This window comes from Paenibacillus sabuli (assembly GCF_014705605.1).
Classification (GTDB): Bacteria; Bacillota; Bacilli; order Paenibacillales; family Paenibacillaceae; genus Paenibacillus_D; species Paenibacillus_D sabuli.
Genome location: NZ_JACXIZ010000033.1, coordinates 1 through 56835, shown reverse-complemented (window position 1 = coordinate 56835; position 56835 = coordinate 1). Strand labels below are relative to the sequence as shown.

The 56835-nt window shown below is 63.4% G+C and carries 57 protein-coding genes (1 of these 57 only partly in view); 12 read left to right on the top strand and 45 right to left on the bottom strand.

Annotated features, from left to right (window positions below; all coding sequences use genetic code 11):
• The 7 genes from IDH44_RS18440 to IDH44_RS18410 all read right to left on the bottom strand — a co-directional run.
• On the bottom strand, positions 1–124 hold the 5' end (the start) of the coding sequence (locus tag IDH44_RS18440) for a hypothetical protein (protein WP_190920253.1). The gene continues 155 nt to the left of window position 1, outside the view; 124 of the gene's 279 nt are visible here — the first part of the coding sequence; its start codon is at positions 122–124; its stop codon lies off the left edge, out of view.
• Positions 125–206: 82 nt separating this feature from the next.
• Entirely contained in the window at positions 207–1880 is a 1674-nt protein-coding gene (locus IDH44_RS18435; RefSeq protein WP_190920251.1) for a sulfatase-like hydrolase/transferase, read from the bottom strand.
• Positions 1881–1895: 15 nt separating this feature from the next.
• A complete protein-coding gene (locus tag IDH44_RS18430; RefSeq protein WP_190920249.1) occupies positions 1896–3197 on the bottom strand; it encodes a beta propeller repeat protein in 1302 nt (433 codons plus the stop codon).
• A 64-nt stretch (positions 3198–3261) separates the two neighbouring features.
• Entirely contained in the window at positions 3262–4875 is a 1614-nt protein-coding gene (locus tag IDH44_RS18425; RefSeq protein WP_190920247.1) for an extracellular solute-binding protein, read from the bottom strand.
• Between the two features lie 15 nt (positions 4876–4890).
• Entirely contained in the window at positions 4891–5763 is an 873-nt protein-coding gene (locus tag IDH44_RS18420; RefSeq protein WP_190920245.1) for a carbohydrate ABC transporter permease, read from the bottom strand.
• Between the two features lie 21 nt (positions 5764–5784).
• Complete coding sequence (locus IDH44_RS18415) at positions 5785–6699, bottom strand: ABC transporter permease (protein ID WP_190920244.1); 915 nt, start codon at positions 6697–6699, stop codon at positions 5785–5787.
• Positions 6700–6796: 97 nt separating this feature from the next.
• The gene (locus IDH44_RS18410) at positions 6797–8257 is read right to left on the bottom strand and encodes a sulfatase family protein (RefSeq protein WP_190920242.1); all 1461 of its coding nucleotides are present in this window, start codon (positions 8255–8257) and stop codon (positions 6797–6799) included.
• A 218-nt stretch (positions 8258–8475) separates the two neighbouring features.
• On the opposite strand from IDH44_RS18410, the gene IDH44_RS18405 reads away from it, so the two are divergent.
• On the top strand, positions 8476–8619 hold the full coding sequence (locus IDH44_RS18405) for a hypothetical protein (RefSeq protein ID WP_190920240.1): 144 nt from the start codon (positions 8476–8478) through the stop codon (positions 8617–8619).
• Here the strand turns inward: IDH44_RS18405 and IDH44_RS18400 are convergent.
• The 5 genes from IDH44_RS18400 to IDH44_RS18380 all read right to left on the bottom strand — a co-directional run bounded on the left by IDH44_RS18400 (position 8582) and on the right by IDH44_RS18380 (position 13411).
• Positions 8582–10828, bottom strand: coding sequence for a helix-turn-helix domain-containing protein (locus tag IDH44_RS18400; RefSeq protein ID WP_190920238.1), 2247 nt, complete (start codon positions 10826–10828; stop codon positions 8582–8584). The two genes, IDH44_RS18405 and IDH44_RS18400, sit on opposite strands and share 38 nt — an antisense overlap.
• Positions 10829–11145: 317 nt before the next feature.
• The gene (locus IDH44_RS18395; RefSeq protein ID WP_190920236.1) at positions 11146–11889 is read right to left on the bottom strand and encodes a PspA/IM30 family protein; all 744 of its coding nucleotides are present in this window, start codon (positions 11887–11889) and stop codon (positions 11146–11148) included.
• Positions 11890–11892: 3 nt separating this feature from the next.
• Entirely contained in the window at positions 11893–12336 is a 444-nt protein-coding gene (locus tag IDH44_RS18390; RefSeq protein WP_223869806.1) for a PspC domain-containing protein, read from the bottom strand.
• A gap of 2 nt (positions 12337–12338) precedes the next feature.
• Complete coding sequence (locus tag IDH44_RS18385) at positions 12339–13007, bottom strand: PspA/IM30 family protein (protein ID WP_190920232.1); 669 nt, start codon at positions 13005–13007, stop codon at positions 12339–12341.
• A 107-nt stretch (positions 13008–13114) separates the two neighbouring features.
• The gene (locus IDH44_RS18380; protein ID WP_190920231.1) at positions 13115–13411 is read right to left on the bottom strand and encodes a LiaF transmembrane domain-containing protein; all 297 of its coding nucleotides are present in this window, start codon (positions 13409–13411) and stop codon (positions 13115–13117) included.
• Positions 13412–13969: 558 nt separating this feature from the next.
• On the opposite strand from IDH44_RS18380, the gene IDH44_RS18375 reads away from it, so the two are divergent.
• Positions 13970–14710 (top strand): alpha/beta hydrolase, encoded by a 741-nt coding sequence (locus tag IDH44_RS18375; RefSeq protein WP_190920229.1) that lies wholly within the window; start codon positions 13970–13972, stop codon positions 14708–14710.
• Between the two features lie 406 nt (positions 14711–15116).
• Here the strand turns inward: IDH44_RS18375 and IDH44_RS18370 are convergent, their stop codons facing one another.
• The 12 genes from IDH44_RS18370 to IDH44_RS18315 form a co-directional block, all read right to left on the bottom strand.
• On the bottom strand, positions 15117–15785 hold the full coding sequence (locus tag IDH44_RS18370; protein ID WP_317890211.1) for a response regulator transcription factor: 669 nt from the start codon (positions 15783–15785) through the stop codon (positions 15117–15119).
• A 4-nt stretch (positions 15786–15789) separates the two neighbouring features.
• Positions 15790–16791: a sensor histidine kinase gene (locus tag IDH44_RS18365; RefSeq protein ID WP_190920227.1), complete on the bottom strand. Its 1002-nt coding sequence runs from the start codon at positions 16789–16791 to the stop codon at positions 15790–15792.
• Between the two features lie 207 nt (positions 16792–16998).
• Positions 16999–17685 carry a PspA/IM30 family protein gene (locus tag IDH44_RS18360; protein WP_190920225.1) on the bottom strand — a complete coding sequence of 229 codons (687 nt, stop codon included), beginning with the start codon at positions 17683–17685 and terminating at the stop codon, positions 16999–17001.
• 1 nt (position 17686) lies between these two features.
• Positions 17687–18172: a PspC domain-containing protein gene (locus tag IDH44_RS18355; RefSeq protein WP_190920224.1), complete on the bottom strand. Its 486-nt coding sequence runs from the start codon at positions 18170–18172 to the stop codon at positions 17687–17689.
• Between the two features lie 7 nt (positions 18173–18179).
• Positions 18180–18854 (bottom strand): PspA/IM30 family protein, encoded by a 675-nt coding sequence (locus IDH44_RS18350; protein ID WP_190920222.1) that lies wholly within the window; start codon positions 18852–18854, stop codon positions 18180–18182.
• A gap of 64 nt (positions 18855–18918) precedes the next feature.
• Positions 18919–19218 carry a LiaF transmembrane domain-containing protein gene (locus IDH44_RS18345; RefSeq protein WP_190920220.1) on the bottom strand — a complete coding sequence of 100 codons (300 nt, stop codon included), beginning with the start codon at positions 19216–19218 and terminating at the stop codon, positions 18919–18921.
• Positions 19219–19426: 208 nt separating this feature from the next.
• Complete coding sequence (tatC, locus tag IDH44_RS18340; protein WP_190920218.1) at positions 19427–20239, bottom strand: twin-arginine translocase subunit TatC; 813 nt, start codon at positions 20237–20239, stop codon at positions 19427–19429.
• A 102-nt stretch (positions 20240–20341) separates the two neighbouring features.
• Complete coding sequence (locus IDH44_RS18335) at positions 20342–20569, bottom strand: twin-arginine translocase TatA/TatE family subunit (RefSeq protein ID WP_190920216.1); 228 nt, start codon at positions 20567–20569, stop codon at positions 20342–20344.
• Positions 20570–20615: 46 nt separating this feature from the next.
• Positions 20616–21638, bottom strand: coding sequence for a molybdopterin-binding protein (locus IDH44_RS18330; protein ID WP_190920214.1), 1023 nt, complete (start codon positions 21636–21638; stop codon positions 20616–20618).
• Complete coding sequence (locus IDH44_RS18325) at positions 21635–22129, bottom strand: MogA/MoaB family molybdenum cofactor biosynthesis protein (protein ID WP_190920274.1); 495 nt, start codon at positions 22127–22129, stop codon at positions 21635–21637. Before IDH44_RS18325 ends, IDH44_RS18330 begins: the two co-directional genes overlap by 4 nt.
• Before the next feature lie 62 nt (positions 22130–22191).
• Positions 22192–22698, bottom strand: coding sequence for a cyclic pyranopterin monophosphate synthase MoaC (moaC, locus tag IDH44_RS18320; RefSeq protein ID WP_190920212.1), 507 nt, complete (start codon positions 22696–22698; stop codon positions 22192–22194).
• Complete coding sequence (locus IDH44_RS18315; protein ID WP_190920210.1) at positions 22695–23357, bottom strand: 5-formyltetrahydrofolate cyclo-ligase; 663 nt, start codon at positions 23355–23357, stop codon at positions 22695–22697. The genes moaC and IDH44_RS18315 overlap by 4 nt, the downstream gene beginning before the upstream one ends.
• Positions 23358–23568: 211 nt before the next feature.
• Here IDH44_RS18315 and abc-f point away from each other — a divergent pair, with 211 nt between their 5' ends.
• From abc-f to IDH44_RS18300, 3 genes are all read left to right on the top strand, one after another.
• Entirely contained in the window at positions 23569–25503 is a 1935-nt protein-coding gene (gene abc-f, locus IDH44_RS18310; protein ID WP_190920208.1) for a ribosomal protection-like ABC-F family protein, read from the top strand.
• A gap of 403 nt (positions 25504–25906) precedes the next feature.
• On the top strand, positions 25907–26332 hold the full coding sequence (locus tag IDH44_RS18305) for a hypothetical protein (protein WP_223869805.1): 426 nt from the start codon (positions 25907–25909) through the stop codon (positions 26330–26332).
• Entirely contained in the window at positions 26329–27405 is a 1077-nt protein-coding gene (locus IDH44_RS18300) for a phosphodiester glycosidase family protein (RefSeq protein WP_190920206.1), read from the top strand. The genes IDH44_RS18305 and IDH44_RS18300 overlap by 4 nt, the downstream gene beginning before the upstream one ends.
• Before the next feature lie 1124 nt (positions 27406–28529).
• Here IDH44_RS18300 and tsaD read toward each other — a convergent pair.
• From tsaD to IDH44_RS18265, 7 genes are all read right to left on the bottom strand, one after another.
• Complete coding sequence (gene tsaD / locus IDH44_RS18295) at positions 28530–29654, bottom strand: tRNA (adenosine(37)-N6)-threonylcarbamoyltransferase complex transferase subunit TsaD (protein WP_190920270.1); 1125 nt, start codon at positions 29652–29654, stop codon at positions 28530–28532.
• 26 nt (positions 29655–29680) lie between these two features.
• Complete coding sequence (gene rimI, locus IDH44_RS18290; RefSeq protein ID WP_190920204.1) at positions 29681–30181, bottom strand: ribosomal protein S18-alanine N-acetyltransferase; 501 nt, start codon at positions 30179–30181, stop codon at positions 29681–29683.
• Positions 30182–30185: 4 nt separating this feature from the next.
• Positions 30186–31031, bottom strand: a complete 846-nt coding sequence (gene tsaB / locus IDH44_RS18285) for a tRNA (adenosine(37)-N6)-threonylcarbamoyltransferase complex dimerization subunit type 1 TsaB (protein WP_317890210.1) — start codon at positions 31029–31031, stop codon at positions 30186–30188.
• On the bottom strand, positions 31028–31513 hold the full coding sequence (gene tsaE / locus IDH44_RS18280) for a tRNA (adenosine(37)-N6)-threonylcarbamoyltransferase complex ATPase subunit type 1 TsaE (protein WP_190920201.1): 486 nt from the start codon (positions 31511–31513) through the stop codon (positions 31028–31030). Before tsaE ends, tsaB begins: the two co-directional genes overlap by 4 nt.
• Entirely contained in the window at positions 31488–32561 is a 1074-nt protein-coding gene (gene thiL, locus IDH44_RS18275) for a thiamine-phosphate kinase (protein WP_190920199.1), read from the bottom strand. The genes tsaE and thiL overlap by 26 nt, the downstream gene beginning before the upstream one ends.
• 126 nt (positions 32562–32687) lie before the next feature.
• Entirely contained in the window at positions 32688–33557 is an 870-nt protein-coding gene (locus tag IDH44_RS18270; RefSeq protein WP_190920197.1) for a YitT family protein, read from the bottom strand.
• A 165-nt stretch (positions 33558–33722) separates the two neighbouring features.
• Positions 33723–34289 (bottom strand): FAD-dependent monooxygenase, encoded by a 567-nt coding sequence (locus IDH44_RS18265; RefSeq protein ID WP_190920196.1) that lies wholly within the window; start codon positions 34287–34289, stop codon positions 33723–33725.
• A gap of 222 nt (positions 34290–34511) precedes the next feature.
• Between IDH44_RS18265 and IDH44_RS18260 the strand changes: the two genes are divergently transcribed.
• Together IDH44_RS18260 and IDH44_RS18255 are read left to right on the top strand one after the other, a co-directional pair.
• A complete protein-coding gene (locus IDH44_RS18260) occupies positions 34512–35117 on the top strand; it encodes a TetR/AcrR family transcriptional regulator (protein WP_190920194.1) in 606 nt (201 codons plus the stop codon).
• A 95-nt stretch (positions 35118–35212) separates the two neighbouring features.
• The gene (locus IDH44_RS18255; RefSeq protein ID WP_190920192.1) at positions 35213–36529 is read left to right on the top strand and encodes an MFS transporter; all 1317 of its coding nucleotides are present in this window, start codon (positions 35213–35215) and stop codon (positions 36527–36529) included.
• Positions 36530–36548: 19 nt separating this feature from the next.
• Here IDH44_RS18255 and IDH44_RS18250 read toward each other — a convergent pair whose 3' ends face one another.
• Together IDH44_RS18250 and IDH44_RS18245 are read right to left on the bottom strand one after the other, a co-directional pair.
• Positions 36549–37457 carry a polysaccharide deacetylase family protein gene (locus IDH44_RS18250; protein WP_190920190.1) on the bottom strand — a complete coding sequence of 303 codons (909 nt, stop codon included), beginning with the start codon at positions 37455–37457 and terminating at the stop codon, positions 36549–36551.
• Positions 37454–37753, bottom strand: coding sequence for a hypothetical protein (locus IDH44_RS18245; protein WP_190920282.1), 300 nt, complete (start codon positions 37751–37753; stop codon positions 37454–37456). Before IDH44_RS18245 ends, IDH44_RS18250 begins: the two co-directional genes overlap by 4 nt.
• A gap of 148 nt (positions 37754–37901) precedes the next feature.
• Between IDH44_RS18245 and ku the strand changes: the two genes are divergently transcribed.
• From ku to ligD, 3 genes are all read left to right on the top strand, one after another.
• On the top strand, positions 37902–38756 hold the full coding sequence (gene ku, locus IDH44_RS18240; RefSeq protein ID WP_190920188.1) for a non-homologous end joining protein Ku: 855 nt from the start codon (positions 37902–37904) through the stop codon (positions 38754–38756).
• Complete coding sequence (locus tag IDH44_RS18235) at positions 38757–39695, top strand: ATP-dependent DNA ligase (RefSeq protein ID WP_223869803.1); 939 nt, start codon at positions 38757–38759, stop codon at positions 39693–39695.
• An 82-nt stretch (positions 39696–39777) separates the two neighbouring features.
• Complete coding sequence (ligD, locus tag IDH44_RS18230) at positions 39778–40674, top strand: non-homologous end-joining DNA ligase (RefSeq protein ID WP_190920186.1); 897 nt, start codon at positions 39778–39780, stop codon at positions 40672–40674.
• A gap of 211 nt (positions 40675–40885) precedes the next feature.
• On the opposite strand, the gene cls is transcribed toward ligD, so the two are convergent.
• Positions 40886–42310 carry a cardiolipin synthase gene (gene cls, locus IDH44_RS18225; RefSeq protein ID WP_190920184.1) on the bottom strand — a complete coding sequence of 475 codons (1425 nt, stop codon included), beginning with the start codon at positions 42308–42310 and terminating at the stop codon, positions 40886–40888.
• Between the two features lie 227 nt (positions 42311–42537).
• Here cls and IDH44_RS18220 point away from each other — a divergent pair, with 227 nt between their 5' ends.
• A complete protein-coding gene (locus tag IDH44_RS18220; protein WP_190920182.1) occupies positions 42538–43473 on the top strand; it encodes a M23 family metallopeptidase in 936 nt (311 codons plus the stop codon).
• A 56-nt stretch (positions 43474–43529) separates the two neighbouring features.
• Complete coding sequence (locus IDH44_RS18215; RefSeq protein ID WP_190920181.1) at positions 43530–43961, top strand: bactofilin family protein; 432 nt, start codon at positions 43530–43532, stop codon at positions 43959–43961.
• A gap of 262 nt (positions 43962–44223) precedes the next feature.
• On the opposite strand, the gene IDH44_RS18210 is transcribed toward IDH44_RS18215, so the two are convergent.
• From IDH44_RS18210 to IDH44_RS18160, 11 genes are all read right to left on the bottom strand, one after another.
• Complete coding sequence (locus IDH44_RS18210) at positions 44224–45009, bottom strand: ABC transporter permease (RefSeq protein WP_317890209.1); 786 nt, start codon at positions 45007–45009, stop codon at positions 44224–44226.
• Positions 44993–45952, bottom strand: coding sequence for an ABC transporter ATP-binding protein (locus tag IDH44_RS18205; RefSeq protein ID WP_190920177.1), 960 nt, complete (start codon positions 45950–45952; stop codon positions 44993–44995). Before IDH44_RS18205 ends, IDH44_RS18210 begins: the two co-directional genes overlap by 17 nt.
• Positions 45953–46234: 282 nt before the next feature.
• Complete coding sequence (locus tag IDH44_RS18200) at positions 46235–46513, bottom strand: hypothetical protein (protein ID WP_190920175.1); 279 nt, start codon at positions 46511–46513, stop codon at positions 46235–46237.
• A 436-nt stretch (positions 46514–46949) separates the two neighbouring features.
• Complete coding sequence (locus tag IDH44_RS18195; protein WP_190920173.1) at positions 46950–49664, bottom strand: glycosyltransferase family 4 protein; 2715 nt, start codon at positions 49662–49664, stop codon at positions 46950–46952.
• 62 nt (positions 49665–49726) lie between these two features.
• Positions 49727–50923, bottom strand: coding sequence for a glycosyltransferase family 4 protein (locus tag IDH44_RS18190; RefSeq protein WP_190920171.1), 1197 nt, complete (start codon positions 50921–50923; stop codon positions 49727–49729).
• On the bottom strand, positions 50920–51918 hold the full coding sequence (locus tag IDH44_RS18185) for a GDP-mannose 4,6-dehydratase (protein ID WP_190920169.1): 999 nt from the start codon (positions 51916–51918) through the stop codon (positions 50920–50922). Before IDH44_RS18185 ends, IDH44_RS18190 begins: the two co-directional genes overlap by 4 nt.
• Positions 51893–52903, bottom strand: coding sequence for a GDP-mannose 4,6-dehydratase (gmd, locus tag IDH44_RS18180; protein ID WP_190920167.1), 1011 nt, complete (start codon positions 52901–52903; stop codon positions 51893–51895). The genes IDH44_RS18185 and gmd overlap by 26 nt, the downstream gene beginning before the upstream one ends.
• A 50-nt stretch (positions 52904–52953) precedes the next feature.
• Positions 52954–53928, bottom strand: coding sequence for a glycosyltransferase family 2 protein (locus IDH44_RS18175; protein WP_190920165.1), 975 nt, complete (start codon positions 53926–53928; stop codon positions 52954–52956).
• Positions 53897–55393, bottom strand: coding sequence for a hypothetical protein (locus IDH44_RS18170; RefSeq protein ID WP_190920163.1), 1497 nt, complete (start codon positions 55391–55393; stop codon positions 53897–53899). The genes IDH44_RS18175 and IDH44_RS18170 overlap by 32 nt, the downstream gene beginning before the upstream one ends.
• Complete coding sequence (locus IDH44_RS18165; RefSeq protein ID WP_190920161.1) at positions 55374–56567, bottom strand: glycosyltransferase family 4 protein; 1194 nt, start codon at positions 56565–56567, stop codon at positions 55374–55376. The genes IDH44_RS18170 and IDH44_RS18165 overlap by 20 nt, the downstream gene beginning before the upstream one ends.
• Before the next feature lie 55 nt (positions 56568–56622).
• Positions 56623–56835 (bottom strand): hypothetical protein (locus tag IDH44_RS18160; protein WP_223869802.1); only part of this gene is annotated, 213 nt, incomplete at its 5' end.

The following is a 56835-nucleotide window of genomic DNA, read 5'->3' as shown; positions in this document are numbered from 1 at the left end:
GCTCCACACTCTGCTCGGACGGATGGCTGAGCGCCTGGGAGACGGCATTGTGCAGTTTCTTTACCGAGCCCTGCGCCTGAGAGACGGGCTTGTTCGTCGGCATGCTGGAATCGTAGTGCTTCATCAGGGAATCGCTCCTTTCGCTTCAAGCAAGCGTTCCCCGTTATCATGCATGACAAGTGCGCGTCCTATTCATCATATAAAGATCACCGCTGCCCCAGGCCCAGTGTCTCGCGCTGCCGTAATCGGCTCTGCTCCGCCAGCTCGGCGAACCAGGCATCCAGTTCCCGCGCCATACGGGCCGTGCGCTCCGGGTGCTGCGCCGATACGTCTTCCCGCTCGCCAGGGTCGGCAGCCAGATTGTACAGCCGCGGCGGCGCAGGCGCCGGATACGTGCGCCGCACCGGCTCCCGCACCAGCTCGTAGGTCAGCGTCGGATTGCGCTGCATCGCCTGGGTGACCGGCGTATCGCTCGGCTCGTAGCGCATGGCTTCGGCAATCGCGGGATAGACGAGCTTCCAGTCGCCCTCGCGCAATGCCGCATTGCAGCGCGCGACCGGCTCGTAGCGGTTCCACTGCCACAGCTGCCGCAGCGCTGCCGCAGCCCCCACAGCATCTGCCGCGTCCTCAGCTTCCCCCGCCGAATCGGAGCTTGGCCCTGCTCTCGTGGCGAGATCGGCCGGGGCAGAGGCAGAGGCGGAGGTAGAGGCAGAAGCATTCTCGCTCTGATCGGCGCCACGATAAGCGTCGCCTATGCCGACTGTCTGCGCATCATGCCCGGTCGTATCATTGTTGAGCCCGTGGCTGGCTCCGTCGGCCCGGGCCCATCCTCCGCTGCCTGCTCCCGTATCCGACGCGGATGTTAGCAACTGCAGCACGCTGCGCCCGTCGAGCGCGCCGCGCCGCCGCTCATTCAGCCCGATGCCAGCGCAGTCCAGCAGCGTCGGCAGCCAGTCGTTGAAGTGGATCGGGGCAGCGCATGTCTGACCGCCCCACAGCCGAGACGGCCAGCGTACGATACCGGGCACGCGAATGCCGCCCTCCAGCACATTGCCCTTCATCCCGCTGAAAATGCCGTTGAAGCGGCGCGCCGAACGTTCGCCCTCGCCCTTCATGTCCGGGCCGTTGTCGCTGACGACGAGCACCAGTGTATCGTCCTCCAGGTCATAGTCCCGCAGCGCCTCCAGGATGCGGCCAATGCCGCTGTCCATGCGATGAATCATCGCATAGATCGTGCTCACCGCCTCGGTGAAGCGGCCCGTCCGGCGGAACGGCTCGATCTCCGCCTCCGGCGCCTGCAGAGGCGTATGCGGCGCATTATACGCGAGGTAGAGGAAGAACGGCTGCGCGCGATGCCGGCCGATGAAGCCAAGCGCCTCCTCGGTCAGCACGTCGGTCAGATAGCGGCCGTCGGCCGGCCGCACCTTGCCGTTATCCTCCAGCGTCCAGTCCCAGTAGTCCATGCCGCCGATGCAGAAGCCGACGAATTCGTCGAAGCCGCGGCTCAGCGGATGATAGCGGCGGTCGTCGCGCCCATTGTGCCACTTGCCGACGAGGCCGGTGCGGTAGCCCGCCGCGCGAAAATCCTCCGGCAGCAGCCGCTCGTCCGGCGCAATCCGCTCCAGGCCGCGGCACGAGCAGACGTCCGTCGTCCCGACCCGATGCGGGTACTTGCCCGTGAGCAGACTGGCCCGCGCCGGTGCGCACATCGGCGAAGCGCTGTAATGTTGAGTCAGCCGCACGCCTTCTGCCGCCAACCGGTCAAGATGCGGGGTGCATACCTCTCCATTGCCGTAGCAGCCCAGATCGCCGTAGCCAAGGTCGTCGGCGACGATCACGATGACATTGGGCGCGGGACGCCGCTCTCCAGTCTCCGTCATCATAGCGTACTCGCTCTAGTACACCAGGCTGCGGAAGTCCCGCACCCGGTGGAACAGAATGAGATTGCCGTCGTGGCCGCTATGAGCGCGCGCATCGCCGGAGCGGCTGGCGATGACCAGATCGTCGCCGTCGATGTCCATGCCCGCGTAGTGCCGGGAGTGCAGCGGCGTATCGCCGATCGCGACCATGCCGGCAAAGCACCAGTCCACCGCATTGCGCGAGAAATGAAGCTGCAGTCGGTGGCGTTCATTGTTGGCCAGGCCATCCATGCCGTCCGGCATGCGATCCGCCCGAATCATGCTGTCGGTCGGCTGCGTGCTGAGCAGCCAGAACAGACCGCTCTGCGGATCGTGCATTATATGAAACTTCATGTGCCCGCCCGGACACGGCACATAGACGATGTCCTTGCCCGAGGGCGCCTGCTCCAGGCTCGTCGTCATCGAGCCGTCGGGATGCTCCGTCACCTTGGCGATCGCGGCATAGCCGGTACCCCCGGTGAAGGCGCGCGCCCACAGATGGAAGGTGTGCCCGCTCGGATCGCACCAGTAGTGGTCCGGATCGGTGAACTGGATGACATGCGTCTCCAGCCAGCCGATCGGCGCGCTGGAGCGGCCCGGCGCCTGCTCGGTCATGCGGTCCTTCGTCTCCGGGTAGAACGGCAGACCGACAGCCTCCAGCTTGCTTGGATCGACCGCCTGCTTGAAGGGCAGCTCGGAGGCATACGTCCAGCTCTGCGGGGCGGTCAGATCGTCGCCCAGCCGCGCACGCATCAGCACGGGCGCCAGCTCGCTCACATACCAGCCCTGCATGTCGTGCTCGATCCGCTTCTCCATCACGAGATAGACGCAGCCGTTGGCGTACAGCACATTGCAGGGCGCCTGATGCCAGAAGTCGCCGGACGTCAGCCGCACCGGCTCGGACCAGCTCTCGCCGCGGTCCGGCGAGCGCATGATCGTCAGGTCGCCGTCCACCCCGATCAGATACAGCGCCTCGCCGTCCTGAATGGCGCGGGCCCACTTGAACGGGAAGTCGAGCTGATGCCGCCACGACAGCCCGTCGTCATCCGAGAGGAAGAGCTTGCCCTGCCAATGCTTTTTCGTCGGATTTTCCTTGTACGGATGCGCGGTCAGCGGGCCCTCCAGCTCGCTGACGCCCGCGCCGCCGATATCCATCGTCAGCATGAGCCGACCGCCGGGAAGCGCGGCGATGGACGGGCTGTAGGCGAAGATGTTCGACGGGTGCGGCGATTCATACACGAGCACCTCTTCTTCGCTAACGACAAGACGGTTATTGCTATTCACATTATACGCTTGCACATGCCTCACTCCTCACGGGGATCACGCTCACTCATGAGCGTCTTTTCGCTTACGGCCGCGCCCTTTACTGCGCGCTCATCAAGTTATCGTACACGTCCTGATGGATCTGGATGTACTCCTCCAAGCCCATGTTGCCCAGCTCCTTCAGATAGGCATCCCATTCGGCATCGGCGCCGCCTTCGATGATCCACTTCGCTTCCATTTTGCGGATGTACTGCATGATATCCGTCTCCAGGATGGCGAGGCGCCTCGTCTTCTCCTCGTCGATGTATGTGAGCGGGAAATAGTTTTCCTCCGGCACGATGTACGGCTTGTAGATCTCATAGAACTCCATACGGTAGCGCTGCGGCGCATCCGGCTTGTTGAGATCGAGGTCCTCCTGCGGATACAGCAACGGCAGCGAATTGAGCGGGGCCTCCTGCCCCTTGAACTCGAGCGCATTGACGCCTGCCGGCGGGTCGACCGGCTCGATGAGGCCGTCGTCCGTCCGCTGCAGATGCGTGCCGAACGGCCCGCGATGCAACTGAACGCGCATATCCGTCTCGTTCATCGCATCGGCCAGCCGGATCGCGACCTCCGGATGCGGATTTTCCGACGTGATCGAGAAGAAGTTCTGCTGCAGCCGGTTGTCCTGACGACGCCATAGCTGATCGCCGTTCGGCCCTTTGAGCGGCGGCACCGCTACATAATGCTCGGACAGCAGCTCCTCGCCGAGCTCGAAGATGCCCGTGAACGCCGCCAGTACGCCGACATTGCCGGTGCGTGTCTTGGCCGCGAGCTGATCGGCATTCTGCGTGAACGTCTCCGGATCGATCAGCCCGTCCGCATACAGCGCATGCAGATAATTGAGCCCGTCGCGATATTCGTCGCGCACGCCCTCAAAGCGGACCTTGCCGTCCTCAATGGAGAACATATCCATCGCGTCGACCGCTCCGAATGCGCCGAACAGCTCGTAATAGCCGCGTGTCGCCTCGTTATGCAGCCAGGTCGAGGCCATCTCGTCCGCCTTGCCGTTGCCGTTCGGGTCCTGCGTCTTGAACGCCTTCAGCACTTCATGGAATTCCTCCGTCGTCTCGGGAACGTCGAGCCCGAGATTATCCAGCCACGTCTTGTTGATCAGCAGTGTATTGCGGTACAGGAAGTACTCATAGCCCTCGAACCACGGCAAGGCGTAGATATGGCCGTCCGGGGCGGTCGCCGCCTGCCGCACTGCCGGGTAGTCCTCGAAGATGCGGCTGATGTTCGGCGCGTATTGCTCGATCAGGTCCTCCAGCGGCAGCAGGATGCCCTGCTGGCCGTACTGAATGACGTCCTGCGAGTTGAGGCCGAGGAAAAAGCCGTCGGGCAGCTCGCCGCTGGCGAACATCAGGTTCTTCTTCTCGTCGAAGCCCGATTGCGAGATCGCTTCCCACTGAATATGCACATTCGTCATTTCCTCGAGCGCCTGCACCGTGTCCATCTCATCGAAGTCGCCGTGGGCCGGCCCCTTGGAGATGACAAAGTGCTGCGTCTCCTTCTCGTCGACGATCGGATAACCCGTCGCATTGAAATTGTCGCCGGGCTCCGCCTCCGCGCCGCCGGGCGTTTCGTTATTGCCATTGCTGCAAGCCGCCAGCAGCGACGTTCCCAGCGCGGCCGCGAGCAGGCCCAGTCCTGCCTTTTTCGTCCATGTGCTCATGTTTTGCTCCCCCTTTTATCCTTTCAACGATCCAATCATGACACCCTTGACAAAGTACTTCTGCAAAAACGGATACAGCACGAGCATCGGTACGCTCGCCATGATGATCACGCCGTACTTGATCGTCTCGCCGAGGCTCTCATAGTCGTCCTGATCGGCCATCATCTCCGACATCGACTGGCTCAGAATCAAGATGTCGCGCAGCACCAGCTGCAGCGGATACAGGTCCTCGTTGCGCAGGTAGATCAGCGCCTGGAAATATGAATTCCAGTGTGTGACCCCGTAAAACAGCACCATGACCGCGGTAATCGCCTTCGACAGCGGAATGACAATTTGCAGGAAAAACTTGAGATTTGAGCAGCCGTCGATCGCCGCCGCCTCGCGCAGCTCGTTGGAGATCGAATTCTGAAAAAACGTGCGCGCAATGATCAAGTTCCAGGCCGATACCGCCTGCGGCAGGATCATCGCCCAGATCGTGTTGACCATGCCGAGATTTTTGACGAGCAAGTACATCGGAATCAGACCGCCGGAAAAAAACATCGTAAACACAATGAGCAGCATAAAAAATTTGCGTCCGTAAAAATCGGACCGAGACAACGGATACGCGCCGGTCAACGTAATGACAACATTGATTAGCGTGCCCACGACCATGTAAATGATCGTGTTGCGGTAACCGGTCCAGATGCGCTCATGCTGGAAAATTTCGTGATAGCCCTTCAACGTATAATCGTTGACCCAGATCCATACCTCGCCGGCGTTGATCCGGTCCGGATTGCTAAAGGAGGCGATCACGATGAAATAAAGCGGATACAGCACGATCAGCAGCAGCAGCAGCATGAATGCGATATTGAAGAGATCGAACACCTTATCGCCGGTCGTTTTGCGCATGACTGACCGCTTCACCTCCCTCTACCACAGACTGGTCTCCGATATTCGGCGAGACAGCCGGTTGAATAAGATCAGAATCATAAAGTTGATCACGGCGTCGAACAGGCCGACCGCCGTCGAAAAGCTGAACTGCGCGCCAAGCAGGCCGGTCTTGTACACGTAGGTCTGGATGATCTCGGACGAATCGATGTTCAGCGAATTCTGCATCAAATACGCCTTCTCAAAGCCGACCGTCATCAGCTTGCCGATCTCCAGAATGAACAGAATAATGATCGTCGGCATGATGCCGGGCAGATCGATATGACGGATGCGCTGCAGCTTGGAAGCGCCGTCGATCCGCGCCGCCTCGTGCAGGCCGGGATCGATGCTCGCAAGGGCGGCCAGATAGATGATCGCGCCCCAGCCGGCGCTCTGCCATACGGTCGAGAAGACAAACAGCGTCTTGAACCATTCCGGCCGCGCCATGAAGAAGACCGGGTCGCCGCCGAAGGCGACGATGATCTGATTAAGCAGTCCCGAATTGGGCGATAAAAAGACAAACATCATGCCGACCAGCACCACGGTCGAGATAAAATGCGGCGCATAGCTCACCGTCTGCACGAAGCGCTTGAAGCGTTCGTGGCCGAGCTGATTGAGCAGCAGCGCCAAAATGATCGGCACCGGAAAGCCGACGAGCAGCCCGTACAGGCTAAGCTCGATCGTATTGTACAGCAGTGTCCAGAACTGGTACGAGCCGAAGAAACGCTCGAAATGCTCGAAGCCGATCCACGGGCTGCCCGTAATCCCACGTACCGCCGAAAAATCCTTGAATGCAATCTGAATGCCGTATAACGGGCCGTACTGAAAAATGAGAAAGTAAGCCAGTGTCGGAAGAAACAGCAGATAAAGCTGCCAGTTGACTCCGATTTTCTTTTGAAACGCTTTCAGCGTGCACACCTCCTTGTGACCTGCATCATACTCGGGGGTGCTTTGTCATGTAAAGCATGCGTTTATGCCCCGCGTCGTTCAAATTTTACATTGCTGCAATCCCGCGCTAGCCGCGGCTTTGCCGTACGATGGCCTCGCCGCCTCGGGAGCCGTTGTACGTCCAGTCCTGCTCGACCAGCCAGTCCAGCAGCCGCTGCTCCAGGCGCCTGCGCGTCTGCTCATGCGCGGGGTCCCGCCATAGATTGACCGTCTCCTGCGGATCGGCCGCCATGTCGTAGAGCTCGCCCTGCGGCTCGCCGCTCGCCGCGGTGTGATGGTAGACATTGAGCTTGTAACGCGGATCGCGGTACATCGAAGCATGAATCGGCGGATCATAGTAGGTCCCCCCGGGTCCGTAGCCGCTGTTGCGATACAGGCAGACCGCGTGATCGCGTGCTGCCGCTTGCTCGCCGGCAGCCAGCGGCAGCAGATCCGCCGCATGCGGCATCCACGCCAGACGCTGCGCCTCGGCGCAGCCTGCCGCCGCCAGCGCGGTCGCGGCCAGATCATGCGGCTGCACGAGCGCGGACACGACCGTCCCGGGCGCGATCCGCTGCGGCCACCGCATGAGCAAGGGCACCCGCGTGCAGGCCTCGTATAAGAACGCCCCCTTCTCCATCAGCTCGCGATCGCCCAGCATATCGCCATGGTCGCTGACGAAGAGGACGAGCGTATTGTCCCGTAGGCCGAGCGTATCGAGCGTATCCAGCACCTGGCCGATCTCCTGATCGAGGAAGGCGACCGAGGCGTCGTAGCCGAGCCGGCTCGCGCGCAGCGCTTCGTCGGTCAACGGCCGGAACAGCCGCTCCCGCTCCTGGGCGACCGCATCCGGCAGCGGCGCCTCCCCGGCCGGCGCCGGGCGCGGCTCCCACTGGCTCAGATCGACGCCGGCGGCCATCTCCTCCGGGTAGTCCCAGTACGGATCATGCGGATCGAATAGACTCAGCTTGCAAAAGAACGGCGACTGTCCGTCCTGATCGCGCAAAAATTCCGTCGCCCGCTGAGCAGCCCAACGCGTAAAATGAGCCTGCTGCGCAAAGTGGCGCATCTGCTTGCCCTCGCGCGCCACCTGAGCATGCACCTCCGGAAAGCGCTCCAGCAGCCAGCTGCCGTAGGCGTTGAGCGCGCTGTCAAAATGCAGCCCCGCCGGGTCGTTGCACCATTCGTACACATCGAAGCCGTCGTGCGGATGACGCGCCGCCGCCTCCGCCACGCGGCCGGAGACGTGCAGCTTGCCGAACAGCGCCGTCTTGTATCCGCTCTCTTGCAGCCGCTCGGTGAAGCACACCTGGTCGTCGGGCAAGCAATCGTGCAACTTGTACACGCCGTGTCCGGGCAGCGGCTTGCCGGTCATGATGCTCGCCCGGCTCGGCGTGCAGATCGTCCCGTTGACGTAGCAATGCTCGAAGCGCGCGCCCGCGGCCGCCAGCTCGTCGAGCCGCGGCGTCCGCACGGTCGTGCCGCCGTAGCAGGACAGGGAATCATAGCGTTGCTGGTCGGTCATGATCAGCAATATATTGGGTCGCATCCTCGTAGGGCCCTCCTCTCGCTTGTCCTCTCGTTTGCCGAAAAGCGGGTGAGCGCTTTCCTGTCCCAAAGGCTAGGCCGCCGGGGCGGTTTCGTCAATGCGCATTTGTTTACATGCCGCTCCGGCGCCAGTAATGTAAAAAGCGGTGTAGCGTTACTTTTTCACTCTATTGCCACCTAGCCAGCCGACTTTGCATCTCGGGCAGAATGAAGCGCGCTATGTTCATCGGCAGCGTCATCAACAACCTCGGCAGCGGCCTCTACAGCCATGCGCGCTATGGGCGCCAAAAAGCCGACAACGCCGTCCTGACGACGCTGCCGGCCTTTAAGATTCAAATTGCTTGCGGTACTCGCCCGGCGTGACGCCCTCGTGTTCCTTGAAGCGCCGGATGAAGCTGGAGCCGTTGCCGTAGCCGAGCTGCTCGGCGATCGATTGGAGATTGTCGTCGCCGCGCAGCAGCTCCTTGGCGCGCTCGATGCGCAGCCGCTGGATGTACTGGGTCACGGTCAACGACGTCTGATTCTTGAAGTAACGGCTAATATAGGAAGCGGACATGCCCATGTCCGCGGCCATCTGCTGCAGCGAAAAGCTGTACGACGCATAATGCGCCTGCATGTAGGCTTTGAGCGTTTCGACGAGGCGGGCATTGCCGCTCTCCTTCTTGGCCCGGATGACGTCGCACAGCTGCGTGCTGGCCGTCTTGAGCGATTCGACGAGCCCGTCGACCGTCTCGAATTGCACGATCGACGTCACGTCGGGGTAGCGCTGCCGTTCGTCCGCCTCCTCGGGATACATCTCCTGGATCGTGCGAACGAGCGTATTGATCAAGTCGAAGCAGATACACTTGATCAGATAGAGCGGGATCTCCACCGCCTTCATCGTCGCGATCAATGCATCCAGCAGCTTCTCGATGCGCGAAGTGCTGCCCTGCCGAACCGCCAGGCGCAGCTCCTCCAGCTCGCTCTCGGGATACCACGCGCCGCTAGCCGACGCCTCCGATACCTCGTCGAACACGATGACCGCGCCGCTGCCCTTGATGAGCCGGTAATCGAGCGCGGTCGAGGCCTCCAGGTACGACTTGCCCAGCTGGGCAAGCGTCTCGTACGAACGGCCGATCCCGACCGTGGCCAAGGCGCCCCACTGTGCATGCAGCCGCTGCTTGAGCCCGTCCATACTCGCGATGAATGCGTCCTCGCCCAGGTCTGCCGACGTACAAGCCAAAATGAGCATGTTGCCCTCGCTGCTCTCCATCCCATAGCCCTCGATTCCCGGCGGCAGCTCGCGCTCGAGCAGCTCCATCATCCCGCCCGGGGCCGCTTCGGGCGGGCGCTGCTGCAGCAGCAGCAGCACGAAGCGGTAAGGCGTATCGCGCAGCAGCACGCCGACCGCCGCTCCGCGCCGGTTGAACGACTCGAGATCGCTGACGCTGCCTCGCATCAGCTCGGTGACGAGCTGCGCCTTGAGCGCCGGACGGCTCTGATCCAGCGCCAGATGCAAGCGCCGACTGTTGTCCGAGATCGCATGCACCGCCAGCCGGACACTGTCCAGATCGCGAATCGGCTGTACATCGGGCGTCACTTCCTTGAGCCGCTGCTCCGTATACTGGAACAGGCGGCGCAACGGATTGTAATTCAGATGCATGGAGCCGTAGATGAGCGCGCTGCCGAGGAACAGCACCGCCAGCAGCAGAATGATCCCGAGCCGCTGCATCTGCTGCACCTGCTGCAGCGCGGCCGCCTTGTCGATATAGGTGGCGTAGGTCCAGCCGCTGCGCGCCGAGGAGATATAGGAGACGAAGTATTCGCTGCCGTCGGCCTGCATGAGCTCGGTCCCTTGCCCTTCGAGCGCCTGCGGATTGAACGGCGCGTCCGCTGCCGGCCGGACGGAGGTGATGATCTCTCCCCTCGCATTGACAATCATCGTATTGCCGGCATAATCGTCGTCGATGCGCTGGATCAGGTCCAGCAGCGCCTGCTCGCGGATGAGGAACACCAGCGTCGCATACGGCGTCGTGCGTTGATACGGAATCGGCATCATCGACGTCACGATGCGGACCGGCGGCGCGTACAGGAGCGCCTCCGCCGGACGAATTTCGGCCAAGGTCAGGGTGCTGATCGTCTCGAAGAAAGCCTCGTCCGTCCACCGCTCATAAGGAAATGTGCGGCTGACGAGCTGCTGCGGCGCATGCGTTCCCTCCGACGAATACAGCAGCGGCTTGTCCCGATAGTAGAGCAGCAGATCGAATAAAAACGCGTCGGCGGCCTTGTAATCTTGCAGCTCGCTTACCGTATTCATTGCCGCGTAGGCATTTTTAGTAGCATTGTAAGGCGTGAGCTCCGGATTGGAGGAAATGCGAAACGCGATTTTTTCCAGCTCGTTCATTTTGATCTCGACCATGTCCTGGACTTGCCCGAGCCGCTCCAGCTGGTTGCCGATCATCTCGTCCTTCAGCAGCCCTGCCATGTTGTGGCTGAGGACGAGCCACAGGACGACCAGCGGAATGACCAGCACCGCGATGTATGAGCTGAGGTACGTATAAAACAAGGCGCGATTAAATCTCTTTTTTTCCATGTCTGACCCTCCGCTAACTTAAACCGCTTTCAAGAAATGCCGAGAAAGAAATATGTGATCCTCATGCCGAATGTTTCTATTCTATCTCTTTTAGGGTAGGGTCGAAAGCATACGCTTGTAAATATTCGATTATTGCCAGCGATGCGCCGATTTTTACATCTTACCCGCGCAGCAAATGCAAGGAAGCCGCCCGGCTCAGCAGCCGGACGGCTCAAGTGCTTCCTGGTGAACGCTGGGATGACGGTTACATCACCCTTGGACGACGCCTTAAGCGACGCTTGGAGAATGCTTGGCTTGACAGCTTGTTCAAGCTTGAACTAGGCGTCATTCTCCTTGGAACGTGCCGCCCCTGCTTCGTCCGACGCAGCATCGCTTGCAGGCGCTGCGTCTGCGGACGAAGTTTTGCGCTTGAGCGCATCCAGCGCGTCCTCGACCTGCGCTTGCTTGACGGTGCTTGGCGAAGCCGATACATACGACGCCGCGCTTGCGCGATACGTGCCGGACACTTCGACCTCGGCTTCGAGCTGCATAATTTTCTCCTCCATGCGGGAGAAGCCGCGTACCGCACCGCCGCTTTCGATGGCATGCGGCGCGTAGACCTGCGCCACTTGCTTTTTGGCGCGAGCAGCCTCTGCCCGCGAAGCGAGCTCGCCGCGCCGGGCGCGCAGACGCGCCAGCTCCTCGCGCATCGACTCCAGCTCCAGGCTCAGCTCCGCCGCTCGGCCCTCCTGTTGCGCCAGCAGCTCGGCGAATTGCGCGACCTGCTCGTCGCTAGCCAGCTTCTGCTCCAGCAGCCGACGGGCCTGGTCCTCGTCTCCGGCGGCCAGCGCCTGCTCGGCTTTGGCCTGACAGGCCTCCGCAGTCTGAACGGCAGCTTCGCGGCGCTGCTTGAGCCGCGCTTCGGCCGTCATTTGGCGGGCGACGGTACGCTCCGCTTCGTTAATCTCCATTTCCATATCGCGCACATATTGATTCAGCATCACGACCGGATCTTCCATTTTGTCGAGCACTTCATTCAGCGAGGCTTTCGTCATATCGGCTACACGTTTCAGGATTCCCATCGTTTATCGCTCCTCGTTTTCGTATTGCGCCAGCTTGGCGCGGTATTGGTCCAATTCCTTACGCAGCGCTTTTTTCTCCAGATCGTCCATCGCTGCGTCCACGCCGGCCGGTTCCGCCTTGTAGCTGCCAGGCGACGACATGTGACCGCTGCCGTAGCCGCCGCCTGCGGCGCTCTGCCATTGCGTGGCCCCGGCTGCGCCGCCGTAGGCGCTGTAGCCTTCCGTACGCGGACCGTATTCGTACATGCCGTGCGCGTCGTATCCGGGCTCATTCGGGATGACGAAGGCGGCGATGATGTATACGAGCAACAGCCCGCCGCTCGTAAATATCGTGCCGACAATGGCCAGGAACCGCAGCAGCGTCGCGTCTACCCCGACATACTTCGCCAGTCCGCCGCAGATGCCCGTCAGCTTGCGGTCGCTGCGCGACCGGTACAATTTATGCATGCTCATCGACTTCCTTTCGCCAGTTTTTGCTTGAGCTGCTGCAGCGCCTGCTCCGCCGCCGCTTCACGCTCCGGGGAGAGCGGCGCATGCGGCGCGCACTGCGCGCTGCGCAGCTCCCGCAGGGCGCGGGTTTCCAGCTCGCGATCGCCGAGCTGCTCCTCCAGCCGGTGGAACATGCGCGCCGGGTCTGCGCCTGCCGCCGTCCCGCGGCGCGGCATGCTTTGCTGCAGCCGCAGCGTTTCCATTCGCGCCGCGTAGTACTGCCGGCGATCCGCAGCCGCCTGGTACGTGCCGTGCAGCTCCTGGAGCCGCTCGCGCAGTTGGGTCAGCTGCTCCGCGCTCTCCTCATACAGTGCCTTGTACTGCGCAGCGATTTCTTCCTGGGTCAGCTTGTCGGAGAGCGCGGCCCGCGCTCCCGCCTCGCGGCCCTCCTGGAGAGCCAGCTCCGCTTGACGCGCGCGGCTGTCCTGCCGGCGCTCGGCCTCCAGCCACTGCCGTTTCATCTGCAGGCTGTGCCGATTGCATTGCGCATGCAGCGCCTCAGCCCGGTCGATCTCCTGCCGCGTATCGGCCAGGAAACGATCGATGGCCTTGACGGGATCCTCCGCTTTTTCCATCTGCTCGTTGAATGTGGCGACGGTGATGTCGCGCACACGCTGAATCAATTGCATGTCAGTTGCTCCTTTCTCGGCCGGGCTGGCCCGGCCTTCCCGACAGGGCCATCCGGCCTGCGACCGTCTTTTGTTGCCGCTGCTGTCGATGTCGCCGCTGTTGTCGATTATGTTGCGCGGCGTTTGCCGCTCAGCAGCAGCGAGACGCCCCATACGATGAGGCCTACGATGCCGAGTATGACGAGCAGGCCCGAGAGCTTGCCGATCAACAGCAGCGCGCCGATGACGATCAGGCTGACGCCGATGAGCGAATGCTTGTTTTTCAGGCCGATCCATCCGATGCCGATCAGCAGGACCGGGAACAGGAAGCTCATTACCGCTCCCAGTGTGATTCCCAGCAGCTTCAATACCAGATAGACGCCGGCGATAACGAGCACTGTTTTCATTATCGTTTTTCCGTTCATGATTTCTCACCTCCGCGTCTCTTCTGTTCATGTCTCTATTGTAGAATGAATTTCCGTTTGCCAAAACAGACCTGCGGCGGTTTTTGTACCTGGATTCAGGTCGGGGCCCGGTGCGGCCTCAAGACGGAGACCGAGGCGGAAGCATATGATTCCGATAGCCGTGAGATAGCCGTACATAGACGTCCGATAGCCATCTTACAGCAGGCCCTACGCGCCGGGAGCTGCGCTCGGCCCGCCCCGCGCGTCCCGGACCACGCGCCCATGGGCTGCATAACTTAACAGCAGCAGACTCACACTAAGCGAACAATCGTCGACGATGGCTCGCGACGCGATACGGATGCGGAATCGGCGTTAATCGCGACGCGCCATGGATGCGGGATTGGCGAAGGTCGCAACGCGCCGCGGTTTCGGGTTGACGAGGATCACAATGCGTCACAATTTCGGGATTGGCGCGCATCGCCGCCGCCAGAGTACGACGCGCCATTTCGTTGATACAAGGCTCGTTTGAGTCTCCTTGGTAACCGGGTATGAAATAAAGTAAAGGGGTGAATGGCGAAAATGGAACAACCGTGTCTGCTTATCCATGGGTTTACGGGAAGTGTGTGGGAGGTAGAGCCGCTTGCATCGTATTTGCGGGACCATGATTGCCGACCGGCGACGTTTTTACTCAAAGGGCTCGGCGGCACCCGCCGCGACATGCGCGGTTCGACGCGCCTGGATTGGTTGCGGATCGCAGAGGAAGAGCTGGAGAAGCTGCTGCGCCAGTATCCGCGCATTCACCTCATCGGATTCTCGACCGGGGCCCTGATCGCCTCGCATCTGGCCATCCGCTATCCTGAACGAATCAGCACGCTCACGCTGCTGGCAGCGCCGGTGTATCTGTTCAACGGACGGGTGCTGCTGCGCTCGCTGACGCAGCCGCATATGCTCAAAAATTACGCCCGCAAGCTGTTGTCGACCCCGATCCAAACGGCGCGGGAATTCAAAAGCATGCTCATGGAGTCCAACGACATCTATAGCCGGATCGAGATGCCGACGCTCGTCGTGCAAGGCGATCACGATCATATCGTGCGCACCGAAAGCGCCCATCATATCTACCGTCATCTGCGCACGCCGGCCAAAAAGCTGCTGATCGTGAACAACTGCGGCCATATGGTCTGCCATCATGCGGCCAGTCGATCCGACATCTTCGAGCACGTGCTGCGCTTCGTGACCCAGGTCCGCGCCGAGCAGCCGGATCGCGAAGGGCAGTCTGCACCTGTGCCCGGTCTCGCCGGACTACAGACGCTGCAGCCTTGAACCGAGACTCGAAGGGCGGTGCCCGGCAGCATAACGGCGGTCGGTCATGAGGAACGCTTAGCGGTGATAATAGCGCTTGTTTTTGACTCAATCACCTGCTAAGCGTCGCTGATGTCCGTTAGAGCCTCATCTCGACCGCGAGCAGGCGAATCTCTATCTGAGCTTATACGCGCTATAAGGAAAAGGCACCGTCCGGCGCGATGCCGAAAACGATGCCTCAAGTCTCGTTTGCAACTTGGTTAGCGATGACAACGAAGCGGCACGAGGCTTCCCGATCGCGAAGCCGACCAGGGACCCCACACCGCTACAGTCGTCACTTGCCGTCATGCACTGAACCTCGACCTGTGCGCGAAAGCGCCGCACAGACACAAAACGGGCTCGCGGCCGCACAGCCATGCCGTCGTGCTTATTCGGCAATGCCGTTTTTGTGGGCGTAGATCGCCGCCTGCGTGCGGTCCTCGACTTCCAGCTTGTTGAAAATATTGGTGATGTGATACTTCACCGTCTTGATGCCGATGAACAGCTCGTCTGCAATGTCCTGATTGGACTTGCCCTGGGCCAGCCGGTGCAGCACGTCCATCTCGCGCTCGGTGAGCTCCTCGTGCAGCGCTTTTTTTTGCGGTTTTTTCGGGGTGCGCAGCCGGTTCATCATCTTCGCCGCCACCTGCGACTCCAGCACCGATTGGCCGCGCGCCGCCGCCCGGATCGCATCGGCAATCTCGCCGGCGCGCGATGTTTTCAGCAAATAACTGAACGCTCCCGCCTCAATGACCGGATACATCTTGCTGTCGTCGATGTAGCTGGTCAGCACGATGACCTTGCAGTCCGGATGAATATCGAGCACCTGCTTGGTCGTCTCGACGCCGTCCATCCCTTCCATGACGAGATCCATCAGCACGATATCCGGCTTGTACGCCTGTGCGAGCCGGATCCCCTCCTGGCCGGTGCTGGCCTCGCCGACGACCTCGATGCCGTCCTCCGTATCCAGCACGGCAGCCAGGCCGATGCGCACCATCTCGTGATCGTCCACCAGCAGCACCTTGATCGACTGTTGCTCCATCGCTTGCTCCTCCATCTCCTCAGCTGTTCCCCCTCTGATCGGCCAATGCCGGTATCGCGATCTCGATCGTCGTGCCCTGCTTCGGCGCGCTCAGCAGCTGCATCGCGCCGCCCAGCTCCGTCACCCGCTCCTGCATCGTCAACAGGCCGTAGGAGGTCTGCTTTTTGGACTCCGGATCGAAGCCGACGCCGTTGTCGCGCAGCGTCAGCCTGATCTGATTGCCATAGCGGAACATGGCGATCTCCATCTGATCCGCGCGCGCATGCCGGAGCGTATTGGACAGCGATTCCTGCACGATGCGGAACAGATGGTCCTCCGCCTGCGGGAGCAACCGGATCGACTCGTCCATCTCCAGACGGATCTCCATCGGCACCTTCTGCTTCAGCTCGTCCAGCAGCGTGCGCAGCGCCTGGGCCAGCGTCTTGCCATCGAGCTGGATCGGCCGCAGATGGAGCAGCAGCGCGCGCATCTCCGACTGGGCGACCGAGGCCATCTCTTCGATCAGCTCGACCTGGCGCCGGGCACGCTCGAAGTCCTTGTCGATCGTGCGGCCGACCGCCGTCGCTGTCATCGAGATGGCAAAAAGCTGCTGGCTCACCGCGTCGTGCAGCTCGCGCGCCAGCCGCTGCCGCTCCTCGATTACCGCGGTGAAGCGCACCTTCTCCTGCCAGACCCGGTCCTCCGCAGCCTCGTCCTCCTCTGCCCCCTCGGCGTCCGACTCCTCATCGCTGAGCGTGACCGATCGACTCCGTCGGCGCTGCTGCTCGGTGAGGCGTTTGATCGTCTCCTTGAGCTTGATCCGCTGCAGATAGCCGTAGATCGTCACGGAGATCATCGCCAGCCCGATGAATGACAGGCCGATCGCGGCCGCGGCCCCCTGCAGCTGGAACCATTCCAGATAGCCGGCTCCCTGCAGGACCAGCACGAGCAGACCGACGATGACGAGCAGCCACAGCACAGTCTCCGCCGTATTGCGCCGCTGGTTCGGCTGCACTTTCGGGACGGGCTTTTTGTCCTCCATCAGTATCCTCCATTTGCTTGCGATCTGTGTACTTGCGCTTGCGGTCTGTGTATTTCTGTGTATTGGACGAGAGCGCCCTGTGTTAGGTTGCAGCCGGCCCGCAGGTTCTTACATGCAAAAGCAAGCCGACTGGAGGAGGAAGCGCCGCCGGGCGCTTCCTCTTCTCGCTTGGCTTGCTGGGCGAATGGGGCCCGCGCATGCTGTGCGCTATTCGCCGGACGTTTGATTCATCCGCGCCTTGAGCGCATGCAGCTGCTCGTCGACCTTCATTTGCTTCTCCGGATCGACCGGCGCGCTTGCGCCGGCACGCGGCGTATACAGGCCAGGGGCGCGGAGCACGTCGGCTTCCGCCTCCATTTGCATAATTTTTTCTTCCATTCGGCTGAACCCGCGCGAAGCGCCGCCGCTTTCGATTGCATGGCTCGTGCTCATCTGCGACATTTGCTTCTTGGCTTTGGCCATCTGGGCCCGTGCCACCAGCTCGTTGCGCTTATTGCGCAGCTGATAGAATTCGTCCTTCATCTCATGCAGCTGGGCCATCAGTTGGTCGGCATGCTCCTTGGCTTCGGCATGCAGATCGCTGTATTCGGTCAGCTTCTGATCGAAGAACACCTTCTCCTCCAGCAGCTTGCGCGCCAGCTCCTCGTGTCCGCCGCGCAGCGCTTGCTCCGCCTTCGTCTCGCGATCCGCGCCGTTGCGGGAGGCTTCTTCGACACGCTGACGCATCCGGCGCTCGCTCGCCATCTGCTTGGCGACCGTCACCTCGGCTTGATGAATCTCGGCTTCCATGTCGCGCAGGTATTGATTCAGCATGACGACCGGATCTTCCATCTTGTCGAGCATCTCGTGCAGCGAAGCCTTTGTCATGTCCTTCATTCGTTTGAATACACCCATGTTAATGATCTCCCTTCTCGTATCTTGCCAATTTGGCGCGCAATTCATCAATCTCCTTGCGCATCGCCTTCTTCTCGATATCGCCCATCATGCTGTCCAGGTCGGGGGCTTGCTGCGCGCCGCCGCTCCGAGGCTGCTGCGGTGGCTGCTGCGGCTGCTGCCAGCCGGACCATTGTTGGGAAGGTCCGCTCTGCGGGCCGTGTCCCGGATTATAATACCCGTGGCTGCCCGAGCCGGGCCGCCTGCCGTACGGGTTGTCGTACGATTGACCATACGGATCGTGATAACCGTCCATGCGGTACGTCGGCTCCTTGGGCACGACGAGTCCGGCCAGGACGTAGACGAGAATCAAGGCTCCGCTAGAGAAGATGACTGCGACGATAAACAATACCCTGAGCAGCGTAGCGTCGATGTTGAGCAGTTCGGCCACTCCGCCGCACAGGCCAAGCAATTTCTTGTCCCGTGTGGACCGGTATAGCTTTTTCATCGGGTGGTCACCCTTCCTTGGAAAGTTTGCGCCTCAGCTGCTCCAGTTCGCTCTCGATCACCGACTGCACCGAAGCGCCGGCGCGACCGAGGAATTCCTCGCCCGAGCGACGCAGGTCGCGAAAGCTGCGCGCCTCCAGCTCCATATCGCTGATGCGATCCTCAAGCCGCCGGAACATGCTGTCCGGACGCTGGCCGGAGCCGCCCTGAGCGCCGTATCTGGCGTTCATGCGCTGCTGCAGCCGCAGCGACTCCATGCGAGCGGTATAATATTCGCGCTTGTCGTACACGCTCTGATATTCGCCGCGCAGCTCCTGCAGCAGCTCCTCGAGCTCCTCGATGTTCTTGCGGCTCTCTTCATAGAGCTGCTTGTATTGCGCGGCATGCTGATCGTACGAGCTTTTCTCCCGCAGCGCCATCCGCGCCACGTTCTCCTCGTCCGCCTTGAGCGCCAGCATCGCCTGCTGCTCGCGCTTCTCGCTCTGTTGCTCCGCCTGCAGCCATTGCTGCTTGAGATGGCCGCCGTGCGAGGCGTATTGCTGATACAGGCGCTCGGCCTGTATAATTTCTTCCCTTGTGCCCCACAGGAACTGGTCGATCAGCCGGACAGGGTCCTCGGCCTTCTCCAACCGTTCGTTCAATGTCGCGATCGTGATGTCGCGTACCCGACGTATCAAGCTCATCTTGTTCCCTCCGTTTCCCTTGAGTTAGAGCGCTGCCTGCGCAGCCTTGTCCGCGATCAGGCGCCTAGTCGATATATGCCCGTCCGCTGCGCTTGCGAAACATCGTCACGCCCCAGTAGATCAGCGCGACCGCGCCGAGGAACAGGATCAGCCCCGACAGCTTGCCGAGCAGGATCAACGCTCCGATGGCGACGAGTCCGCCGCCGATGTACTTCTTGTCGTTCTTGAGTCCGACCCAGCCGAGTCCGATCAGAATGACGGGGAACAAAAAGCTCATGATCGAATCCGTCAGTCCGAGCATCCGCAGCAAAATCCAGCCGCCGAGCAAAACCAGAATTACGCTGAGCGCCGCTTTACCGTTCATGCTTGCCCTTCACCGCCTTGTACGTAGTGTGGATCATCAATCAACCTTATGACTCTATTGTAGGGGAAACGCCGTGAATCCAAAACAGACCTGCGGCGGTTTTTGGACCTGGACTGAGGTCGGGGAGCAGTTGGGCTGCAGGCTGAGCATAAAAAAGCCCGCCGTCCCGATGCGGGAGGGCGGGCGGCAAGCGCGACGCGGCACGGCGTCACGCATCCGGACCGAACTCTTCCTCCCACGCCTTGTCCGCCTGCAGCTGCTTGCGGTAGATGAGGGCGGAGAGCATGATGCTGAACTCGTAGAGCAGGATGAGCGGCGCCGCCACGAGCAGATCGGAGATGACGTCCGGCGGCGTAATGAGCGTGCCGACCAGCACCATCAGGAAGTAGGCAATCCGCCGCAGCTTGCGCAGCCGCAGCGGGTTGACGATCCGCAGCTTGGTGAGGAACATCATCACGATCGGCAGCTCGAACAGCAGCGAGATCGGCACGATAATATTGAACATGAACGAAAAATACTGCACGACGCCGTACGTCTCCACCAGTCCGAGCCGCTCCGCCACCCCGGAGGTGAAGTGGAACGCCATCGGAAACACGACAAAATACGAAAACGCAAAGCCGAGCAGCAGCATGAGCAGCGCAAACGGCACATACCGCAGCGCCGAACGCTGCTCGCTCCGGCCGAGCGCCGGCTTGACAAACCGCCACACCTGCAAAAGCGCAAACGGCAGGGCGGGAATCAACGCGATGACGAAGGCGATCTTCATATAAATGCCGATGCTATCCCAAGGCGACAGCGCATTGAGCGGCAGATTATTCAGCGGCTCCTGGGAGACGAGATACTCGTAAAGACCTTGCGCCGCGATGAGACCGATCACAAGTCCGAGCACCGTGACAAGCAGCACGGCGATCAGCCGCTTGCGCAGCTCTCCGATATGATCGAAAATCGACATTGCCCGGTCGCGCCGCTCCTTGGCCGCCGTGTCCGCAGCCGATGGAACGTCCGATTCGTTCACCGCCATGCCTTCGCCTCCTTTCGCTCGCCTATTCCTCCGCACATGCAGAAACGGCTGTCATCCGGCCCGGATGGCACCCGTTTCCCCAGCCTTGCGATCTTCAATTCCTCAGTCCGGCAGACGCTGCGCGCGCGGCTGTTCCTCCCGCGCTTCTGTGCGGCTTGCGTCCTTGCGATCCTGCTTGTCGTCGTCCTCCATGATCTCGCGCGCGCCTTTTTTGAATTCCCGCAGCGTGCTGCCAAAAGCGCGGCCCAGCTCGGGCAGCTTCTTCGGTCCGAACAGCAGCAGCGCCACAACAATCAATAGGATGACGCCGGATACGCCCAGTCCACTCATTGGTGTTAACCTCCTTTATGATCAACCACGTAAACGTCTCATGCCGTCAACAGCCGAGAAAGCCGCCATAGCCCATCGTCACGATGTCCTCGCGCACGATCGTATCGCCGGCGAGAATGCGCGCCAGCAGCACGTCGAACGAGGTGAACGGGTCGTGCATGACGCACCCGGGCAAGCCGAGCAGCGGCACGCCGTCCAAATAGCTCATCAGCAGCATGGAGCCGGGCAGCATCGGCGTCCCGTAGCTCACGATGTCCGCGCCGACCGCCTGAATGGCGCCCGGCGTCCGGTCGTCGGGGTCCACGGACATCCCGCCTGTTACCAATATCATATCATACCCCGCGCCGCGCAAGTAGTGTATTTCCTTGACAATTGTATGGCGGTCGTCCGGTGCGAAGCGCTGCTCGCCGACCTCCGAGCCGAGCGCCTCGAGCTTGGCCCGCACAGCGGGGCCAAACTTGTCCTCGATTCGTCCGCTGTACACCTCGCCTCCGGTCGTCAGCAGGCCGACCCGCATCCGCCGCAGCGGACGGATCCGCAGCGGCGCAGCGCCGGTGCGCTGCCTGCATTCACGGGCCAGCCGCTCGACCTCGGCGAGCTTGGCCTCCGAGGTGTAGAGCGGGATGACGCGGGTCGCCGCCAGCGGTCCGCCCTCGCGGATCAGCGTATGGTGGCGCGCCGTGGCGAGTGCGATCTCGCCGAGCCGATTGACCTCGTGCACGAGCGTCTCGTCAATCGCGGCCAGCCCCGTATGCTGCGCCTTCAGCGTGACCTTGCCCTCATGCGGCTCTCCGTATGCGATGCCTTCGCCGGACAGCGCCTTCGCCATGCGCAGCGCCGCGTCGTCCTCGTGCAGCTCGCCCTCGCCCAGCTCGAGAATATAGATGTGCTCCTTGCCGATGTCGAGCAGCTTGGGGATATCGGCTGCTGTGACGATATGGCCTTTTTTGAACAGTCTGCCCTTGAACGTACCGGGCACGATCTGCGTCAGGTCATGCGCCAACGGAAGGCCGACCGCCGCCTCGACCGGGATCTCCCGCAGCCGCGTACCGCCTGCGCGCCCGCTCATCGGCTATGCTCCCCGATGCGGCCCGACAGAATACCGAGCGCATGCGGCAGCTGGTCGATGATTGCCAGCAGGCTCTCGTGGACGCCCTTGGGACTGCCCGGCAGATTGATGATCAGCGAATGTCCGCGGATGCCGCAGATGCCGCGCGAGAGCATCGCCCGCCTCGTCTTCTGCATCGAGCCGGCCCGCATCGCCTCGGCGATGCCCGGCACGAGACGCTCGACCACCCGCTGCGTCGCCTCCGGGGTCACGTCGCGCGGCCCCAGTCCGGTGCCGCCTGTCGTCAGCACGAGATCCGCCTGATAGTATTCCGTCATCTCGATCAGCGCCGCCGTGATCTCATCCTGCTCGTCGGGCACGATGCGGTAGTCCACGATGACGCCTCCCAGTTCTTCCTCCACCAGCTCGCGGATGACCTGAGCGCTCGTATCCTCCCGTTCGCCTCGCGAACCTTTGTCGCTGGCCGTCAATATCGCTGCTTTCCACTGCACCACGGTCACCCCTCCCCCACCTCGAGATTGCGCATATTCGATTCGCCACAGCAGCCGAGCTACTAGATCGAAGGGCCGTCTTGCTTCGAATCACGCTCCAGCTCGTAGTCGCCGCTCTTGCCTCCGCGCTTGCGCACCAGCTCCGTCGTTCCGATCGCCATGTCCTTCTGCAGCGCCTTGCACATGTCGTATACCGTGAGCGCCGCCGCCGATACGGCCGTCAGCGCCTCCATCTCCACGCCCGTCCGTCCCGTCGTGCGCACCGTCGCTTCAATAAAGAGGCGATCCTCGCCGTTGTCGTCGAAGCGAATATCGATGCCGGTGAGCGGCAAGGGATGGCACATGGGGATCCAGTCTGCCGTATGCTTGGCGGCCATGATGCCGGCCACCTGGGCCACAGCCAGCACGTCGCCCTTGCCGACGGCGCCGGCCTTGATGCGCGCCAGCGTCTGCGGCTGCATCGTCACGGCCGTGCGGGCCGTCGCCTCGCGGCTGGTCACCGCCTTGTCCGTGACATCGACCATCCGCGCCCGTCCTTGCTCGTTGATATGCGTCAGCTTGTCGTTCATGCCTCGCTCTCCTCTTCGTGAGCCTTCGCGATCGGCGCGGCGCCTCCTGGCGGCCCGATATAGACGGCGCGCTCCGTCATGACCGCGTCCATCGCAGCGTCATGCGGCTGAAGCGGCACCCGCGCCACGAGCTGCGCTTCGAAGGCGAGGCCGACCCAGCCGGCATCAGCTCCCGCCGCGTCCATCCGCTCCCTGAAGCGGTCGTAATAGCCGCCGCCGTAGCCGAGCCGGCCCCCGTCCCGGTCGAACGCCAGACCCGGCGCGAGCACCGCGTCCGGCCATTCGCCCTCCTCGCAGCGCGTGGCCCGACGCGGATCGGGCTCGCGTATGCCATAGGCGCCGGGCATCAGCTCGTCCCAGCTCCGTATGCGATAGAGCGTCATCGCTCGGGTCGCTGGCTCGCAGCGCGGCAGCAGGACAGGCAGTCCGGCGCGCCACAGCCGCTCGATCAGCGGCCCCGTGTCCACCTCCGAGCGCCAGGGAGCGTACAGCATCGGCCGCGCGGCGCCCGTCTCGGTCAGCCAGCGGGCCGCGCGGTCGCAGACGCGCGCCGACCATGCGTCCCGGCTGGCTGCGTCCAGCCGGTCGCGCAGCGTGCGCATCTCTTGGCGCAGCGCCCGCTTGCCCTCGCTTGACGGATCATTTGTCGCTTGCTTCATGATTGCTCGTACCCCACCGTCAGTCGTAATTGTTCCGATGCTTACAGTTTACCATTGTTGGATATTCTTCGCCAATCCCCCCGCAGCAATCCACGGCCGGTTTCGCGCTGGTCGGCAGGTGCGCGCCATCCCGCTTTTTTCGCGGCGTCGTTTCAGGTAAACTGTAAGAAAAGACGCGCCATACGCATTCTATTTCATACGGAGGTTCATTATGCTGCTTCAATTATCCGACCTGTCCAAAAGCTACGGCGTCACGTCCGTGCTCTCTCATATTACGATCCAGGTGCAGGCGCGCGAGCGAATCGGGCTGGTCGGCGTCAACGGCGCGGGGAAATCGACCCTGCTGCAAATCATTGCCGGCGAGCTGACGGCCGACAGCGGAAGCATCTACAAGGCGAAGGAGACGACGATCGGCTACCTCGCCCAAAACAGCGGCCTCAGCTCCGCACGCACGATCGACGAGGAAATGCGCGCCGTCTTCGCACCGCTGCTCGAGATCGAGCGCGAGCTGCGGGAGCTGGAGCGAAGCATCGCCGATCCGCACGTGCAGGCCGACGCTGTCCGGTATGCCGAGCTGCTCGATCGCTATGCCGCGCGCTCCGAGCAATTCCGCGAGCGCGGGGGCTTCGAGATCGACACCCGCATTCGCAGCGTGCTGCACGGCATGGGCTTCGGCAGCTTCGATCCCCGCACCTCGATCGACGCGCTCAGCGGCGGGCAGAAGACCCGGCTCGCACTGGCGCGCATCCTGCTCCAGGCTCCGGATCTGCTGCTGCTCGACGAGCCGACCAACCATCTGGATATCGATACGCTGACCTGGCTGGAAGGCTATCTTCGCAGCTACTCGGGCGCTGTGCTGGTCGTCTCCCATGACCGCTTCTTCCTGGACGCGATGACGACCTCCATCATCGAGATCGAGCGCCACGCCGCGCAGCGCTACACCGGCAATTACAGCCGTTTCATCGATCTCAAGGCCCAGCAATACGAAGCGGCGATGAAGCAATACGACAAGCAGCAGACCGAGATTGCCCGCATGGAGTCCTTCATCGCCCGCAATCTCGTGCGCGCCTCCACCACCAAGCGCGCCCAGAGCCGCCGCAAGGCGCTGGACAAGCTGGAGCGGCTGGACCGGCCCGGCGGCGAGCTGAAGCGCGCGCATTTCAGCTTCGAGATCGAGCGGCAGACCGGCAAGGAGGTGCTGGAAGCGACCCGCCTGACGATCGCCTACCCCGACGCCCCCGCCCCGCTCATGCGCGACGTCACACTGCGCCTGCAGCGCGGCGAGACAGTCGCGCTCGTCGGTCCCAACGGCATCGGCAAGTCTACCCTGCTCAAAGCGCTGGTCGGAGAGCAGCAGCCGCAGGCGGGCACGGTGCGCTGGGGCACGCACGTGCGGATTGGCTATTACGATCAGGAGCAGACGCAGCTCAGCGATGCCAACACCGTGCTCGAGGAGGTGTGGAGCGCCTTCCCGCACATGGAGGAAGCGCGCATCCGGACTGTGCTCGGCAACTTCCTGTTCAGCGGCGAGGATGTCAAGAAAAAAATCGCCGCGCTCAGCGGCGGCGAACGGGCGCGCGTAGCGCTTTCCAAGCTGATGCTGCAGCAAGCTAATGTATTAATCCTGGACGAACCGACCAACCACCTCGACCTGTACAGCAAGGAGGTGCTGGAGTCGGCGTTGATGGATTTCGAGGGCACACTGCTGTTCATTTCCCACGACCGCTACTTCCTCAACAAGATGGCCGAGCGGATTGTCGAACTGTCGGCCGAGGGCGTTCATCATTTCCTGGGAAATTACGACGAAATGCTGGACAAGAAACAGGAAATGGCGGAATTGCGGGAGGAAAAGGCGGAAGCTTTGCAAAATGCGGGAAAAAGAATCGTCGCTTCGCCTGCTGCGGAAGAATCCGACTACCAGAAGGAAAAAACGGCGAAAAAAGAGGAACGTCAGCGGCAGCGCAAGCTGGAGCAGCTGGAGCAGACCATTGCCGATCTGGAAAGCGACATCGAGGCGCTTGAACGACAACTGGCGGATCCTGCTGTCTACAATGATTACGTCAAGGTACAGGATTTGCAAGCGGAAATTGATGAAAAAAAGGCGACGCTCGGCGAACGGTATGACGAGTGGGAGCAATTAATGTAATTAATTACCATAAACTTCGCGTCAACTTCGCTATCCACGATTTCCACAGCTTTATCCACAACAAATTGTGAGTTGTTCTAAAATTCTGTCGATAAATGCAGGCTCAAAACGGGCCTGCCTTTGTATTTTCTTAACAAAGGAGCGAATCCAACGCATGACATGAAAGTTTTACACACATCATCCACATTATCCACAGCCGACTGTTGAAAAACTTGTCCCCAACCGCAGTTTTTGCCCCCACCCTGCTGTCTCTCGCTTTCGAAGCGTTGTCCACAGCTGTGTGGGGATATGTGGATAACGTTTTACACATGATGCAATACGCAACTTTTTCCTTCATTCGTCGTCTAATGGTATGACAGGGACAAGCTGCACATTGATGGACATGGAGGAGAATAACACGCGCATGAATACCGAATACCAGACGAGCCTTCCGCAAAGCCGCGAACAGCGTCGGCGCAAGACGGGCAGCGGAAGAATTGTTTTTTTTGTGTTGTTGTGGATGCTGCTGATTGCTGCCGGTGCAGGAGGCACGATGTGGTACACCGAGCAGGCGCGGATCGCCGTTACCTCCGATCTGGAGCGCCAAACCTCGGCTCAGATTGCCGCGCTTCAGTCCGCTTACGACCAGCGGCTGGCGCAGGTGGAGCAGGACTTCGAGGCGGAGCTGACGACGCTCTCGGGCAAGGTCGACCAGTTGAACGAGCTGCTTACGTTCACGAAGGACAATGCGACCGATCGGACGGACAACAGCAACAAATTATATAGCCAAATCAACGAAGTCAAAAAACAGCTCGACGAGCTGAAAAAAAGCCTGGATGTGCTGAAATGACCACGCCGCTCAAACTGATGAATCGCACATTGCTGCTCGCCTGCGCCCCCTTCCTGGGGATGCTCGTCTGGCTCTTGTGGGCGGGCTTCTCGTTGGAGCTGGGCAGCTCCGCTTATCCGGAGGCGCCGCCTGCCCCGGCGTCTGCGAGCGCGGAACTTGGCGCCCCGATTGCGGACAAGCTCGACGCCTCGCAGGAGCTGGCCAATGTCACGGCGGACAAAATTCGCAAAACCGCCTGGCTGTATACCGAGACCGGCAAGCAGATGCAGCAACTGGTTACGTTGGCCACCGCGCAGTCGGGACGGCCGGGCCGCATATACGACAGGCGCATCACATTGGCGCTTGGCACGCCGTCGAAAACGGTGCAAAGCGACAAGCTGCGCGCCCAATTGTTCTACGTGCGCGCGCAGCACTTCAAGGGGTACGCGCTCAAAGTCAAGCTGAAAGAGGAAGGCGCCATGTCGATGGTGCTGGGCGAGGACAGGTTCGGAGGCGCCGAGACGACGCTGGCCGCCGTCAAGCGCTATGGCGCGATTGCCGGCGTCAATGCCGGCGGATTCGCCGACCAGCGCGGCTCGCGGTATCCGCTCAGCACGACCGTGATGGACGGCCAATACGTCAACGGGTTCGAGCCGACCTTCTCCAACTTATTTTTCGTCGGCGTCAACAAGAACCGCAAGCTCGTGGGCGGCAATTATACGACGCAAGCGGAGCTGGATCGGGACGAGCCGGAATTCGGCGCTTCCTTCGTGCCGATCCTGCTCAAGGACGGCGTCAGTCAGACGATCCCGGCCAAATGGGCATCCAGCCCCAAGCGAGCCGCGCGGACCGTCATCGCCAATTACAAAGACGATCAATTGCTGTTCCTGGTCACCGATGCGGCGGACGAGTCCGGCCGCTCCGGCGCCACGCTGGGCGAGCTGCAGCTTTTGCTCCGGCGCTTCGGCGCCCAGGACGCCTACAATCTCGACGGCGGAGGCTCGTCCTCGCTCATTTTCGACGGACGCATCGTCAACGCCCCGTCGGACGGACGGCTGCGCAAGCTGGCCACGCACTTTTTGTTTTTTGAGTAGGCGGCGTTGCGCCGATGCATGGTGCTGTGCGGCGCGCACAATAGGCGCATGAAGGCACGCGGGTGACGTATGACGAGACAGGCGCACGGCGAGATAAGGCAATGCACAGCGCATAGGGAATACGATGAGGTAAGGCAATGAAAGACTGTAATGGAGTACGATACGTCAGGCAATGAAAGACGGCGCAGGGCGCACAGTGATATAGACAACGGAAGGCGGCGCACGGCGCACGGTGATATAGACAACGGAAAGCGCGCACGGCGCACGGTTGCATGGTTACGCCAAAAAGGCGGCTCTCTAAATGCGAGAGCCGCCTTTTTGGATTGTTGCATGCGCAGAGCCTCCATACATTCGCTCCGCGCGCCGATTTAAGCTCACTTTTTGCGGTTACTCAGCTAATTTTGCCCCGCGCGTCGATTTAAGATCACTTTTTGCGGTTACTCAGCTAATTTCGCTCCGGACGCCGATTTAAGCTCACTTTTTGCGGTTACTCAGCTAATTTTGCCCCGGACGCCGATTTAAGCTCACTTTTTGCGGTTACTCAGCTAATTTCGCTCCGGACGCCGATTTAAGCTCACTTTTTGCGGTTACTCAGCTAATTTTGCCCCGGACGCCGATTTAAGCTCACTTTTTGCGGTTACTCAGCTAATTTCGCTCCGGACGCCGATTTAAGCTCACTTTTTGCGGTTACTCAGCTAATTTCGCTCCGCGCGCCGATTTAAGCTCACTTTTTGCGGTTACTCAGCTAATTTCGCTCCGGACGCCGATTTAAGCTCACTTTTTGCGGTTACTCAGCTAATTTTGCCCCGGACGCCGATTTAAGCTCACTTTTTGCGGTTACTCAGCTAATTTCGCTCCGGACGCCGATTTAAGCTCACTTTTTGCGGTTACTCAGCTAATTTCGCTCCGCGCGCCGATTTAAGCTCACTTTTTGCGGTTACTCAGCTAATTTTGCCCCGCGCGCCGATTTAAGATCACTTTTTGCGGTTACTCAGCTAATTTCGCTCCGGACGCCGATTTAAGCTCACTTTTTGCGGTTACTCAGCTAATTTTGCCCCGCGCGTCGATTTAAGCTCACTTTTTGCGGTTACTCAGCTGCTTTTCCTCCGACGGCCGATTTAAGCTCACTTTTTGCGGTTACTCGCCGGCCCGACTGACCATTGCTCGAGCGGGAGCTGCGGATCGGCCTTCATGTCGAGCGGCGTGAATTCGCCGCGCTGCCACTTGAGATGCGCGGCCGCGCCGATCATCGCCGCATTGTCCGTACACAGCACGAGCGGCGGCACGACCAGCGGCAGGCCCGCCTCGCGGCAGCGCTCGCCGAGCGCCGCCCGCAGGCCCTTGTTGGCGGCGACGCCTCCGCACAGCAGCAGCTGCCTGACGTCATATTCACGCGCCGCACGCATCGCCTTGGTCACGAGCACGTCGATGACCGAGGCCTGGAAGCCCGCGGCCAGCGCCTCGCGATCGATCGGCTGCCGCTTCATGCGGGCCTGATTCAGCTGTGCGAGGACGGCCGACTTCAGCCCGCTGAAGCTGAAATCATACGCATCCGGCTCCAGCCAGGCGCGCGGCAGCACGATCTCGTCCGCGCTGCCCGCGGCGAGCGCATCGACATGTGGGCCGCCCGGATACGGGCATTCGAGCGCGCGCGCCACCTTGTCATAGGCTTCGCCGACCGCGTCGTCGCGGGTGCGGCCGATGATGTGGAAGCGCCCCTCCCGCTCCAGGACGACCAGCTCGGTATGCCCGCCGGAGACGACGAGCGCCAGCGCCGGGTAGCTCAGCTCCTCCACGAGCCGATTGGCATAGATGTGCCCGGCGATATGATGGGTGCCGATGAGCGGCACGTCCAGCGCCAGCGCCAGACTTTTGGCCGCCACGATGCCTACGAGCAGGGCTCCGACGAGACCGGGGCCCTGCGTCACGGCGACCGCACTCACGTCCTGCAGCGCAATCCCCGCTTCGCGCACCGCCTGGCGAGCGATCAAGGTAATCGACTCGACATGCTGGCGCGAGGCAATCTCCGGCACGACGCCGCCGAACTGGCGGTGGATGTCGATCTGGCTGCCGATCACATTGGCGAGAATCTCGCGGCCGTCGCGCACGACCGCGACAGCCGTCTCGTCGCAGCTCGTCTCTACCGCCAGAATCAACGAGCCGGCTGCGACCCGGTCCTCGTCACGCACGGCGTTCGCCGCGTTTGCTTCCGGCCGCCGTGCGGCTGCATCTTCCGTTTTGCCGCTCATCTCCATGCCCTTTATCTCCGTGCCGCTCATCCTGGCGTCCCCTCTCCGTGCTCGGGCTTGAGCTCCGCCCACATGATCAGGGCATCCTCGTGATTATCCGAATAATAGCCCGGCCGCAGGCCCGAGGGCGTGAAGCCGTGCTTTTTGTACAAATGCTGCGCCAGCGTATTGCTGACCCGAACCTCCAACGTCATGCGCTGCATCCCGCTGTGCACGGCCAAGCGCTGCAGCTCGCCGAGCAGGCGGCTGCCGAGTCCGCGCCCTCTCCAGTCGCCGCGCACCGCGATATTCGTCACATGCGCCTCGTCCATGATCGTCCACATGCCGCCGTAGCCGATAATCTCGCCGCCCCGCACCATCACGGTATAGCGCGCGAAGTGATTGCCCGTCAGCTCCTGCCGAAACGCATCGGCCGACCACGGGCTGCTGAACGACTCGCGCTCGATGCGGCAGATGGCCGGGATATCCCGCAGCTCCATCGCGCGAAATTCGATATCATCCAGCTCTCGCTCGATCTGCTCCATCATGCCCTCAGCCCTCCCGTCCTTGCGCAGCCGCGCGCAGCTTGGCTTCCGCCTCTGCCAGCTGGGTATAATTCGGAGTGAGGCCATGCACCTCGTCCGCCTCGCCGCGCGCCAGCCTCCGCCGGCCCAGCTCGGCCACCCAGCGGCCCGCCATATGCGCCGAATCGAGCGCCACCCGCAGCGCGCCTGCCGCGTCGTCATGCGAGCCGGCGGCCAGCGCATCAATGGCGGCGGCGTGCGGCCCCGGATCGCCCGCGAATACAATCGCCTGCGGCGGCTCCGCCGCAGCAGCCGCGCGGCGGAGCAGCTCGTCCGTCCAGCCATCCATCAGCCGGATGCCGTCGTCGGCCAGGCGCGTCCAGCCGCCTGCGGCCGAGGCCGCAAAAGCGGCGCTGTACACTTGCCCCCGGCGCGCATCCATAATCGGCACGAACCAGCGCGCGCCGCCTGCCGCCTCTGCCGGATCAGCCTCCGCGCGCCGCCAGGCGCCGTACGCGAGCGCCTCCAGGCTGGACACCGCCGCCACCGGCTTGTCCCATACCCAGGCCAGCGTCTTGGCCGCTGTCACGGCAATGCGCACGCCTGTATAGGAGCCCGGTCCGCAGCCTACGGCGATCCCCGTCAGCGCCTCCGGACGAACGGCCGCCTCGCGCAGCAGCCGCTGCAGCATCGGAATGAGATGCACGGAATGGTTTTTTTCGGCGACCGACTGCACCTCGCCCAGCACCCCGCTACTGCCGATCAGCGCCGCTGCGAGTGCGGCCGTAGAGGTGTCGAAGCCCAGCACCGCTCCGCTCCGCGCTCCCGTCTGCTCCTGTTCACGCTCATGCATCTGCTCCAGCTGTATGCTCACTGCTCCGCTCCCCCTCCCTGCCGCAACGTCTCGATCCAGCCTGCATACGGCGCGCCGATGCCGGTCAAGCGGATGCTGCGGCGATCATCGCCCGCATGGGCGATACGCAGCTCCAGCCGCTCCGGCGGCAGCAGCGGCTCGATCCGACTCGCCCATTCGACGACAGTGACGCCACTGCCATAGAAATAGTCGTCCAAGCCCAGCTCGTCGGCCTCCGCCGTCGAGATCCGGTAGACATCCATATGATAGAAGGGCAATGTTGCGCCTTCGTATTCCTTGATAATCGTAAAAGTCGGACTATTGACCAGCTCGGTCACGCCGAGCGCCGCCGCCAGCGCCTGCGAGAAGCGCGTCTTGCCCGCCCCGAGCTCGCCGTCCAGCGCCAGCACGCTGCCTGCGTCCGCGAGCGCCGCCAGCCGCTGCGCCAGCCGTACCGTATCGGCCTCCGAGCCGATCTCATATCTCGTCGTTGCTGTCGTCATCGCTCTCTCCTGTCGCCGAAGCAAAATGATTGTAGCCGCCCTTGGCGAGCGGCGCGCGACCTCCGCCGCGGTCCAGCCATACGCCGGACGGCCCGGACTCGACCACGCCGATTCGGTAGAACGGGATGCCGCGCGCGCGCAGCGCCGCCCCCGCCTGCTCCGCATCGTCCGCCGCAATTGTCCCCATGAGCACGTAGTCCTCGCCGCCGTAGAGCACCCAGTCGAGCGGATCGCGTCCCTGACGGCGCGCATAGCGCGCCATGCTGCCGCTCAGCGGCAAGCGCGCCTCCTCCAGCACGATTGAGACGCCGGAGGCCTCGGCCAGCTCCCAAGCCTCGCTGGCCGCGCCGTCGCTCACGTCGTTGAGCGCATGGCAGGTGCCCCGCTCCGCCAGCAGACGGCCGCCCTCCGGCGAAGGCACGGGCCGGCGGTGCGCCTGCACGAGCGATCCGGCCTCGTCCGCCTCGATCGCCGCCGCTCCTGGCCGCGCGGGCGCCGCCAGCAAGTAATGCAGCCCCGCCGCCGACAGCCCGAGCGGCCCGGTCACGAATACCGCGTCGCCGGGCTTCGCCCCGCTGCGCGGCACGGCTCGCCCTGCGGGCACGGTGCCGGTCACGGTGACGCTGATCACCAGATGCTCCGGCGCCGAGGTCGTATCGCCGCCGACGATCGCGACGCCGTAGCGCGCGGCGCATGCATACAGGCCGTCATACAGCGACGTCATCCGCTCTGCCGTGCAGGCGGCGGGAGCGCTGATCGAGACGAGCGCGTGCGCCGGCTGGCCGCCCATCGCGGCGATGTCGCTAATATTGGCGGCCAGCGCCTTGTAGCCGACGTCCGCCTCGGACATCGTACGCCAATTGAAATGCACCGTCTCGACCATCGTGTCGACCGCCAACAGCCATTGCACCGGTTCGCCGTCCGCGCCCTGCGGCGGTTCGACGACAGCAGCGTCGTCGCCGATGCCGAGCCGTACGCCGCGGGCGCTCAGCCACTGAGGCGATTGGCGACCGCTCGTCCAGCGGCGAATCCGTTCGAATTCATCCACTTCATCGCCCCCCGCCTTATTTTCGTCCTATTATATCGGTCCTCCCGCGGCGGGGCAAGCTCCGCGCCGCGCATGCCAAAGCGGCGGGCCGCAGACCGCGCGTCCCGCCGCATCGTCGCCCGCTTTCTAGTGAATGTCTTTTTTGCGAAAGCGGCCGCCTGCGACGTCGTGAATGTTGCCGATTGCCAAAAACGCCGATTGATCAAGCTCGTTCACGATCGATTTGAGCTTCGCTTCCTCGAGCCGGTTGATGACGCAAAAAATAACCTTCTTGCTGTCTCCCGTATAAGCGCCTTCGCCGTTGAGAAAGGTGACGCCGCGGCCGAGCCGCTGCATGATCGCCGAACCGATCTCGCCCGATTCCTCGCTGATGATCCAGACCGACTTGGACTGATCCAGGCCCTCGAGCGTAATGTCGATCATCTTGTAGGCAATGTAGTAGGCGATAATCGAGTACATAGCGCGGTCCCAGGTGAACACAAAGCCCGCCAGCGACATAATGAACAGATTGAAAAACATGACGATCTCGCCGACGGAAAACGCGCTTCTGCGCGTAAACAGAATGGCGACAATCTCCGTCCCGTCAAGCGAGCCCCCGAACCGGATGACCAGACCGACGCCCGTGCCGAGCACGACGCCGCCAAAAATCGCCGCCAGAAAATCGTCGATGGTCAGCGGCGGCACATGATGCAGCAAAAACGTGCCGAGCGACATCACCGAAACGCCGTACAGCGTGGATAAGGCGAAGGTTTTGCCGATCTGCTTGTAGCCGAGAAACAAAAACGGCAGGTTGAGAACGAATAGAAACAAGCCAAGCGGCCACTCGGTAAGGTACGACACAATGATTGAGATGCCGACGATGCCGCCGTCGATAATGGAGTTGGGGACCAGGAAAATTTCAAGCCCGATCGCCACAAGCGAAGCTCCGATTGTAATGAACAAGATCCGTCGCAGCAATTGAAGCCTCGACAGTCTGGTGTGCTGATGCTGGGCCATATGCGCCGCTTCCCCCATTCCCTATCTTATGTATCTATCTCTTTATTTTACCTGAAACCGGACGGGGTGCATAGATGCACAATGCAAAACGGCTGCCCCGGGAATCGGAGCAGCCGTGCCTGAGGCTGGGATGATGCCGTACGTGTGCGAGGCTAGACGGGCGGGTCAGGACTTGAGCACGTCGTGGTCGACGTAGCGTTCGCCGTTCAGCTCGCTGATGACGTTGATGGCGACCTTGGCGCCGTCGCCGGCCGTGACAATCGTGTGCACGCTGACGCCTGCGGCGGTACCGGCGGCCCATACGCGCGTCAGACTCGTCCGTCCCGCGGCATCGCAATCGACGACCGTCTTGATGCGCGGCTCCGTGCCCGGCTTGACGGCGATCCCGCTCGCCTCCGCGAGCTCGGCGAACAGTCCGGTCGCGACAATCGCGTGCTGACCTTCCAGCACCTCGCCCGACTCGGTGTGCACGCGCACGCCGCTATCGCCCGACTCGATCTTGACCGCTTTGCCGGCGATCAGCTTCGCGCCGAACTTCTCCGCCTGGCGCTTGCCCGTCTCCAGCAGATCGGGCCCCGCCGTCTCCGGCACGCCGTAATGATTCTCGATCCAGGCCCGCTTGGTGATGCTCTGATCGCTGTCGATTACGACCGTCTCCTTGCCCGCCTTCGCCGTGAACAACGCCGCGCTGGCGCCGGCCGGGCCGGCGCCGATGATGATTACTTCCGCCATCTCAATCGCTCCCTTCCATGATCGCTGCCGATAATGGCCAGTCGCTTCCAGTCCCAGTATAGCATAGCCCTCGGCTGCTTCACAAAAGCAAGCGCGCCTCGCACCCTGCCCCCCAACTTGCAAAACGAAGACGTGTCCGCCCGCTTGCAAAACAAAGACGAATGCGATACACTCGAATTAATTAGACTGATCGGTCATATTAATTCGAGAGGAGGGAACGAGATGGCGCGCAAAACCGCTGCGGAAGCCGAGCAATCCAGACAGCAAATCATGCGCAGCGCCAGGGCAATTTTTGTGGAAAAGGGCTACGGCGCCGCCTCGATGGAGGAAATCCGGGGCCGTTCCGGAATGAGCAAGGGCAGCATTTACTATCATTTCAAGAGCAAGCAGCAGTTGTTCCTGGCGATCCTGGAGCAGAATATACAGGACTGGCTGGACAAGTGGAAGCAGATCGCGCAGCCGGATCAAAGTCTCACCGACAAGCTGCACGCGCTGGCCGTCCACTGGGTGCTGGACTTTGATAACCCGCTGATCAGCGCCGGCGACGAGTTCGTGGCCAGCCATAGCGACGAGCCCGAGGTCATCAAAAAAATGATCGCCCTGACCCAGCTCCATCACCCGATTATCCGCGACATCCTGGAGCAAGGCATCGCAGCGGGCGAATTGCGCCAGGAAGATCCGGACATGCTGACCTACCTGCTCTTTGGCACGCTCGGCGGCCTCGGCATGGCGCATTACGACCAGCTCCCCCGAGCGAAGGTGCTCGCCCTGTACCGCATGGCCATCGAGGTCTTCCTGCACGGCGTGCAAGCGCGTCAACCCGTCTGATGACGGGCTTGGCCGGGCCGGCGGCTGCGACGCCGCCGCCATCAATTAAACCGGACAGTCATATTAATTATTCGAATAAGAAAGGTGGAAACGACTTGTCTCCCTTACTGCGCAACCGCGTGTTTCTCGTCGTCGCCGGAGCCGATCTGCTCCAGCAGATCAGCATATGGATCCGCAACATGGCCTTGCTCTTCTATATTATGGAGATGACTAACAATGACCCGACCGCAGTTGCGCTGCTCAGCGCGCTGCAATATGCGCCGATTTTACTGTTTTCGCTCGTAGGCGGCACCTTCGCCGACCGCTGGAATCCGAAAAAAACGGTCATTGCCGGGGATACGCTCAGCGCACTCTCCATACTCGCAATTCTTCCGCTCATTGCAGCGGGCTGGTGGCAGGCGGTATTTGCCGCAACGGTCGTCTCGTCCATCGTCAGCCAATTTTCCCAGCCCTCATCGGCGGTCCTGTTCAAGCGTCATGTGCCGGAGACCCAGGTCGGCGCGGCGATCGGCATCACCCAGAGCCTGATGTCGCTGTTCGTCGTGCTCGGACCGGTGCTCGGCACGCTCATCTACAGCCGCTTCGGACTGGAGCGCTCGCTCTGGGCGCTGGTCGCCTTGTTCGGAGCGGCCGCGCTGCTGCAATTGCTCCTGCCCGCATCCAGCCGCAGCCGCGCAGGCGGGCAAGCGCCCGCGTCGGCTTGGGCCGATCTGCGCTCGGGCTTTCGCTATGTTCTCGCCCATGCCAATCTGCGCACAATCGGCGGCTTGTTCCTGCTGCTCGGACTGGCGGTCGGCGTGACGCAGCCGCTCGATGTGTTCGTGACGATGGAGCGGCTGCAGCTGCCCAAGGAAGCGGTGCAGTGGTTCGCCGCCTCGGAAGGCGTCGGCATGCTGATCGGCGGTGCGGTCGCAGCCGCGGCGGCAGGCTGGGCGCAGCGCCGGGGCCGGTTGATCCTGCCGCTGGCAATGCTCGTTTTTGCCGCCGTGACGATGACCGAGGTGCTGTCGCTATGGCCGCTGCTCACCGGCAGCGTCAGGGTGGTGTCCGGCGTCACGATGGCCTTCTTCCAGATCGTGCTGAGCGCGCTGTTGATTCGCGAAGTCGCCGAGGCCTACATCGGCCGTACGAACGGCATCATCACGCCGCTCATGATGGGCGGCATGCTGGCCGGCACGGCGCTCTCCGGTCCGCTCGTCAAGCTCGTGTCGCTCTTCGGCGCGTACGGCCTGTCCGCGCTGCTGCTGGCGGCGGGAGCGGTGCTGCTCACCCGGCTGCGGCCCGCCGGCGCCGCAAGTGCCGGCGCACGTGCAAGTGACTCCGCCGTTGCAGGCGAAGCGCAGTATCGCCATTCAGCCTCGGCGAATCATGACAGCAACGCGCGCCCGGACGCGCGTGCGCCGGACCTGTGACGCCGCGGCAGAGTCAGAGTCAGGGCAACCCGAGCAGTCCGGGTATTGTCGCGAAGCCGACGCCCTCCTCGCGCAGCCGGGCGATGATGCGGGGCAGCGCCTTCACCGTGCCGCTCAAGTCCTCGCCGACGCCGCCGCCGGAATGCTGCAGGATGATGGCGCCGGGCTTGCTGTCGGCCAATACATTGGTGGCGACCTCGTCCGCGGACAGCCCCTTCCAATCGAGCGAGTCGACGTTCCAATTGATAATTTTGCGATGCTGGCTGGCCAGCCACTGCAGCTGCGATTCGTTAATATTGCCGTACGGCGGCCGGACATAGGTCGGCGTGTAGCCGGTATATTGTTTGATCAGCTTGTCCGTCCGGGTGATCTCCTCGCGGAATCGCTTGTCGGAGAGCTTGGGCAGATTGGCGTGGCTGTACGAATGATTGCCGACTACATGCCCTTCGGCGACGATGCGGCGCATCACGTAGGGATGCGCCTCGATGCGATTGCCGACGACGAAGAAGGTCGCTTGAATGCCCGCCTTTTTGAGCGCATCCAGCACCATGGGCGTATACGTCTTGTCCGGCGCGTCGTCGAAGGTCAGCGCCACCTTGCCCGAGCCGGCCGGCCCCTGCAGCAAAAATGTGCTCGGGTATTTGCTGCGCAGCTCGGCCAGCGTCATCGGCTTCGGATCGCGCGTCTTTTTCTCGCTTCCGCCCGACAAGTCGGGCGTCTGCTTCTCCGGCGCGGCCGACTTGATCTTGAGCGCGCCGCGCGGCGTCCGAGCCTGCGCGCCGGGATGGTTGTCCCGTTTGCCCGCAGGCGTCTGCGACTCGGCGTCCGGGCTCGAATCGGAGGTCGCCGCTGCGCATGCGCCGAGCATCAGCATGCCGCCGAGCACGAAGACAAGCAAGCCTCTGCCGCGCTTCATGGTCCGCTTCATTCCGCCTCCGCCCCCTGCCCTTTTGGTCTGCGCGCCTGCTCCTGCGCGTTGCGCGCCAGTTGCTCGGGCGTACCCGCCTGAGGCGAGGCCGACGCCTCGTCGCGCGTCCCCGGCATCGTGTCGGTCGTGGTCTCCTCGATCAAGCCGTTGTGCACCGTGACTTGCCCCCCGCCCAGGCCTTCGTTGACCATGCGGTCGATTTCCATGTCATAGACGTCCCGGCCCTCGACGCGGCCCTCGCTGCCTGGCTGCGATTGCCCCCGGCTGCCGCCGCTGCGCTGCTGCTTCTCGCTCATTGCCCCTCATCCTCTCCTTTTCAGGTTTGCCAAGCTCTAATTAAACGTGCCCGCCCCGACTGATTTTCATGCATTCCGGGCAACCTGAATATAGGTAGAAGAACCGGAATACCCAACCGATTCAGGGAAAAAAGGAGGCGAAGGCATCATGCATACGGTATGGAAAGGCGCAATCAGCTTCGGTCTCGTCCATGTCCCGGTCAAGATGTTCTCGGCAACGGAGGACAAGGACATCTCGATGCGGCTCGTCCACAAGGCGTGCGGCGGACCAATCGCTTATGTCCGGCAATGCAAAAATTGCGAGGTCGAGGTCGCATGGGACGATATCGCCAAGGGCTACGAATATGAGAAGGGCAAGTTCGTCCTGTTTGAAAAGGAGGAGCTTGACGCGCTCGCATCGGAGACGACCAAAACGATTCAAATCCTCGACTTCGTCGATCTGACGGAGATCGATCCGATTTACTTTCAAAAAACATACTATCTCGCTCCGGATCAGGCCGGCGGCAATGCGTACCAGCTGCTGCTGGAAGCGATGCGGGGCTCGGGGCGCATCGGCATCGCCAAAATCTCGATTCGCTCGAAAAGCTCGCTGGCCGCGATCCGCGTGCTCGACGGCTGTCTGGCGATCGAAACGATCTTCTACCCTGACGAGATCCGGCCGATCAGCCAAGTGCCGGGCCTGCCGGAAAAGCCGGCCGTCAACGAAAAAGAGCTCGGCATGGCGCAAATGCTGATCGAGCAATTGACCTCCCCGTTCGAGCCGGCAAAATACACCGACGATTACCGCACCCGGCTGATGGATCTGATCGGCAAAAAAATCGCCGGCGAAGAGGTCCATATCGCGCCGGAGCAGCAGGAGACGAATGTCGTCGATCTGATGGCGGCGCTGCAGGCAAGCCTGGAAGCGGTCAAGGTCACCCCCGCCGACGGCGCCGGCGCCGAGAAGCCCAAGAAGAAGACCGCCAAAAAATCGAAATCGTCCGCCGAGGGGACGGGCTCGTAGATGACGGAGCTGCCCGCCGAGCCGATGGCGCCGCTGGTGGCGCGGACGCTGCCGGAGGGCGACGCCTGGGGCTATCAGCTGAAATGGGACGGCGTGCGCCTGCTGGCTGAGATCAAGTCCGCTGGCGAGGTCGCACTCTACTCGCGGCGACTGCTGCGCAAAGACAGCGTCTATCCGGAGATCGTACGGGCACTGCGCAAGCAAGCGCACGCGCTGGAGGACTGTCTGCTCGACGGCGAGCTCGTCTATTGGGACGGGGATCGGCCCAGTTTCGCCAAGGTGCTGCAGCGCGAGCGCGCAGGCGCGACCGGGAGATCTTCCGCCGAAGGCCGGCTGCTCTACGTCGTCTTCGACCTGCTCGTCAGCGGCGGCCGCGATGTGCGGAATCGGCCGCTGCGGGAGCGCCACGAGCTGCTCCAGCAGCTATTGCAGCGGGCCGGGGCCGGCGCCCCTTCCTCCGCGCTGCTGCCCTGCGAGCTGTACCGCTCCGGCGCGGACCTGTGGTCCTGGGTCGAGGCCCGCAGCTGGGAGGGCGTCGTCGCCAAGCGGCTGGACGGTCCCTATCGCGAGGGCAAGCGCCACGACGACTGGCGCAAGGTCAAGACCGCGCTGCGGCTGCCGGTCGACATCGTCGGGCTCAAGCTGCGCGAGGGGCGCGTCGCCAGCCTCGTGATGGCGGAGGATGGGGCATTCGTCGGCTCGGTCTCGCTCGGGCTCAGCGAGGCGATGCGCGAGCTGCTGCGGCAGCGGCTCGTCCCGCCGCCGCAAGCCCCGACGCTGCCGTGTCCGTTCGTCCAGTTGCCGGCGGAGCTGACCGGGGCGCGCATCGTCTGGCTCGCGGAGCCGCTGCCCTGCCGGGTCACCGGACTCGAGCGCACCGCCGCCGGTCTGTTGCGGCATCCGAAGCTGCTTGGCTTTGGCCGTGATGAGTCCGGGTAGCGTGACGAGTTCCTGTCGCGTCGTTGTCCGAGCCTGTGCCGGGTCCGTGTCCAGATTCATAGTAGAGAAGGGATGAGCGCACATGCCGAGGACGAGCAAAGGCGCGATTACGATTGAGGGGCAGACGGTGGAGGTGACCAATCCCGAGAAGCCGCTATGGCCGGAGATGGGCATCACAAAGCTGCTGTATCTGCAAAAGCTGGGCGAGCTCGCGCCCTATCTGATCCGCTACTGCAAGGGCCGCTATCTGACGACGATTCGCTATCCGCACGGCGTCGGCGACAAGTCGTTCTACCAAAAAAACTGCCCGCAGCCGGCGCCTCCCTTCGTCAAGGTGGCCGTGCACGCGGGCATCCGCTATGTCGAGCTGGACAGTCTGCCGACCCTGCTCTGGCTCGGCAATCTGGCGTGTCTCGAATTCCATGCTTCGTTCGACCGGATCGGCGAGCCGCTGCGTCCGAGCGAATGGGTGCTCGACATCGATCCTTCGCGCGAGGAGGAACCGCGCATCATGGAGGCTGCCGCGCTCGCCGGCGAGCTGCTGGACTCGCTGGGCGTCGCCGCTGTGCCCAAGACGTCCGGCGCGACCGGGATGCAGCTCGTCGTGCCGCTCGAGCCCGAGCTGACCTTCGACGAGCTGCGCGGCTTCGGACGCTTCCTCGCCGAATACCTCGTGCAGCGCCATCCACGGCTGTTCACGGCCCAGCGGCTCAAAAAAGACCGCGGCGACCGCATCTACCTGGACTATCTGCAGCACTACCCCGGCAAAACCTTGTCAGCGCCGTACACCCCTCGCGCGCGCGCAGGAGCGACCGTCTCGACGCCGCTCACCTGGGAGGAGGTGCGCGGCGGCGCGCGCATCGCCGACTATCACCTGCTGAGCATCGGCGCGCGCCTGAGCCAGGTCGGCGACCTGATTGCGAACGTGCCGCCCCAGCGCCTCGGCCCGATCATCGGCTTCCTGCAGCGCAAGACGTAAGCCGCTAGAAGTGTGGTGAAAAAGTGCCAGAGTGGCCGAAAATGCGTTGGAGAAAAGCATAAGCTTCCGAAGTACGTTCTTGCAGAACGTTTGAGCGCCCGCCATCTTGCTCCTGGATTCCTTCCTCTGAAAGGGTTAAATTCAAGGGATCGAGGAGGAACGGCGGTCGGAAACGCATTTCGAGCACGGCGGCTTACTATTCATCACACTTCTAAAGCAGCGGCGACAGCATGCGCGCAGCGATCTCGCCCGCCTTCTGAAGACGGGGCCGAGCGGCAAATTCGGCCAGCCGAATCTCGTGGCAATCGTCGAGATCGTCCATGAAGGTCTGCGCCAGCTCCTCGATCGTCCGCGTATCGAACAGCAGCGCATTCAACTCGAAATTGCTGTAGAAGCTTCGCAAATCCATATTGGCCGAGCCCACCGAGCCGAGCAGTCCATCCACGATCATGACCTTGGAATGAATAAAGCCCTTGTGGTACCGATACACGCGGGCCCCCGCCAGCAACAACTCCTCCACGTACGACAGCGAGGCGAGCATGACCAGCCGCGTATCGGCCACATAGGGCAGGATGAGACGCACGTCGACACCGCTGGCCGCGGCGGTCTTGAGTCCCATCAGCACGCCCTTGTCCGGCACGAAGTACGGGGTCGTGATGTAGATGCGTCTCTTGGCGACTGCCAGCGCGGCGAACACCGACTGCACGATCGCATCCGGCCCGGCATCGGGGCCGCTGGAGACGAGCTGCACCTGATCCTCGCCGACGCAGCCGTGCTCCGGCAGATAGCGCGAATCGGTCAGCCGCTCGCGCGCGGTAAACCACCAGTCCCGCATGAACACCTCCTGCAGCGAATACACCGCGTCCCCTTCGATGCGCAGATGCGTATCCCGCCAAAACCCGAGCCGCTTGTTGCCGCCGACATATTCGTCGCCGACGTTGATGCCGCCGACAAAGCCGACGATGCCGTCCACGACGACGATTTTGCGATGGTTGCGATAATTGATGCGCTTGTCAAAAAAAGCGATGCGCGGCGCCAGAAAGCACTGCACTTGGGCGCCGGCCTCCTCAAGCTCGCGTACGTAGGCGGCACTCAGCTCGTAGCTGCCGATACCGTCATAGATCAGCCGCACCTCTGCACCCTCGCGCAGCTTGTCCAGCAAGGCCCGCTGGAAACGGCGGCCGACGCGATCATCGCGCACCGTGTAATATTCGACGTGGACATGATGACGCGCGGCGGCGATCGCCTCAAGGATCGAGGCGTACGTGGTTTCGCCGTTATTGAGCACCTGCGTCGTGTTGCAGCCGGTAATCGGCAGACTGAATTGCTGCAGCAGCGCGAACATCCGCTCCTGCTCACGGAACTCCCCGCTGCCCAGATCCTCTGGACGGTGCAGCAGCCGCGAGCGCCGCAGCGCCTCCAGACGGGTCTCCTCGGAGATGATGCGGCGTTGCCGAACGATGCGGCGGCGCTGGAAGGAGCGGGCGAGGAAGTAATACATGACGAAGCCGATCACCGGGAAGACGAACAGGATGAGCAGCCAGGCCATCGCTTTGCTCGGATGGCGAAACTCGGCGATCAGAATCGTCGCAATTTGGAAAATGAATATTAGCAGCGCGAGTACAACCCAAATCATAGGGAACCTCATTTCCAGGACAGCGCATTTCAGGCCATCTTCTGCCGAATACGCATAGCCAGCTATCTTGCAATTACCCCAATTCAAACGGTCGAAACGCGAATTGTGGCGAAGTCCGTTCGCACAAAATCGCCGCCGGATGGCATGTTTTTGCATGTCCTCGAATAAATAGTGAAAGAACGCGTTCGTCAACCAAGTCCCGGCCGGAAGGAGGGAGCAACTGGGCAATGCGCAAACGAAAACAAGGCTGGTCGCTGCTCGTCATGCGGGGACCGGGCGACTCGGTCCGGCAGATCCGCGTCTCGCGACGATCCGTCGTCGCCGCGCCTGCCGCGATGGCACTGGCGCTGGGCTGCGGCATCGGCGGGCTGCAGCTGCGCGCCGCGCTCAAAATCCAGGAGCTGGAGACGGCATTGGCCGATCAGGCCGCGACGTATCGGACCGCGGGCGAGGCGCAGTCCCTGCGGTACGAGCGCACGCGCGCCGCGCTCGCCCGCATGGAAGACGAGGAAGCGAGTCTACAGCAGCGGCTTCAAGATCTGCAGACGTTGGAAGGCAAAGTCGAGGCGCTCAACCGCACCTACCGTGAGCTCGTGCCGCTGGCCAGCTCATCTCCCCTGCCCCGGGCGCACGAATTGGCACTGCTGGCCGAAGAAGGCGGGGAGAAGCTGTCCAATCTGGCATCGCTCGTCGACACGATGGAGGCCGCGATGGCGGAATCGCTGCGCGCTGCGAAGCATCGCGCAGCCCTGCTGGAATCCCGTCCATCGGTATGGCCGACCGATTCGCCGCGCATCACCTCGACCTTCGGCTATCGCAGCGATCCGTTCACTGGGCGATCCACCTTCCACGCGGGAATCGACATTGGCGGCCGACACGGCGATCCGGTCTATGCCGCGGCAGACGGCACCGTGCTGGAGACCGGTTACGATACCGGTAAAGGCAGCTTTATTATTATCGGTCACAGCGGGCAATTAAAAACGTCTTATCTGCACTTGAGCGGCATCGGCGTGCAAAAAGGCGCCAGCGTCTCGCGCGGCGACCGAATCGGAGCGCTCGGCTCGACCGGCCGCAGCACCGGCGCGCATCTGCATTTCCAGATTGAAGCGAACGGCGAGCCGGTCAATCCGCTCGACTACGTGCGGCGCGAGAGGCTCAGCTAGCGGCCGCGACGGACCGGCCGATCGGCGCAAGAGCCGGAAAAAAGGAGGATGCTACCATGTTCAAGGACAACAAACGTACGCTGTCCACCGATACACTGATCGGGCAAGGCACGCTCGCGGAGGGCAAGATTGCATGCGATGCAGGCATTCGCATCGAAGGCGAATGCCGCGGCGACATCACCAGCAAGGCCGAGGTCATCGTCGGCGAATGCGGCATCGTGCGCGCCGCGATCGAAGCGCAGGACGTGACAATCGCCGGCGCGGTCTACGGCGACATCACCGTGCGCGGACGGCTCGTCATCACCGCGACCGGACAGCTGCACGGCACGATGCAGGCGGCCGTGCTGCACATTCAGGAGGGGGCCCTGTTCAACGGCCAGTCGCGCATGGAGCGTCCCGGCGCAGCGCCGGCCAAGCCGTCCCCGCCGGAGGAGTACCGGACGGATGAGCCCGCCAAGGAGAAGGTCAAGGCCCGGCAAGCGGTCTGACAGGCCAACCGGCCATGCCGTCCATTTGCTCCATTTGGACTTGGGCATGCCGCCAATTGAGATCGGTTGTGCTCGGCCAGCTCTCCATGTATCTAACGGACATTAATGTCCGTCAGACCGAAAATCCGGCATGAACGCAGGCGCTAGAGCCCCCTAGCGGTCAAAAAGGCCCCGCGCGGAATCATCCCGCGCGGGGCCTTGGGGTCAAATTGAAAGGGTCTTATGCAAGAGCGGATTGACCAATTGAAGGCCTCGCCTAGGATCAGGCCGCCACGTCGCGCTTGCTGAATACGATCCAGGTAATGACCACGAACACGACATAATAGGCCGCCAGCACCGCCAAGGAGAAGCCCAACGACGTGCCCTCGATCATGCTGCTGCCGCCGCCGATATACGTCGTCAGATCAAGATTGACGAAGAGCAGATACTTGACCCAGGCGTAATCGAGCAGACTGAGCATGCCGGAGATGGCCGAGCCGATCAGCAGCAGGAAGATGGACAAGCCGATGGCCAGCCCGCCGCTGCGGAATACGGTGGAAATCAAAAACGAAATCGTCACGATGACGACCAGCGTAATGAACTCGAACAGATAGGTCTGCAGGAAATAGTTGAGCGCGGACAGGCTCCCCATCTCATTGCTGCCGTCGTAGCCGAACAGCAGCGCGTTGAGCCCCAGGTTCCACGCCAGCATGCCGACCATGAAGAGCAGCGCGAACAGCAGCAGCGCGATATACTTGGAGAGCAGCAGCTTGGAGCGGCTCCACGGGCGGATCAGCAGCAGCTTGATGGTGCCGGAGCTGAACTCGCCGGCGACGCTCTCCGCGGACAGAACGACGGCAAAAACCGTAACCAGCACGACGCTCATGCTTGTGTTGACCTGGAAGGGCATCCACATCGAGAGGCCGCCCTCTTCGAAAGCAAAAATACTGATGGGGACGGCAGCGGTGATCGCCAGGAGCACCCCCAGCATGATCCACGTCCGCGGGCGGCGGTAAATTTTCATGTTTTCGTTCGTGACCAACTGCCAAAAATCAGACAATGCGCTCACCCCCGGTCATTTCGAGGAATTGATCCTCGAGCGACTTGGCTTGCGTGCGGATGCCGTATACCTTGAAGCCCGCGCCGACGAGCCGGGCATTGATATTCGCCACCGTCTCGCGATCGGCCTCAAGCCGCAGCAGGCCGCCTTCGATGATCGCTCCGGCTTCGGCCAAGAGCTGCCGGGCCTCGTCGGCCCGATCCACGTCCAGCAGTACGGTGACCGCCGCCGCATGCGCATCGGTGCCGCGCGCAATCGGCCGCACATCGACGAGCCGGCCGTTCTGAATGATCGCCACGCGATCGCACATCAACTCCATCTCCGACAGCAAATGGCTGGAGACGAAGACCGTGATGCCCTCATTGCGCGCAAGCAGCCGCAGATAGTCCCGCAGCTCGCGAATGCCGGCGGGGTCGAGTCCGTTGGTCGGCTCGTCCAAGATAAGCAGCGAGGGCTTGTGCATGATCGCCTGCGCGACCCCGAGCCGCTGCCGCATGCCGAGCGAGTACGTCTTGACCTTGTCGTGAATGCGCGCCTTCAGCCCGACCAGTTCCACGACCTCTTCGATGCGCTGCCGGGAAATGCCGGGGATCATCCGGGCGAAATGGAGCAAATTTTGATACCCGGTCAAATATTTGTACATTTCCGGATTCTCGACGATGGCGCCGACATGCCGGATTGCCTGCTCGTAAGCGGTGCTGATACTCTGTCCGCGAATAATGATTTCGCCTTCCGAGAGCCGCATCAGTCCGACCATCATGCGAATCGTCGTCGTTTTGCCGGCACCGTTCGGGCCCAAAAAGCCAAACACTTCGCCTGCCGGGACGTCCAGGGTAAGATTGTCGATTAGCTTGCGTTTTCCGATACGCTTTGTAACGCCGCGCATTTGGACGACAGGCTCGTCCTCCCGGCCCGCATGCTGTGCGGGCGGCGCCTGTATTGGTTCAGCCATACTTTCCCTCCATCCTTGAAGCTGCTCCCATTATAAACGAAGCTTCCCAAGGAGTAAAAGCCGCTTTAAGGAAAATTAAGGTCGCTTGGCGGGATTGGCGCACAAAACGGATTTGCGCAATGGCGGCGCCGTCCGTTTTGTTTTGCCGCACCCTTGCGGCGGATGGTGTGCTGGATGTGAAGGTGCAAATGATCATTTGACTCCGGGCTCATACCGGCATCACTTCATTTTGCGCGCGGGCAGAGTGGCGTAGCCGCCCTGCTCCTAACGACAGGCTGGCGTTCAGGATACGTGCTCCGTACACGGGCAGCCTGCCGCACGGAGCGAGCTGGCGCTAGCCTGCTTCGTCCCGTCAGGCCCTTGCGGGCCGCTCTCGTCCAGAGCGGCCGCCTGCCGCCTGCCGGCCTCAGGCTTGACGTTCGACGCGCTGTCCGCGCAGTCGCCGCAGCAGCCCAGCGGATGCACGACCTTATAAAAGCCGGTATGAAACAACGTAGCCGCCCCGCCCAGCTCCTCCAGCCGACCGCAGCCTACGCAATAATAGAGATTGGACAGTGGCATGTCCGACGCGTCCCCCTTTATGAAAGCCCGATGCGGTTTGGAAAACAAAATGTTACAAAACGTATCTTTATAATCTTTAATTTATGACAAAAATCGCTATTTGTCAAGCGCGAAAAATGAGTCTTTTGTCGAGAAGCCGAATTGAAATGTGCCGAAATCCGGCACGAATGACGCACGTTCGTCAAAGACGATGGCGAAGGTTAGACCAAATCGCTGCCAAGGTACTATTGGGGGCTAAGATGGACGCCATGCGCATAGAGACAGGACGCGTGCGGAACTGGGGACAGATCCTTCTGCCACTGAACCGTCTGTTACTCAGACCATGTGCAGAGAATGGGCAAGCATGGCAAATCGGCGCGCCGGACTTACATCCGGCGCGCCGATTCACAAAAGGACAGACCATTCCTGGCAGCCAAAGCTCGGGGAGGGGGAGGGATTAGAGCGGTCTGCCCTGCGCACTGCGCGGCGGACGGGCGGACGGGGGCTGTCCGGTCGACATAGGCTGGACGGGTGCGGACTGTCCGGTCGACATAGCCCGGCTCCGCAACGTCTGCTCGAGCGCCAGGGCAAGGCGCGCAATAAATCGCGCTTCGTCGAACTGCTCGGCGTGACGGCGAATCCGCTCGGGATCAAAGGTGTAAATATCGAAATATTCCAGCGCCAGTACGAGCGCCTGCACGCGCTGTTCGTCGAAGAAGATGCCGTTGATTCCCGGAGTAATCGTATCGAGCGCGCCGCCGCCGCGAAAAGCCACGACAGGCCGACCGCACGCATTGGCTTCAAGAGGCGTAATGCCGAAGTCCTCCAGACCGGGAAACAGCAGCGCCCGGCAGTGCGCCATGTAACGCGTCACCTCCGTGTCCGGCAACCGCCCGGCAAACGTCACCGCTGGGCCGGCCAGCGCCTCCAGGCGCGCGCGGTCCGGTCCGTCGCCGATCACAACCAGGGGCGCGCCCAGATGCGTGCATGCCTGGACGGCGAGATCGATCCGTTTGTACGCCACCAGACGCGAGACGACGAGGAAGTAATCGCCCCGAGGGTGCCGCTCCAGCGGGAAGCGGCTCACCTGGACAGGCGGAAAAATAACCGGTGCCTCGCGTCCGTAATGACGGGCAATGCGGGCCTGAATCGCGCCGGAGATCGCCACCACCTCGTCGACGCGGCGCGTCGTGCGGCGATCCCAGAGCCGCAGCGGCGCCACCATCATCCGGGCCGCCGCCTTGGCAAGTCGGGGCGCCTGCACGCCGGCCATGTAGCCCTCGTAATCCCAGGCAAAGCGCATCGGGGTATAACAGTAGCACAGATGCGCCGCGCCGCGCGGGACGCGCACCGCTTTGGCGTAAGCGCTGCTCGAGCTGACAACCAGATCGTAGCCGCGCAGCCGGAGACTGCGCATCGCCAGCGGATAGAGCCAGAAGTACAGCTTGAAGTGACGGAGAATGCCGGGTATGCGCTGCATCCACGTTGTCCGGATGTCCGCTCCTTCCAGCTCTGGCAGCAGCCGCGCGCGGTCGGCGATCGTCGTATAGATCGGCGCGTGCGGAAACATGCGATGCAGCACACCGACGACGCGCTCGGCGCCGCCCATCTGATTGAGATAATCGTGCACGATCGCCACGCGCGGGCCCCCGCGCTCCGGCGTCGGCCAGATGCCGGAAGCCGCCATTGCGGCCATGCCGGCTCCGGCCGGCAGCGGGCCGTGTGCGACTGGTCCGGACGGCGGCAGCTCTGATGCGTCAGGCAGATCGATCGCGCCAAATTCAGGTGGCGGCAGCTCTGATGCTTCGCGTGCGGGCGATGCCGTCACCCGGTAGGCGGTCGCCGCGGTCTCGACGCTCGCGGCGGCCGCGGTCGTCGCCTCGCTCCGCGCCAAGGCGCTCGGCCGAGGCTCCTGATACAGCGCCTCCTCGAGCTCGCCCGGCGCAGGCGCGGTCGCCACTGTGTCGCCCCCCCGTCTGCTCGGCAGTCCGGCGTAGATGCGCTCGACGCGCTTCGCCGTGCCCGCGATCGTGAAGCGGGCCTGCACGCGCGCCGCCCCGCGCCGGCCCAGCTCCCGCCGCAGCTCCGGGTCACGCAGCAGCAGGTCCGCAGCGGCAGTCAGGCCAGCGACATCCCCGACGGCGTACAGCAGTCCGCAGCCGCCGTCCTCGACCACTTCGGGCACGCCGCCGGCGCGGGTCGCCACCACCGGGCGCTCCTGCGCCATCGCCTCGATCAGCACGCGGCCGAACGGCTCATGGTCCGAGCACAGGAGCAGCAGGTCGATCGCACAGCACAGCTGATCGACATCGTCGCGGTGGCCGGTGAAGCGCACCCGCTCGGCGATGCCCAGTTCGCGCGCGAGCTGCCGCAGCTCGGCATCGTAGGCGCGGTTCTCCGCGCGAAACTTCGGCTCGCCGACTACCCACAGCTGCAGATCATGGCCCTGCCGGACCAGCTCGGCAGCCGCCAGCAGCGCATCGCGCTGCCGCTTCCACGGCGCGATCTGACCGATGATCGCCGCTACCATCGTCTCCCCGGCCGCGCCCAGCTCGTCGCGCAGCCGCATCCGGTAATGCTCGCGCCGGCTCGCGTCCATCGGCTGCAGCGCGACACCGTTGTGCACCAGATGCAGGCGCCCCTGGAGCCTGGCGCTGCGCATGCCGGCCAGCACCGGCTCGGAGATGCCGATGATGCCGCTCGTCGTCAGCGCGGCCACGCCCCGGATCGCCCGGCCGATCCAGCCGCCGGGCGGCATGTCGCGCACATGCCACAGCACCGGGCGCCGGTGCAGCCAGACGTAGGCCGAGGCCATCAGCCCGGCGCGCAGCGAATTGGCATGGATCGCGTCTGCCCGGGCGCGCCGCACCGCCAGCGCCAGACGCAGGCCGGCGCGTGCCATGCCGAGGGCGCCGCCGAGCAGCCGCAGCGGATTGCGGCTCAGGCGCGCCCGGTGGCTGGCCAGCGGCATGCAGGCCAGCCCCGCCTCGCGGGCGCGCCGCAGCAGCTCGCCCTCTGGCGCGAGCAGCAGCGGCTCGGCCCGCTGCAGCGCGCCGGCGGTCAGCAGCAGGCTGATCTCCGCCCCGCTGACGTCGCTCGTATGATTGTAGAACGCGATCCGGCGCGGCCGGGCGACGTCCCCGTCGGAGCGGCGCGCATCCCTCTTTGGCATGTGACTGAGATCGTGATTGTCCTTGTCGATGTAACTGTCATTGTGACTGCTCTGCGCCCGGTTCATCGCGCCACCTGGCCGCTGCGCGCGTGGACGGCCTCCGCGAACAACTCCCCTACCTGCCGCGCCACCTCCGCCCACGTGTAGCGGGCGAGCACATGCTCGCGGCATTGCGCCGCATCCGGCAGCCGTACCGCGCCGCCGAGCACCGCGTCCAGCCTGGCCGCCAGCGCCTCCGGACTGCCGTCCGCGAACAGCAGCTCCGGCGCGAAGCGCTCCAGGATCTCGCGCGTCCCGCCGTACGGCGTGCCCAGCACCGGCGTGCCGCAGGCGAGCGCCTCGACCGTGACGAGGCCAAAGCCCTCCAGCGTCGCCGTCGGCACGATGCTGCAGTCCGCCGCCTGATACCACTGCACGAGCGCCTCGTTGGAAATGCGGCCGAGCAGCACGACGCGCCCCCCCAGCCCCAGCTCCGCGATCAGCGCCCGCAGCGCCTCGCGCTGGACTCCGTCGCCGGCTATATACAGCACCGCCTGCGGATGCGACTGCGCCACGCCGGCCATCGCCCGAATCAGCCGATCCAGCCCCATGCGGGCGGCGAGACGACGCGCGCAAAAGAAGACGCGCTGGTCCGGCAGCAGACCCAGCTCGCGCCGCACCAGCTCCCGATCCGGCGCCGGGCAAAAACGCGCCGTGTCGACCGCGCCGGGAATGATAGAAATGCGTTCAGGCGCGATGCCGTAGCTGTCCGCCAGCACGTCCCGGAAGTACGCGCTCAGCACGATGAAGCGGTCGGAACGGCGATACGAGAGCAGCTCGATGCGGCGCTTGAGCCGATATCGCACGCCGCGCGCCAGGCGCCCGCCCCGATCCTCGACCCGTCCCTCCTGCGCCCACGGGCCGTGAAAATGCGTCACGATCGGGACGTGGGGCGGCAGGAGCTGACGCGTCACCATCATCGCATAAAGCGCGAAGTGCGGATTGAACACATCCGCCGGCTCGCGCCGCAGCTCGGCGCGCACCGCCCCGGCAAAGGCGCGATTGCGCGCCAGCGTACTCGCGCCCGCCGCGCCCTGTGCGGCCGGCGCGAGTACCTCCTTGACGTAGGACGGCGCGCTCACGCGCTCGCCCCGCGCAGTGATCAAGCCGCGCATGTCGTGGCCCTGACGTCGCATGGCCTCCATGTAATCGGCAAAATACCGGTTCAGCCCGCCCGGCGTATGATCGAACCAGCCCATGCCCGAAGCCAGTATATTCATTCCCAACGCCTCCTCCCCCTCTCCCCGCCCTCCCATGACGGCTCGCCCCCGGCCCGCGAGCGGGTCATCCGGTCGCGCCACCACTGCAGCGTCTCCAGCACATGCGCGCCAAGTCCCTCCGGCGGCGTCCAGCCGGTGAGGTGCGTCAGCTTGTCGGGCGCGCCGACGTAGACCGGCAGATCGAGCGGTCGCAGCCGCGCCGGATCGATGCGAACCTCGATCGGCCGCGCCGCCACGTCCAGCAGCTCGCCAAGCATGTCGCGGATGCGGCGCGCGCGACCGCTGCACACATTGAACACGCCGCTGCCGACCTCCTGCTCCAGCAGGGCGACGTATGCCTGTGCTACCGCTGTCGCCGGGAGGAAGTCGCGGCGCGCCTCGAGATTGCCGACCTCCAGCACAGGCGGCAACAGCCCGGCCTCGATGCGCGCGATCCGCGAGGCAAAATCGCTGATCGCGAAGCCCTCGCGCTGCCCGGGCCCAAAATGGTTGAAGGCGCGCGCATGGACGACGCAGATGCCCGCGCGCGCGCCGAGCTGCAGCGCCAGCTGACCTGCGGCCAGCTTGCTCGTCGCGTACGGATTGCGCGGCAGGCAAGGATGCTCCTCGGTCAGCCGATTGCCCGTCTGTCCCGCGGCCCCGTATTCGTCGCCGGAGCCGACCGACAGCAGCTTGATGCCGCGGTCGACTCGCGCGATCGCCTCCAGCAGGTGTGCCGTCCCGACCGCATTGACCGTCATCGTCTCGGCCGGTGCGCGCCAGGAGTCGCCGACGCGGCTGAATGCCGCCAGATGCGCTACGGCGTCCGGGCGCGCCTCGCGCAGCGCCGCCTCGATGCCTTGCGGATCACCCAGCTCCAGCGCTACGGACGCCGCGGCATCGGGCTGCGGCGTGCCGCCGCGCGTGGCCGCGACCGCCTCGTAGCCGCGCGCTGCGAGCTGCCGGACCAGGATGCGGCCGACGAAGCCGTCAGCTCCCGTAACCAAGACGCGCATGCGCCGTCTCCTCCTCGCTGCGCGCGACACGCGCCAGGTCGGCCTCGACCATCATCCGGATCAGCTGCTCCAGCGAGGTGCGCGGCGCCCAGCCGAGCCGCTCGCGCGCCTTGGCCGGATTGCCCAGCAGCACGTCGACCTCCGCAGGGCGGTAGAATTTCGGATCGATGACGACGTGATCCTCGTAGTTCAGCCCGACGTGGCGGAAGGCGATCCGGCACATCTCCCGCACCGAGGTCGTCTCCCCCGTGGCGATGACATAGTCGTCCGCCCGCTCCTGCTGCAGCATCCGCCACATCGCCTCGACATAGTCGCCGGCGAAGCCCCAGTCGCGCCGCGCATCGATGTTGCCGAGCCGCAGCTCGCGCTGCTGTCCGGCCTTGATGCGGGCGACCGCGTCGGTCACCTTGCGCGTCACGAATTCGATGCCGCGCAGCGGCGACTCGTGATTGAACAGGATGCCGCTGCTCGCGTGCAGTCCAAAGCTCTCGCGGTAATTGACAGTGATCCAGTGCCCATACAGCTTCGCGACGCCGTAGGGACTGCGCGGGTAGAACGGCGTCGTCTCCGACTGCACCTGCTCCTGGACGAGTCCGAACATCTCGCTCGTCGACGCCTGATAGAAGCGCGCAGACGGCTGCAGCAGCCGCACCGCCTCGAGCAGCTTGGCGACGCCGACGCCGGTCACCTCCGCGGTCAGCACCGGCTGCGCCCACGACGTGCCGACGAAGCTCTGCGCGCCGAGATTGTATACTTCATCGGGCCGGCTGCGCTCGACTGCGCGCAGCAGCGACGACAGATCGCTCAGATCGCCCTCGAGCAGCTCGACCTCGCCGCGGATGCCGAGCTCGTCGAGCCGCCACGTCGTATCCGTGCTGCGCCGGGCCAGCAGACCGCAGACCTTGTACCCTTTGTCCAGCAGCAGCCGGGTGAGGTACGCCCCGTCCTGACCGGTAATGCCGGTAATCAATGCGCGCTTGTTCATCCCACTCCACTCTCCAATCCTATTGTGTATAACCGGTATTCGAGCCATCCTCACCTGCCATAAGCGCGCCGGCCCGGCGAACGGGGCGGCAGCGCGTCCCGGCCGGCTTCGGCGGCGGCGCGCTTGCCCGCGGCGCGTCCGCGCTGCGTCTCTTGCCAGCGCAGCCGCGCCTCGGGCGCACCGCGCAGCAGCAGCAGGAGCGCCCATACTGCGCCCGGCTTGGCCGCCGTGCCGCAGAGCTGCGCCCACCACCAATAGGCGAGCCTGCGGGGTCCGCCCAGATGCTTGATCATGATGTACGCCTCGTTGTAGGCCATATTGAACTGGGCCGCCCGATTGAACGCGCCGCGCTGATCGCTGTCATGCCGCTGCGCCGGGTAATGATCGAGCCGTACCTCCGGATCGTATACGAGCTTCCAGCCCGCGCGCTTGACGCCGTAGCTGAAGTCCAGATCGTTGTGCACCTGCGCGCCCGTCCCGGCGAGCCGGGTATCGAAGCGATGCTCCCCGACCGCCGTGCGCCGGTAGCTCATGTTGGCCCCCTTGAGCACGTCCACCTCGCGCGGCGGGCCGTCGCCCAGATGATGATTGCCGATGACGCGGCCGTGCCACTGCACAATGCCGACGCGCCGCCGCCGTTCGCTCACGCGCCCGCGGGCGGTGTGGACGTCGTCGCGCCCGCCGACACCGCCGACCGCCGCGTCCGCTTCGAAATGGCGCTCGATTCGCGCCAGCCAGTCGGGGGCAGGCACCGTATCGTCGTCGACGATGGAGACAATATCCCCGAGCGCCGCCTCGAGGCCGCGATTGAGCGCGGCCACCTGTCCCGGCAGTGCGACCATCGCCGTACGCAGCGGCAGTCGCGCCGCGGCCGGACCGGTCAGGAGCTGCGCGGTCTCTTCGTCCCCCTCGCGGACGACGACCACGACCTCGTCGGGCCGCCGCCGCTGGCGGCGCAGTCCCTCGAGGCAGCGATACAGATCGGCCGTGCGCTTATACGTCGGGATGATAACGGACATCCGCATGCGTCTGCTTCCTCCTCTCCAGCTGCCGCGTCGCCGATTCCGGAGCGGACAGCCTTCCCGTATAGGCATCGAGGTATCCGATGCACAGCCAGATGATGACCACCGTCGAATAGTTGCCGCCGATCGACCAGCTGCCGAGCGTCCCGAGCAGAATGCCGAGCACGGTGAGCTGCGTCACTCCTTCGCGGCAGCAGGCGAAGGCCAGCCGCAGCGTGCGCAGGATCAGCCATACATAGAGCACCCCGCCGAACAAGCCGGTCGAGACCAGCATATTGCTGAAGTCCACCTCCGAATTCATGCTGCTGCCGCCGAACTTGTCGCCCGCCAGCGTCGTCGCGCCGAGCCCGTAGCCGAGCGGATTGCGCAGTCCGGACGCGATGCCATCGACGAAGTAATGCCAGTGCAGGCCTAACGTGGAATGCTCGGCGTCAAACGGATTGCTGAGGCCGTTGACCTGACGCGCGGCGAAGGAATTGTCGCCGACATCGATTGAGGTAATGAGGCGAAAGGCCAGCAGGCACGCCGCCAGCATCGCGATCGCCAGCGCGGCGCGCGCACGCGCGCTGCGGGCATGAGCCACAGTGAGCGCCGCCAGCGCCATCAGACCGAGCACGACCGGTGTGCGGCTCGCGCCCATGAACAGCATGTAGGCCGTGAGCGGCAGCGTGAGCAAGCCGATCGCGCGCTGCAGCGGCCGGCCGCGCAACAGCCAACACCAGGCGATGATCGTCGCGATCAGCAAGTACTGCGTATATTCGGCCGCGCTGGTGAAGATCGAGAACGGCCGCACGATGCCCGGACCGATCATCAGCGCCGCGTAGCCCGCCGTATAGACCCAGCGCAATTCGAAGTCGAAGAAGCCCAGATGCATCTGCTTGAAGCCGTAGAGCGCGCCGAGCGCGCCGACCGCCAGCACGAGCGCCGTCACGATGCGCATCCAGCGCTCGTCGGCATAGATGCGGGTCAGCAGCAGCCACATCAGCGGCACTGTGTAGAAGATCACGCCCCCGAGACCGGACATCAGTCCGCCCTGCAGCGGATTGAGCACCTGCAGCAGCTCGATCAGCAGCAGCCAGCGGACGATCCGGAACAACCGGGTGTCATTCATGATCGGCTGGCGCTGAATGTACGTGCGATAGGCCCAGTACGAGCCGAGCAGCAGCACCGTCATCGGCGCCAGCAGTATGAGCGGATCGATCGCGCTCCAGCCGGCATAGGGGATGAGCCAGCGCCGGAAGATCCCCATCAGCGGCAGGTACACGAGCAGCCCGAGCATCGCCAGCCGCGGCCGGCGCAGACTGACTGCCACGATGCCGAGCTGCAGCGCGACGAAGATCAGGATGCGCAGCTTGGCGCCGTCCAGCGACCACTGGCCGATCAGGTAGCTGGCCAGCAGCACGAGCGGGATACCGGCTGCCAGCCGCACCGGCCGCAGATGGATGAGCCTACGGATGAAAAGGCTCAACGCCGCGTCCCCTCTCCGGCTGTCGGGCGGCGAGCAGCTCGTCGTACAGCCCCGTCATCGAAGCGTGCGCCCGCTCCCAGGTGAGCGCGGCGACGCGCGCTCCCGCGCTCTCGCCCAGCCGCCGCCGCAGCGCCGGGTCGTCCAGCAGGCGGCGCAGCGCCCTCTCGATGCTCTGCGCCGAGCGCTCGATGTACAGCCCGTCCTCGCCGTCGCGAATCAGATCCTCGACGCCGCCGACCCGCGTCGCCACAATGGCCAACTGGGCGGCGGCGGCTTCGTGGACGACGAGCGAGAAGGTCTCGTAGCTCGACGGGAAGACGAAGACATCGCTCAGCCCGAGCCACGCCTCGGGCTCCGGCTGATGGCCCGCGAAATGGATGCGCGCCGCCGTCGCTCCAGGCAACGCGGCCGTATACGCCCGTTCGTCGCCGCGGCCGACGACGACCAACTGCGCCTGCTTGTAATCGCCGGCCAGTCCCGCGAAGGCTTGCACGACCAGATCCAGCCCCTTGCGCGGCCAGTCGCCGCCCATGAAGAGCAGCAGCACGCCCGCTTCCGGGAGGCCGAATCGCCTGCGCAGCCGCCGCTTCTCCGCTGATTCGCAAGGCCGAAAGCGCGTCAGATCGACGCCGTTGGGAATGACCGTCACCTCGCGCTCGCCATACGGATAGGCCTCCAGCACCTCCTGGCGCACGCGGCGCGAGACCGCCACGAGCTGCCGCGTGCGCCGCGGGCGGTAGATGCGCCGCTCGAGCCAGCGCGCAAGTCCCGCCGCCAGACGGCTGTTCAGGCTGCGCCACAGTCCCTGCCCGCGCGTACGGGTCTGACCGGCCGCCCGGCGGTAGCCGGCGTGGCAGAAATGCACCGTCGACACATCGGCCCGGTTGAAGACAATTGCGCCGGTCGTGTGCAGCAGGTCCCGGCGCAGCAGGGCAATGCGCAGCGAGGCCAGCACGGCGAACAGCGCCGTCTTGAGCGGCGCCGGCCGCCGGATAACCGGGATACGGATGAAGCGAATCCCGTCCGGCGCTCGGACCTTCATGCTGCAGGCGACGACAATCACCTCGCATTCGCCGCCGAGCCGGCTCAGCAGCTCGTCGAGATGCAGCTCCATGCCGCCGCTGCCGCCGGCATCGTGGGCGACATAGACGACGGTCGGCTTTCGTTTGGTCATGCTTGGTCCTCCTCTTCTCCCTTTGAATACCGTGCGCATCGCGCGGCGCGCGCACTCACACCCGCTGCAGCGTCTCCCGCCCAGGCCGTTCGCCGCGGGGCAGCTCCGTCAGCCGGGCGGCAAAGGCCCCGGCCAGCGCACGCTTGCTGTATCGCCGGCGGACCGCCTCCAGACCGGCCGCGGCCGCCGCCTCCCGCTCCGCCTGCCGCGCGGCCAGCCCGAGCAGCTGCGCGGCCAGCGCCTCGGGCTGCCGCTCGGGCACCGTCCA

Bases quoted from the DNA above. Each gene is read 5' to 3' on its own strand.
- cls (WP_190920184.1), bottom strand. From the start codon at position 42,310: ATGATTTGGGTTGTACTCGCGCTGCTAATATTCATTTTCCAAATTGCG.
- IDH44_RS18375 (WP_190920229.1), top strand. From the start codon at position 13,970: ATGGAACAACCGTGTCTGCTTATCCATGGGTTTACGGGAAGTGTGTGG.
- IDH44_RS18335 (WP_190920216.1), bottom strand. From the start codon at position 20,569: ATGAGTGGACTGGGCGTATCCGGCGTCATCCTATTGATTGTTGTGGCG.
- IDH44_RS18410 (WP_190920242.1), bottom strand. From the start codon at position 8,257: ATGCGACCCAATATATTGCTGATCATGACCGACCAGCAACGCTATGAT.
- ku (WP_190920188.1), top strand. From the start codon at position 37,902: ATGCATACGGTATGGAAAGGCGCAATCAGCTTCGGTCTCGTCCATGTC.
- IDH44_RS18235 (WP_223869803.1), top strand. From the start codon at position 38,757: ATGACGGAGCTGCCCGCCGAGCCGATGGCGCCGCTGGTGGCGCGGACG.
- IDH44_RS18215 (WP_190920181.1), top strand. From the start codon at position 43,530: ATGTTCAAGGACAACAAACGTACGCTGTCCACCGATACACTGATCGGG.
- IDH44_RS18385 (WP_190920232.1), bottom strand. From the start codon at position 13,007: ATGCAATTGATTCAGCGTGTGCGCGACATCACCGTCGCCACATTCAAC.
- IDH44_RS18355 (WP_190920224.1), bottom strand. From the start codon at position 18,172: ATGAAAAAGCTATACCGGTCCACACGGGACAAGAAATTGCTTGGCCTG.
- IDH44_RS18350 (WP_190920222.1), bottom strand. From the start codon at position 18,854: ATGAGCTTGATACGTCGGGTACGCGACATCACGATCGCGACATTGAAC.
- IDH44_RS18420 (WP_190920245.1), bottom strand. From the start codon at position 5,763: ATGCGCAAAACGACCGGCGATAAGGTGTTCGATCTCTTCAATATCGCA.
- IDH44_RS18435 (WP_190920251.1), bottom strand. From the start codon at position 1,880: ATGACGGAGACTGGAGAGCGGCGTCCCGCGCCCAATGTCATCGTGATC.
- IDH44_RS18220 (WP_190920182.1), top strand. From the start codon at position 42,538: ATGCGCAAACGAAAACAAGGCTGGTCGCTGCTCGTCATGCGGGGACCG.
- abc-f (WP_190920208.1), top strand. From the start codon at position 23,569: ATGCTGCTTCAATTATCCGACCTGTCCAAAAGCTACGGCGTCACGTCC.
- IDH44_RS18425 (WP_190920247.1), bottom strand. From the start codon at position 4,875: ATGAGCACATGGACGAAAAAGGCAGGACTGGGCCTGCTCGCGGCCGCG.
- tatC (WP_190920218.1), bottom strand. From the start codon at position 20,239: ATGGCGGTGAACGAATCGGACGTTCCATCGGCTGCGGACACGGCGGCC.
- tsaE (WP_190920201.1), bottom strand. From the start codon at position 31,513: ATGACGACAGCAACGACGAGATATGAGATCGGCTCGGAGGCCGATACG.
- IDH44_RS18260 (WP_190920194.1), top strand. From the start codon at position 34,512: ATGGCGCGCAAAACCGCTGCGGAAGCCGAGCAATCCAGACAGCAAATC.
- IDH44_RS18195 (WP_190920173.1), bottom strand. From the start codon at position 49,664: ATGCCAAAGAGGGATGCGCGCCGCTCCGACGGGGACGTCGCCCGGCCG.
- IDH44_RS18185 (WP_190920169.1), bottom strand. From the start codon at position 51,918: ATGCGCGTCTTGGTTACGGGAGCTGACGGCTTCGTCGGCCGCATCCTG.
- IDH44_RS18345 (WP_190920220.1), bottom strand. From the start codon at position 19,218: ATGAACGGTAAAGCGGCGCTCAGCGTAATTCTGGTTTTGCTCGGCGGC.
- IDH44_RS18270 (WP_190920197.1), bottom strand. From the start codon at position 33,557: ATGGCCCAGCATCAGCACACCAGACTGTCGAGGCTTCAATTGCTGCGA.
- IDH44_RS18200 (WP_190920175.1), bottom strand. From the start codon at position 46,513: ATGCCACTGTCCAATCTCTATTATTGCGTAGGCTGCGGTCGGCTGGAG.
- IDH44_RS18205 (WP_190920177.1), bottom strand. From the start codon at position 45,952: ATGGCTGAACCAATACAGGCGCCGCCCGCACAGCATGCGGGCCGGGAG.
- IDH44_RS18305 (WP_223869805.1), top strand. From the start codon at position 25,907: ATGAATACCGAATACCAGACGAGCCTTCCGCAAAGCCGCGAACAGCGT.
- ligD (WP_190920186.1), top strand. From the start codon at position 39,778: ATGCCGAGGACGAGCAAAGGCGCGATTACGATTGAGGGGCAGACGGTG.
- tsaD (WP_190920270.1), bottom strand. From the start codon at position 29,654: ATGAGCGGCAAAACGGAAGATGCAGCCGCACGGCGGCCGGAAGCAAAC.
- rimI (WP_190920204.1), bottom strand. From the start codon at position 30,181: ATGATGGAGCAGATCGAGCGAGAGCTGGATGATATCGAATTTCGCGCG.
- IDH44_RS18365 (WP_190920227.1), bottom strand. From the start codon at position 16,791: ATGGAGGACAAAAAGCCCGTCCCGAAAGTGCAGCCGAACCAGCGGCGC.
- IDH44_RS18300 (WP_190920206.1), top strand. From the start codon at position 26,329: ATGACCACGCCGCTCAAACTGATGAATCGCACATTGCTGCTCGCCTGC.
- IDH44_RS18315 (WP_190920210.1), bottom strand. From the start codon at position 23,357: ATGAAGCAAGCGACAAATGATCCGTCAAGCGAGGGCAAGCGGGCGCTG.
- IDH44_RS18245 (WP_190920282.1), bottom strand. From the start codon at position 37,753: ATGAGCGAGAAGCAGCAGCGCAGCGGCGGCAGCCGGGGGCAATCGCAG.
- moaC (WP_190920212.1), bottom strand. From the start codon at position 22,698: ATGAACGACAAGCTGACGCATATCAACGAGCAAGGACGGGCGCGGATG.
- IDH44_RS18390 (WP_223869806.1), bottom strand. From the start codon at position 12,336: ATGCATAAATTGTACCGGTCGCGCAGCGACCGCAAGCTGACGGGCATC.
- IDH44_RS18360 (WP_190920225.1), bottom strand. From the start codon at position 17,685: ATGGGTGTATTCAAACGAATGAAGGACATGACAAAGGCTTCGCTGCAC.
- IDH44_RS18330 (WP_190920214.1), bottom strand. From the start codon at position 21,638: ATGAGCGGGCGCGCAGGCGGTACGCGGCTGCGGGAGATCCCGGTCGAG.
- IDH44_RS18190 (WP_190920171.1), bottom strand. From the start codon at position 50,923: ATGAATATACTGGCTTCGGGCATGGGCTGGTTCGATCATACGCCGGGC.
- IDH44_RS18250 (WP_190920190.1), bottom strand. From the start codon at position 37,457: ATGAAGCGGACCATGAAGCGCGGCAGAGGCTTGCTTGTCTTCGTGCTC.
- IDH44_RS18370 (WP_317890211.1), bottom strand. From the start codon at position 15,785: ATGGAGGAGCAAGCGATGGAGCAACAGTCGATCAAGGTGCTGCTGGTG.
- IDH44_RS18405 (WP_190920240.1), top strand. From the start codon at position 8,476: ATGTTCATCGGCAGCGTCATCAACAACCTCGGCAGCGGCCTCTACAGC.
- IDH44_RS18395 (WP_190920236.1), bottom strand. From the start codon at position 11,889: ATGGGAATCCTGAAACGTGTAGCCGATATGACGAAAGCCTCGCTGAAT.
- gmd (WP_190920167.1), bottom strand. From the start codon at position 52,903: ATGAACAAGCGCGCATTGATTACCGGCATTACCGGTCAGGACGGGGCG.
- IDH44_RS18380 (WP_190920231.1), bottom strand. From the start codon at position 13,411: ATGAACGGAAAAACGATAATGAAAACAGTGCTCGTTATCGCCGGCGTC.
- IDH44_RS18165 (WP_190920161.1), bottom strand. From the start codon at position 56,567: ATGACCAAACGAAAGCCGACCGTCGTCTATGTCGCCCACGATGCCGGC.
- IDH44_RS18175 (WP_190920165.1), bottom strand. From the start codon at position 53,928: ATGCGGATGTCCGTTATCATCCCGACGTATAAGCGCACGGCCGATCTG.
- IDH44_RS18265 (WP_190920196.1), bottom strand. From the start codon at position 34,289: ATGGCGGAAGTAATCATCATCGGCGCCGGCCCGGCCGGCGCCAGCGCG.
- IDH44_RS18400 (WP_190920238.1), bottom strand. From the start codon at position 10,828: ATGGAAAAAAAGAGATTTAATCGCGCCTTGTTTTATACGTACCTCAGC.